Here is a 57,208-nt window from a genome sequence, read left to right as displayed (position 1 = left end):
CGAAGACGCTGCGCGGCTGCACGCACATCGTGGGCGCGATGGGGCACGAGCCGATCGTCGCCGCGCTCGAGGCCGGTGCCCAGGTCGTGCTCGCCGGTCGCGCCACCGACACCGCCATCGCCGCCGCCTACCCGCTGATGAAGGGGATGCCGGCCGGGCCGACCTGGCACGCTGCCAAGATCATCGAATGCGGCGGGCAGTGCACCAGCGATCCGCGCGCGGGTGGCGTGCTGGCCACCATCGACGCCGACGGCTTCACCATCGAGCCGCTCGATCCGACGGTCGCCTGCACACCGATCCTGGCCGCCGCCCACATGCTCTACGAGACGGTGAACCCGTTCGAGATGCGCGAGCCGGACGGCACCCTGGACGTCCGTGAGTCCGTCTACACCGCCCTGGACGACCGCATCGTGCGGGTCGAGGGTTCGCGGTTCCACGTCGCCGACCAGTACACCATCAAGCTCGAAGGCGCCCGGATCACCGGCTACGAGACGATGTCGTTCAGCGCGATCCGGGATCCGCACATCCTCGCCAACATCGACGGCTGGGCCGATCTCATGCGCACGATGATCAGGCAGCGGGTGGAGCAGACGATCGGGCTGAGCGAGGACAAGTACGCCTTCGACCTGCGCCTCTACGGACACAACGCCATCCTCGGGGACCTCGACCCGGCAGCGGGTCCGCCTCGCGAGGTAGGCGTCATGCTCCTCGTCAACGCACCGGACCAGAGCACCGCCACCGCCGTCGCGAAGATCGCCAACCCCTTGATGCTCCACCTGCCCACGCCCGACATGGACTACCTGCCGAGCCTGGCGTTCCCCACCTCACCGGCCGAGGTCGAACGCGGTCCCGCCTACGAGTTCGTGCTCAACCACGTCGTCGACACCACCCCCACCGACATGTTCCGCACCGAGATCGAGGAGACCTCCCTCCATGGCTGAGACCGCCCCCACCACCCTGGGCGACCTGGCGTACGAGGTCCGGTCCAAGAACGCCGGGCCCTTCTGGGTCACCATGGAACTGTTCATGCGTGACGCGGACGGCTACCGCATCGCCGCCGACGAGACGTTCCTCAACGAGGCCACGGTTGCCCGGCTCTACGGGGTCGACGAGGGCGACGTGCAGATGTTCCGCATCCCGTCCCTGAACGTCGTGAAGATCTCTTTCCCGCGCCCCGTCAGCCAGGCGTCGCTGCGCGACCGTGATGTCCACTCTGGTCAGCACCATGTGCCGCTGGCGGTCCTGCCGGTGCCCACCGCCTGATCATCCGAAGGAGCAGTCCCTTGAACACACCTGCCGTGCCCGGATCCGGTACCCGTCCTCGGACCCGCGGACGCCGTTCGGCAACGCTGACGGCACTGCTCGCGGCCGCGGTCCTGGGCACGGTCGGCACCGCACCCGCGGACCCGGCCGACCCCACGCACCCCACCGCCGCCACCTGCCCGGGCCACCTGGAGCAGAAGGCCGACTGCTACACCGGCCGGGACGCCAACGGCGCGTACTACACGGCGGCCGTCCCGAAACAGTGGAACGGCTCCCTCGTCATCCACGCCCACGGCGGCCCCGACTTCTCCTACGACGAGTCCACCCCCACCGAGGACCTGGAGCGCTGGTCCGTCATGGTCGACGAGGGCTACGCCTGGGTGGGCTCGTCGTACCGGCGCGGCGGCTACGGGGTCCGGATGGCCGCCGCCGACACGGAGAACGTACGCCGCCTGTTCGTCCGCCACTTCGGCCGCCCCGACCGCACCTACCTCCACGGCCAGTCCTGGGGCGGCAACGTCGCAGCCAAGGCCACCGAGACCTACGGCCGGAAGCGTGGCGCTTACGACGGAGTCCTGCTGACCAACGGCTTCCTGGCCGGCGGCTCGCGCGGCTACGACACGCGCGTGGACCTGCGGATGGTCTACCAGTACTACTGCCGCAACCTGCCCCGTCCCGCCGAGGCGCAGTACCCGCTGTGGCAAGGACTGCCCGCCGACTCCACGATGACACCCGACGAGGTCCACGGTCGGCTCCAGGAGTGCACCGGCATCGACTCCGAACCGGCCGACCGGACCGCGCAGCAGCAACGCAAGCTCGACGACATCCTGGCCGTCACCCGCATCCCGGAACACTCACTGGCCACCAACATGCAGTACGCGGCCTTCCTCCTCCAGGACATCGTGCACAAGCGGCTCGACGGCCGTAACCCGTTCAGCAACCGCGGCGTCCGCTACGACGGTTCGCACGACGACAAGGCACTCAACGCGGGCGTGGCACGCTTCTCCGCCGACCCCACCGCGCGCCGTGACCTCTCCTACGACAGCGACCTCACCGGCCGGATCGCACTCCCGGTCCTCACACTGCACGCGATCGACGACCCTCAGGTCTTCGCCGAGCACGAGGCGGCCTATCGCGCCACGGTCCAGGCCGCCGATCGAGGCGAGAACCTCGTCCAGACCTTCACGAGGGAGAGCGAGCACAGCACGCTCAGCAAGGCCGAGTACGCCAACTCCCTCGCGGCTTTGGATACTTGGGCGCGCACCGGCCGGAAGCCCACTCCCGCCTCGATCGCGCGTTCCTGCGGCGCGTTCGACACCGCCCACGGCGGTGGCTGCTTCCACGACCCGGCGTTCCGCCCCGCGCCGTTCGCCACCAAGGTCCGTCCCCGGCCCGGCGGCCTCCGCTGGCCCGCCATGTCCGCCGCCCAGGAGCAGGCGTGGAGCCGGATCGACGGCGTGGGCATCTCACCCTGAAGCCGTTCCGCGACCTCATGTCCCCTCTGCCACAGCCCCATACAGGCCCTAGGGCCTGTATGGGGCTGTGATCTGGGCTCGCGGGGCGTGGCACGCACGCTCGCCGCGTTGCCGACATGCCCCTAGTAGCTCCGCTACGAGGGCATGTCGGCGCCTTGCGATCGCACGCACCACGCCCCGCTCCCTGATCCAGATCACAACCCCATACGGGCCCTAGGCCGTCGAAGTACCCGATACTGGCGACCCCGGGCCGTTTCCCTCCCCGTCCTGTATCCCGGAGTTGCCCAGGTCCTTCCCCGATGACGAGGCCCCCGCCACACCTTCGACCTCTGCCGTGTTGGGACATGGATGAGCTACTCCTTGTGCATCCCGGGTCGGCGAGATTGAGGCGAGCCTGACGCGGGGAAAGGACGTCGTCCAACGCAAAGCGTGCATGTTGGCCATGTGTTGAACACATGACCCGGTCCGGCGGCAGGGTTCTTTATGTGTTGCCTGCATGGGGGTGCATACGCTGTCGCCATGTCACATCTGCGGAATGCGGATCTGAACCTGCTCCAGGCGCTTGCGGTGCTGCTTGAGGAGAGGCACGTCACACGAGCCGCTGACCGTTTCAATCTGAGTCAGTCGGCGATGAGCCGCGTCTTGCATAAGCTCCGGGAGATGTTCGGTGACGAACTTCTGGTGCGCACACGGAGCGGGTATGAACCGACCCCTCGTGGACAGCAGATTCAGTCGGAGCTTGCCGAACTCCTTCTTCGCCTGGAGGCGCTGCTGCGCGGAGACACCTTCGATCCCGCGACGGCGAACGGTCACTTCCGCATTCACTGCACCGACTTCGCCACCTCGCAATTCGGTCCGATCCTCTTCCCGCGCTTCTTCCGCGAGGCTCCGGGTATCTCGCTGACCGTGGCCCCACTGAGTGACCAGTCCTTCACCGATGTCGAGCAGGGCCGCGCGGACCTGGTCATCACCGGTGTCGTGGCACCGCATGCGCTGCGCTGGGAGACGTTGTTCGAGGAGGAGTTCGCGTGCCTGATGTCCTGCGACCATCCGGTGACCGGGAACCAGCTGACCATGGACGACTTCATTGCGTATCCACACGTCGTCGTCGACCTCCTGGGCATGGGCCAGGCCATGGTCGAGCGCCGACTCGACGAATACGGACTGCGCCGCCCCGTAGGCCTGCGCGTGCCCTACTTCTCCGCGGCGGTGGCCGCACTGCCGGGCACCGAACTCATCGCCACCCTCCCGCGCCACGCCGTTCTCGAGTACGTCGACGACCCGGCCTACCGCGTCGCCGCACCCCCGGATGAACTCCCGCCCTTCCCCTACGGCATCGCCTGGCATCCCCGCGTCGACGGCGACCCCGCTCACCAGTGGCTGCGGCGAGTGATGCGGGAGACTGCCACGCAGGTGACCGGGCGTGCGCCGCGTGAGGACGGCGACGTCACGGCGGCAGCTGATCGTTGAGGTACAGCGTGCTTCATGGTCGCGGCCGTGGTGCGGTGCCCGTCGGTGCGGTTTGAGGTGGACCGAGTCGTCCAGGGCGGGAGAGGGCGTGCAGGGGAAGCGGGCGTCTCCTTCCGGCATTCGTCGTACTCGCCACCTTGTGAGCTTGCCTTCAAGTCGACTCGAACTCTTAACGTGGATGCCATTGATGAGTGGAAGAGGCCACCGACGAGCAGATCCGACGCGTGATCGACACCAACCTCCTCGGGTCGATCCACGTCATCCGCGCAGTCATACCGCATCTGCGCGCCCAAGGCCACGGACACATCGTCCAGGTGTCAACCGCCGGCGGTCAGACCACCTACCCGAACTTCAGCTACTACCACGCTTCGAAGTGGGGAATCGAAGGCTTCTGCGAGACGGTGGCTCGCGAGATCGCCCCGTTCGGCATCGCCCTGACCATCGTCGAACCCGGCGCGACACCGACCGGATTCGCCAGTGCTCTCGACGCCGCGCCGGTGATGCCGGAGTACGAGAGCACTCCCGCAGGTGAGGTGCGGCGCGCCATCGCGTCGGGCGCCTTTCCCTCGCCGAACGACCCGCACAAGATCGCGCAGGCCATGATCAATCTCGTCGACTCCGGAGCCACGCCGCTGCGCCTTCCCCTCGGGTCCGACACCTACGAAGACGTACGGGCATCGCTCGTCGCCCGACTCGCGGAACACGACGCACATCGCGACACCGCCCTCGCGGTGGTGAACCGCGATTCCGGGTGACCGGGGCGTCGCTATTGCGCGGCAAGGCAGCGGAAGCCCCTGAGTCGGCTATGGGGCGTCCCTGCGATCAGCTCCTGGCCGCTGGCAGTGTCACCCGGACCCGCAGGCCGCCGGACGCATTCGCCTCGGCGGTGATGGTGCCGCGGTGGGCGTGTACCACCGAGCGGACGATCGCGAGCCCGAGGCCGTGACCGCGGTCGCTGGAAATGCGGGGCAGGGCCCGGTAGAAGGGTTCGAAGAGGCGGTCCACGGTGTCCGGGTCCATTCCAGGACCGGCGTTGTCCACCTCCAACACCAGTGCGGCGGCGGACGTGTTGGACGTGGGGTCGCTTCGGGCGCGCACAGCCACGTGCACCGATCCCTGCGGGATGTTGTGGACGCACGCGTTGTCCAGCAGGTTCGCGACGACTCGGCGCATCAGGGCCTCGTTGCCCGCCATCTCGCACCCCGCCCCCGGGTGACCCGGCAGGTCCTCGGTGATCTCGATACCGGGCGCCCGTGCCCGCAGTTCCTCGATCGTCTCCGCCGTCAGGGCGGCGAGGTCGATGGGGTCGGCGTCGTACTGTACCTGGCCTGCGGCGGCCAGTTGGAGGAGTTCGTTGACGATGGTGATGTTGCGCTCGTTGGTCTCCATCAGCATCGGAACCAGCTCGGCGAATTCCCCGCCGCTGGGGTCGGCCGCCGCGACGTGGAGGATGGCTCGGTTGGTGGCGAGCGGGGTGAGCAGTTCGTGGGAGGCGTTGGCGGCGAAACGCTGGTGGGCCTCGAAGGACTCCTGGAGACGGTTCAGGGTGGTGTCGAAGGTGTCGGCGAGCTGCTTCAACTCGTCCTGGGGGCCCGCGGCGTTGATGCGGTACGCCAGGTCGCCTTCACCCGCCTTGGCCGCCGCTTCGTTGATCGCGGCGAGGGGGGCGAGCAGCCTGCGTGACAGCTGCCAGCCCACGCCGAGGCCGAGGACCATCACGAGGACGACGCCGCCGATGGAGACGGCGAGCACCGTGTGCCACACGTCCTCCTTGTCGCGGACCAGACCTGAGACGTCGACTGCCCGGGGCTCCTGCGTCCTTCCGTCCGTGACCGGCTGGGTCGGCTGACCCCTGGCGGGTTGGCTCGGCTGGGTGGTGGCGGGTGACGGACCGGGGACGGCGTAGGGGGTGGAGAAGTCATACGTCGGCAGGTAGCGGATGCCGACGTAGATGATCGTGACCATCAGGGCCGAGCACAGGGCCAGCGCCCCGCCGAAGCCGAGGAAGAGACGCGCGCGGATGCTCAGGGCCCGGGGCCTGTTGGCCGCTCGCCGACGGCGGATCAACTGGTACCCAGGTAGTAGCCCGCGCTGATCGCGGTGTGCACGAGCTGAGGGCGGCCGAGCTTCTTGCGCAGGGTGTGCATGACCAGACGCACCGCGTTGGTGAGCGGGTCGGCGTGGGCGTCCCATGCCTTGTCCAGGAGGTACTCAGCGCTGAGAACGCCGCCGTCCGCGCGCATCAGCAGTTCCAGGACCGCCAGCTCCTTGGGGGTGAGGCGGATCTGGGTGCCGGCGCGGGTGACGGTGCGGCGGTGGGTGTCGAAGCGAAGGTCGGCGAAGGTGAGCACGGGCGGGTGGGCTATCGGGCTGCGGCGGTACAACGCCCGCAGGCGGGCGGTCAATTCGGGGAAGTCGAAGGGTTTCGCCAGGTAGTCGTCAGCGCCGAGGCCGAGTCCTTCGACTTTGTCGCCCAGGCGGCCCGCGGCGGTGAGCATCAGGATGCGGCAGTCCAGCCCCATCGCCACGATCCGGCGGCACACCTCGTCACCGTGCACCCCGGGCAGATCACGGTCGAGGATCACCGCGTCGTAGTCGTAGACGGTGACCTTCTCCAGGGCGGAGTCGCCGTCGTGCACGACATCGACCGCGATCGCCTCCCTGCGCAGCCCGATGTCGAGGATGCGTGCCATGAACTGCTCGTCCTCAACCACCAGAACACGCACCGCCGTCGCACCCCTCGCCGATTCCGGTCTCCATCCGGACAGGATCCGGATTCCGATTCTGAGAAGTCGATGAGGAAGTCGGCGATCCCGGCGCCGACTTTCCCCATCATTGTCTCCCTGTTACCGGTCACATTTATCACGTTCGGTATTTGAACCGTGTATGAGGAGGCGGGCAAGGGCGACTGTCGCGAAACACGGTTCAAAACACTCGCTGCCTAGCGTCGGGGTCATGAACCTCTTCAAACGGGCGTGGTGGCGGCTGACCGGCCACCTCGGGAAGACGCTGATGCTGATCGGCATCTTCTTCGTCATCTGCACCCTGGTGCTGTCCGGCTTCCTGATCGAGTCCGCCGCGGCACGCGCAGCCGATGACGCCAAACAGCGCGTGGGCGCGGTGGCGACCATGCAGCTCGACCTGAACGCGCTGATCAACTCGGGCAAGGCGCAGCAGTCGAACGGCCCCGCCGCCGGCAGGCTCGGCGCGGAGGGCGATCTGCACCGCTCCCTCGTGGACGATATCTGCACGTCGCCTGTGGTGGCCCAGTGCAACTACACGACCGACTCGAGCGCGTTCCCCACCCGGTCCACCAAGCTGTACCAGCCTGTCCGCCCGCCCGCCGGGAACACCGCGGGTGCCGATCTGTTCAAGGCTGACGGCGTTCGCGATCTGAACGCGGTGAGCGAGTTCAAAGGCGGTGACTCCAAGCTGATTTCGGGCCGCGGCATCACCCCGGACAGCAAGAGCGACGAGATCGTTGTCGAGCAGCGTCTGGCCAAGGAGAACGGCCTGAAAGTCGGCGACTCGGTCGCGCTGAAGGTCGGCCAGATCCCGCCGCCCGGACAGAAGGCGAACGAGAAGGAGTACGTCTTCAAGGTCGTCGGCATCTACAAGAGCGACATCGCCGACACCGGCCGCTACGTTCCAGCCCTGACGGACCCCGCCAACCAGCTTTACCTCACGCCGGACGGCGCGAGCATCCTCCTCGGCAGGAACGGCGGGCCCGGCGAGGGCGTCGTCAATCAGGCCACGTTCACGCTGAATGACCCCGCCGACCTGGGGCGGCTCAGGCAGAACGCGAGGGCGGCCGGCGCGGACCTGGAGATCTTCCCCCTGTCGGTCAACGACAAGCAGTACAAGGCCCTGGTCGGCCCGATCACCAAGACCGCTGACTTCGCCACCGTCACCGTGTGGCTGGTCGCCGGCGCGGGCACCGTCATCCTCGCCCTGATCGTCGCTTCCTCGTTGCGCGAACGCCGCAAGGAGCTGGGCATCCTGCTCTCGCTCGGAGAGAAGAAGCCGAAGCTGCTCGGCCAGCACCTGGCCGAGGTCATGGCCTGTGCCGTCATCGCGGTCGGACTCGCGGGCGTCGGCAGCCAGCTGCTGTCCCAGGCCGTCGGTGACCGGCTGCTGGCCGGCGAGGTCTCCTCAGCCATGGACGAGGCGGCCGACCAGGGCCCCGAGCGGGACCCCTCCGATCCCCTCGGCGGAATGAAGGACGAGGAGGAAGTCGACCCCATCGACACCCTCGCCATCCGGCTCGGTCCCTCCGACATCGGCAAGGTCGGCGCCACCGGTCTCGGCATCGCGGCCCTGGCCACCGTGGTCCCCGGCACCCGCGTCCTGCGCCTCAACCCCGCGACCTCCTTACAAAGGGCGACTGACATGTCCGCAAACTCCGCCGAGCCCCTCCTCGAACTCACCGACCTGACTCGCACCTACCAGAGCGGCACCCGCCGCCGCGTAGTCCTCAAGGACGTCTCCCACCGCTTCGAAGCGGGCCGTATGTACGCCATCGTGGGCCCGTCCGGCTCCGGCAAGACGACCCTGCTCTCACTGGCCAGCGGCCTGGACGCACCCACCGGCGGCACCGTGCGTTTCCGTGGCCGCGACATCGCGGAGCTGGGCCGTGGCAAGTACCGCAACCGTCATGCGGCGACCGTCTTCCAGTCCCTGAACCTGCTCACCTACATGACCGCCGTCCAGAACGTCACCTCGGCCATGGAGATCACCGGCGTGAAGGGCGTCAACCGCAGGCAACGCGCGGCCGAACTCCTCGATCTCCTGGGCGTGGAGGCCGCTGACCAGAACCGGCGCACCCTCAAGCTCTCCGGCGGCCAGCAGCAGCGCGTCGCCATCGCCCGCGCCCTGGCCCGCGAGGTCGACGTCCTCTTCGCGGACGAGCCCACCGGCGCTCTCGACCACGCGACGGCGGCCGGGATCATCGAGGTGTTTCAGAGGCTTGCCCACGACGACGGCAAGTGTGTGATCGTGGTGACCCACTCCAAGGAGGTAGCCGACGCCAGCGACGAGGTACTGCGCCTGCGGCGCGGCAAGCTGGTCACCCACGCTTGACCGCGGCCCTGGGGTACGGTCCGATCCGCGACTCATGGAAGGGAGGGACGGCCCGGTCCGCACCTTGGGGGGCTTCAGGTCGAGGTCGTCGGCCCAAGTGGTCAGCAGCCACTCCCGGTTGCTGTCGCGTCATGTGGTGTCAGGGAAGTCAAGACGGATGGTGAGTCCGCCGGTGGGGCAGGGCTCGGCGGTCAAGGTCGCGTGGTGTGACGAGGCGATGGACGAGGCGATGGACAGGCCGAGACCGTGGCCGCCGTCGGCGGTGCGGTCGGGGGCGAGGCGGCGGAAGGGCTCGAAGAGGTCAGCCACCCGGTCGGCGGGGATGTGGGGGCCGGTGTTGGTCACGGTCACGGTGCGCCCTTCGACGCATGCCTGGACGTGCCCACCTGGGCGGTTGTACTGCACCGCGTTGCGCATGAGGTTGGTGAGAAGGTGTCGCAGGAGGACGGGGTCACCGCGGACGATCAGGGGGGTGTCGGCCGTGACGCGGATGCCCACCCGTCGCTGTTCGGCCTGTGGGGCGAGTTGAGCGGTGACGAGCCGGGTGGTGAGGGCCAGGTCGAGGTTCTCGGCCGCTGTCAGACCGCGGTCGCTGCGGGCGAACAGCAGCAGCGCGTCGATGAGTTGCTCGGCTTCGCGATTGGTGGACAGCAGGTCGTCGCGGACTTCGGTGAGGTGGTGGGGGAGCGGGTCGGCGAGACCGACCTGGAGGGCGGCGCGCTGGGCGGCGAGGGGGGTCTTGAGTTCGTGGGAGGCGTTGGCGACGAAGCGGCGCTGACTGTCGAATGACTTCTCCAGCCGGTCAAGCATGGCGTCGAAGGTGTCGGCGAGGCGGTGGAGTTCATCGTCGGGGCCTGTGAGGGCCAGGCGCTGGTGCAGGTTCTGTTCGCTGATGCGGCGCGCAGCCTCGGTCATCGAGGCGACGGGGCGCAGTGCCCTCCCGGCCAGCCACCAGCCGGCCAGCCCGGCGAGGAGGGCCAGGACGAGGAGGCCGATGGCGGACCAGAGGACCATCTGGCGCAGGGCGGTGTCCTGCACGGCCTGCACGGTCTGGTCGATCCTCTGGATCTGGGCGGCGCCGGGTCGCGCGATGGGCGGTGTCGGTCCGGGCTCCACGGGGCGGACGGGCTGGTAGGGGGCGATGTCATCTGTGGTTGTGTCGGTGTAGTTGACGGCGAGGCCTTGGACCTGCTGGGCCGTTCCGTGGCGGGCGAGCAGTACGACGAAGGCGAGCAGGGCCACGCCGGTGAGCAGGAACAGGGCGGAGATGGCCGCGGCGAGACGGGCGCGGAAGGGCAGCCGGCCGATGAGCGCGCGGGGGTTCAGTCGCACAGCCGGTATCCCTGTCCCGTGTCGGCGGTGATGAGACCGGGGTCGCCGAGCTTGCCGCGCAGTCGGCTGACGGTGGCACGGACCGCGCTGGTCTGCGGGGTGAGGTGCTCGTCCCACAGGGTGCGGACGATCTCGTCGTGCGGAACGGGCGCTCCCTGAGCCTCGAGCAACAACCGCAGGACCGCGAACTCTTTGGGTGTCAGAGCCAACGGGCGGCCCTCGACGGACGCCTCGCGCCTGGACGGGTCCATGGTGATGCTGCCGTGCCGCAGGACGGACGGCGGCGGGGTCGGGGCCCGGCGACTCAGGGCCCGCACGCGGGCGACCAGTTCGCTGAAGTCGAAGGGCTTGGGCAGGTAGTCGTCGGCGCCGAGAGTGGTCAGGCCGTAGACGCGGTCGGTGATGTGGCCCGCCGCGGTGAGCATGAGGATCCGCGGCGGATCGTCGAGTTCCCGCAGGCGCCTGCACACCTCGTCCCCGCTCATGACCGGCAGGTCGCGGTCGAGGATCAGAACGTCGTAGGCCGTGAGGAGACACATCCGCTCGGCGGCGTCGCCGGTGTGAGTGACGTCGACCGCCATCGCCTCGCGGCGCAGGCCGGTGGCGATGGTGCGGGCGAGCACGCGGTGGTCCTCGGCTACCAGAACTCTCATGGCACCCATGAAACCAAGGCCACGTTTGCAGCCGTATAAGGACGCCATCGACGTCCTCCGGTGCGCTGCGGACCGTCCTTATGCCGCTGTAACACGTTTATCCTCCTGCAAAGGGCCACCTGCTCCACTGGCCGCATGAACTTCGTCAAGCGGGCCGGGACGAGCCTGCGTGCCCGGAAATCCCGCACCGCCGCCCTGCTCGGCATCTTCGTGGTGATCTGTGCCCTGCTGCTCGGCGGGTTCCTGCTGGAGGCCGCCGCCGCGCGCCAGGAGGCCGATGCGCAGCGCACGATCGGCGTCGATGTGACGGTCAAGGGCGAGCGGCTGACCCCGGCCCTGGCCGACCGGCTCGGCTCCAGGGCGCCGGTGACCCGGTACAACCCGCTGCTCCCACTGACCGCCGACGCGCACGGTTTCGACCCGCTGGTCTCCCCGGAGCCGAAGCCGCACGGAGACCGGGGCAGTGAGAAGGAAGGGGGGCCGCTGGCGGTGCGCGGCGTGCGGGACCTGGGCATGCTGCTGCCCTTCTCGTACGGATCGACGGAGATCACCTCCGGGCGCGGGATCACCCCGCAGGACACCGGCCGCCGTGTCGCGGTGATCGAGGAACGGCTGGCCGCGCAGAACGGTCTCAAGGTCGGCGACACGATCCAGGTGCGGTCCGCCGACGGCAAGCGCGCCGTCCCGGTCGAGGTTCTCGGCGTGTTCCAGGACCCGATGCGGGACCCGTCACAGTGGACACCCCCCGACGAACTGCCCGGCAACACCCTCTACGTGCCGACGCCCATCGCGGAGCGGCTCGACGGCGATGCGGCGGAACTGGACGAAGCGGTCTTCAAGATCGGTTCGCCGGAGCAGGCCGAGCGTCTGCACGCCGAGGCGAAGCGGCTGCTCGGCGCCGCGGACTTCGCGTTCCTCGTGAACGACAAGGCGTACCAGAACCAGGTCCGTCCCATCCAGCGGGTCGGCGCCTTCGCCGGACTGATCGTCTGGGTCATCGCCCTGGCCGGTGCGCTGATCCTCGGCCTGATCGTGATGTCTCAGATCCGGGAGCGGCGCAACGAGCTGGGGGTGCTGCTGTCGATGGGCGAGAAGAAGTGGAAGCTTGTCCTTCAGCACGCCGTGGAGGCCGCGGTGGTGTGCCTGCCCGCAGTCGCCGTCGCGGCACTGGCGGGGCATCTCGCCGGCCCGTCCTTGGGCGGTGCCCTGCTCGACCGCCCGCGGCAGCACACCGTGGCGGCGGGAGTGCCGGACGCGGAGGTAGCCGCGCCCACGGTGCGCGTCGAGCCCGCAGACGTGGGAAAAGTCGCCGGCATCGGCCTCGGTATCTGCCTCGCCTCCACCGTCATCCCGGGTATCGGAATCCTCCGCCTGCACCCCTGCTCGATCCTTGTCGACAGCGAATAGCCCTCCGCCGGTACGAACCCAGAAAGCCGACATTCATGAATTTCGTCAAACGTGCAGGTCTCAGCCTGTGGGCCCGCAAAGGGCGGACGCTGATCACCTTCGCCACGTTCCTGGTCATCTCCGCCATGGTGCTGGCCGGGGTACTGATCAACGCCGCGACCACCCGAGCCGAACTGGAGGCCGAACGGTCGGTGGGCGCAGAGGTCAACCTCGGCGTGGACGCGCAGGCCCAGGGGGAGATCGGCCAGGCGCCGACGATCGCCTCCTCGGTGGTGGAAGAGATGGGCCGACTGCCCCAGGTGCAGAAATACACCTACTCCATGTGGGACCGGGTGCTCCTCAAGGAAGGCGCCGGACTCGTCACCGACGGCGTGGACGGCTCCATGGGGGCCGGCGGAACCTCGGGCATCGGCGTCCTCGACTCCTCACTGCTTCCCGACTTCCGCAGTGGCAAGTTCGAGCTTCTCTCCGGAAAGCACCTGACCGCGGCCGACAGGGACAACAAGCGGATCCTGATCGAGGAGCGCCTGGCCGAGAAGAACGGTCTCAAGACGGGCGACAAGGTCACCCTGACCGGCAACGACGAGAAGACGACCGGTGAGTTCACCGTGGCCGGCGTCTTCCGCGACCCGCGCCCCGGCACCGAGCCGGAGCCGGAGTACTACGTCAACCCGGCCAACATGATCTACGGCACCGTCGGCGGCCTCGCCGCCCTCGGCACCCCGGACGGCGGGGCCCAGCAGATCACCAAGGCGACCTTCCTCCTGACGGACTCCGATGACCAGGAGGCGTTCAAGGACCAGGCCGAGGACATCGCGGGCTCCGCGCTGAACGGCTTCAATCTCGACGTCAACGACAAGGCCGTGCAGCAGATGACCGGCCCGCTGAAGAGCATCAGCTCCACGGCCACCCTCGCCATGTGGCTGATCAGCGTCGCGGGCGCCGCCGTCCTCGCCCTCCTCGTCAACCTCGCCGTCAAGCAGCGCCGCAAGGAGTACGGCGTGCTGCTGTCCATGGGCGAGAAGAAGTGGAAGCTCATCACCCAGCAGGCCTTGGAGATCACCGTCGTGGCCGCGCTGGCCGTCGCACTCGGCGCGCTGTTCGCTCCGCGGCTGACCCAGAGCGCAGGTCAGTCACTGCTCGGCCGAGAAGCCGCATCCGCCCAGCAGAAGATCGACTCCTGGCAGCCGCCCGGCCCCGGCAGCACCGGCCTCAGCGAGGGCATCGACCTCAACGACCAGCCGGTCGAGAACGCCGACCCCATCGACGAGATCACCGTGACACTTAAGCCCGCGGACCTCGTCACCGTCGGTGGCACCGGGATCGGTATCGGCCTGCTCGCCACCGCGATCCCGGCAGCCGCCGTGCTGCGCCTCAGCCCCCGCTCCATCCTCACGAACGGCAAGTGACCCGCCATGACCAACGCCACCGCAGCCCCGTCCCTCCTCCGCCTCAACCGGGTCAGCCACACCTACTCGGGCCAGCGTCGCAGGACCACGGTCCTCCGGGACATCGACTACTCCTTCGAACGCGGCACGTTCTACACGATCCTGGGCCCCTCCGGCAGCGGCAAGACCACCCTGCTCAGCCTCGCCAGCGGCCTCGACACCCCGTCGAACGGCACCATCGCTTTCGACGGCCAGGACCTCAACGAACTGGGCCTGGGCCGCTACCGCAACAAGCACGCCGCCACGATCTTCCAGCAGTACAACCTCCTCACCTACATGACCGCCCTCCAGAACGTCGTCTGCGCCATGGAGATCACCGGCGCCAGGCCCGCCCAGGGCAGTCGCAAGGCCCGCGCACTGCACCTGCTGCACAGCCTCGGCCTCGACAGGTCGATGGCCACCCGCAGCATCATGCAGCTGTCGGGCGGCCAGCAGCAGCGCGTCGCCATCGCCCGCGCGCTGGCCTGCGACGTCGATATCCTCTTCGCCGACGAACCCACCGGAAACCTCGACGAGGACACCGCCCAGGGCATCATCGACACCTTCCGCGACCTCGCTCACGAACAGAACAAGTGCGTGGTCGTCGTCACTCACTCCCAGCAACTGGCCACCCAGTCCGACCGCATACTCACCCTCCGCAAGGGCAGGCTGACCGAGCAGGTGAACAGGAGTTGAGGACCCGCGTCCAAGTATCAGTGAGAGGGGCGTTTTGGGTGCCGACCTGTTGCGTGGGGGGAGGTAACCGCGCCCTGTCACCGCACGGATGATTCAGCTGCATCAGCCGTCGTGTCAGTGACACGCCTCACATGACCGGCGCTGTGGTCGGTTGTGGGTGAGGCGCCGATGTCTTGACCAGGGATGTCATGGCCGTCGATGCCGATCATTACTACCTTGTCGGATTAGCTTCGGGTGCCGGGGCTGAGGGTCAGGCCGGCTTCGGTGAGGCAGCCGTGGATGAGTTCCGGGCGGCGGTAACAGGGACCAGACCCTTCCACCAAGTTCAAGTCCGGGCTGTAGGAGGGGAGATGAACGGTCGTGAGCCAGTCGTGGCCTGCGGCGTAGTCACGCAGGCCAGCGGTGCGATGGGTGCTGAGGTTGTCCCAGACGACGAACGGGGCCGGTAGATCGTCCGAGACCACTCGCCGGGCCGGTAGCAGCACATCGCGGCGATCGAGATCCGCCGCCGGGGCCGGCCCCGCACTCTCACCACGGGAGTCTGTCCGCGCCGGCCCCAAGTGCGGGCGCGTGGCGGCGTCATCGCGAACCGGCCTCCTCCTCGAAGACGATCCAGGCATCGAGCGCCGCCGCGGTGCTTCCATCTGCGGCCACACGTCCTTCCTCCAGACCTCCAGACCTCCAGAGCTCGACCGCGTGCTCGTCACGTCCCAGTGCACGGCGGGCCGGGCTCTGCCAGGACCAGCCGTGGCGGTGCAGGAGCCGCCACACTCCCGCGATCGAGCAACTGACCTCGAACTGGCGGCCGGTCAGCGTTCTGACACGTTCCAGAGTCCACCGCTGGTCTTGCCAGCCATACGCGGCCGGACCTTTGGCCAGCTCCTTTTCCAGCACGGCGAAACGATCGTCCGACAGCCTCGGCAGTTTCGAGGGTCCCTTCGACTTCAGACCTCCCATGCCGCCTTCATGCCCAGTTGCGGCGCCATTGCTCCACCGAACGCTCGCTCACCCGCAGGTCCTTGGCGATGACCGAATTCCCGTCACCTCGAGCGAACCTCCGCCCGGCCTCCAGCCGGATCACCTCACGCGCAGCCCGCCGCTCAGCAGTCAGGCCCCCACCATCCGCGTACCGCATAACACCGGATACCGCAGGGATCACCCAAACGTCACCACCCGAACGCAACCCGAAAAGGTCAGTAGACAAGCATCGGGTTTTGCCCAAACGAAGCAGGAGGCACCTCGCGACTTCAGGCGCTGACCAACCTGTCCGGCGGAGGAGCTCGGGTGCGAGTGGCTGAGAGCTTGCGCCCGTAAGGCCAGCGTCATCGCCAACTTCGCCGTTGTTGTCGCAAGCGCGGCCCGAATCCGCTGGGAAACGGCGAGTCGACATCACGACGCGTTACTCAAACTTGCCATTGCCGCACAGGCCCGCCATTGCGAACCTGCCGCACACTTGAACACGCATGCCAGGCGCAGTCCAATGCGCGATGAGCAAACCGCACATGCAGAAAACGGATGGGCGGCGTCGGTTGAAATGACATCCCTGGTCAAGGAGCCGACGGCTCCCGTGTAGATGACGGCAGCGTTGGTCCAGTGAGATGTGTCACTGGCACCGTGGGTGACGCGGTTGGATCATTGCGTCCGACCTCCTCATTACCTGAGGGTTTCCTGACGGCAGACCCAATATGCTTCCTTCTGGTCGGCGAACTCTCATAGCCTGGCCCTGCATCGGAATTCCTGAAGCTTCCCTTACCATCGACTGCCGTGCGAGAAAGACAGGTTCAGATGTCTATAGAAAACTCTTTCACCAAGTCTGTGTATGCCGGGCTCGCAACCTTGATGGTGGCCGGGCTGTCGTCCGTCGGCGTGACACCAGCAACAGCAGCCTCCGCACGCGTGCTGCCGAAGAGTGAGCTGACCTCGCTGGTCGATCTCGCTGCCGAGCGGATCCTGCTCGCTGACAAGGTTGCCGCCGCCAAGTTCGGCACGACCGTGCCGATTGAAGACCCAGTACGGGAACAGCAGGTACTGGATCAGGCCGCAGCACTCGCCGCCGACGCGGGGATAGACCCGGAAGGGACTGCGGATTTCTTTCGGGCGCAGATAGAGATGAGCAAGTTCGTGCAGCAGGGACTCCACGACCTCTGGACCGAACATCCGGAATTGGCACCGGTCGAGCGCCCTGATTTGGCCACTGAAGTGCGTCCTGCGCTGGACCGGATCACCGTCGAGTTCATCGATCAACTGGTCCGTACGGAGGATCTGCGCGGCTCAACTCTGCGATGCAAGGCCTCGCTGATCCTGGCCAAGGAGCAGGTCAACCGCCGGTACGACCTCGACCGGTTGCACGGCCGTGCCCTGCGGGGCGCGATTGAGCCGGTCTGCACGTGACAGCAAGGAGTAGGCGACTGGCCGAGCGCCGTCGGCACGCCCCACGGGCACGCGACGGTACGGTCTCACCGGTACGCCGGGCGCTGGCAAGACATCGATCCTGCGGTGCCTGGCTTGCTTGGTCACCGAGGTCGTCGACGCGGCGGCGACCGGCGAGCCTTCTGCTGGATGTGCGGCGCCGAGTCCACACCTGGCCCACAGCTGATCTCGATGTGCTTCGCCCGGGGCGGTCATGCGCCGCCTTCCGTTTTCCGGACCGCTCGCCCGGCAGAGCCCCGTCTTGGAGCTGGACACTCGGCTGGGTGGCCGGTGTAGGTGTGCGCGGCAGTCGCTCGCGTGGTGCACGTAAGCCAACTCCTGACCGTCAAGGGGGGATTGCGTGCGAGGGCGTCGCGCAGTCTCGGGATCAGGCGTCGAGCCACTCGAGGCCAGGGGAATCCTCGTGGCGGCGTTGGTCCTGGCCGCTGCGGTGATCACGTGGCTCGCGGTGTGGATCGGCGGCGATGCCCAGAAGCTGGTGGCGGGTCAGTCGGCCACGATGCGCAGGGTGACGCGGTGTGCGGCAGGCGGTGGGCAGGCACTGCCCACCGTCCAGCTGTGGCGGTCCCGGGTGTTCGCGGATGGCCGCACCGGCGTCGGTGACATCACCACAGGCAGGAGCGGCGTGTCCGTGGGTGACACGGTCTTCACCACGCATCCGTGGAGTCGGCCATACGCCCGTTCCCGCCCCCGCCGGAGGTGACGACGGCCATGACAGCGATCAGGGCGATCAGGGCAGTGACAGCTGTCGCGAGGAGTGCGGCGTCGCTCCGGGGCGGGGTGCCGGGCAGGGCGGGTCCCAGGAGCAGCCGTTGTGTATCGATGCGGTTCCTTCTCACCACCGGCGCGTTCCGTGGTGGCTCAGTCGGTGCCCGGCAGCCGCAGCGTGGCGACGGCTCCCCCGTCTGAGGCGTTGGCGAAGGACAGCTCTGCCCCGATGACCTGGGCCTGGCCGAGAGTGATGGTCAGTCCCAGACCGTGGCCTGTGCCGCGCTCACTCGCCCCGGTGCGGAACCGCTGGGGCCCCTCCGCCAGCAGCTCGCGCGGGAAGCCCGGCCCGTGGTCCCGCACGGTCACACCGGCCCCGGTCACCGTGACCTCGACGGGCGGACAGCCGTGCCGGTGGGCGTTGACGACCAGGTTGGACACGATTCGGTCCAGTCGCCGTGGGTCGGTCACCACCGGCTGGACGGCGGATGTGGTCAGCCGCACGTCCAGGCCGGTACGGGCCACCGCTTCGGTGACCACCTCGGCCAACGGCACCGGTCGCGGCTCGGCCCGCTCGGCGCCCGCGTCGAGCCGGGAGATCTCCAGCAGGTCCTCTACCAGGGCCCGCAACACCGCCACCCGGTCCTGAACCAGCTCGGTGGCCTCCCCCGGTGGCAGGAGTCCGCTCGCGGTGACCAGGCCCATCAGCGGGGTACGCAGTTCATGGGCCACGTCGGCGGTGAAACGCTGTTCGGCCAGCAGCCGCTCACGCAGGCTGTCGGCCATGAAGTCGACGGTGGCCGAGATCGCGGCGATCTCGTCCCCGCCCCGCCGGGTCGCGGTCCTGACGGTCAGCTCACCGGCCGCCACCCGTCGCGCGGTGCGGGCCACCCGCCGCAGTCGGCGGTTGGGCAGCTCAGCGGCCAGCGCCGACAACGGCACCACCACGGCCAGCGCGACCAAGGAGTACTTCCACATGTGCCGGTCCAGGGCGCGGCGGGTGAGCAGGTCGGAGGTCATGTCGGCTTCCATCGCCACCGGGTGGCCGTGGTAGGTCTCAGCTGCCCACATCGCGGGATGGTCGCCAGGGCTGTCCCCGTCGTACCAGGTCGCGGTTCCGTGGTCGTGGTCCCGCTGGTTCTCGAGGCGGTCCAGGAGTTGTTCGGGGATGGCCTCAGGCCATGTGACCAGCCCTTCCGGCGGGACGCCGTCCCTCTCGTAGTCTTTCAGGGCCTGGGCGAGCTGGGTCATCGCTCTGGCCTCGCCGTCGTTCATCGACCGCTCCAGGGTGCTGCGGTGGACCAGTACGCCCACCGTCAGCGCGATGGTGCAGCAGGCCACCGCGACGAGCAGGGCGATCTTCCAGCGCAGGGAGCGCCAGTTGAGCAGGTAGCGCACTGTTTCCATGTCAGGGCCGCAGCTTGTAGCCGAACCCGCGGACGGTCTCGATCCGCTCGGGTCCGATCTTCTTGCGCAGCCGCTGTACGCACAGGTCGACCACCCGGCTGTCACCGTCCCAGCCGTAGTCCCACACGTTGCGCAGCAGTGTCTGGCGGTCCAGCACGATGCCGGGGTGGGCGGCGAACTCCAGCAGCAGCCGCAGTTCGGTCGGGGCCAGCGCCACCGGTACCTCCGCCCGGAAGACCTCAAGTCCCGCCGGGTCGATGGTCAGGTCCCCGAAGCGCAGCCGCGCACGCTCCTGGCGCACGGCGGGCCGGGACTCCGCCGCGGACTCGGTGGTCGTGGACGTGGCCGGGGTCCCGGGCACCGCGGTCGGGGCGAACGTGGCCCGCCGCAGCAGCGAACGGATCCGGGCCACCAGCACGGAGGTGTCCACCGGCTTGACGACGTAGTCGTCGGCGCCCGCCTCCAGGCCGGACACCACGTCCAGGGCGTCGCCGCGCGCCGACATCATCAGGATCGGGGCCATGCTGGTCTCCCGGATCCGCCGACACAGCCCGATGCCGTCCAGTTCGGGCAGCATCACGTCCATCAGCAGCAGGTCATGTCCACCGCTCCGGAACAGCTCCAGACCTGTCAGCCCGTCCCCGGCCGTCGTGACCCGGTAGCCGTAGCGCTCCAGCGCCATCGCGACCGCCCTGCGGATCACCTCGTCGTCCTCGACCAGGAGGACCGCGACGGGCGCTGGAAGCCTCTCACCAGCGGCTGAATGCGTCATCATCACCCATCCATGCGAAGGGCCGGACGTCTTGTCATGCCCTCAGGAACTGCCACCGCAATATAGCTCCCGACGTCGGCGGTCCTGTCGTGGTAGCGGTCACGGGTGCGGCGGGCCGCTCTGCGGTATCCCTTGCCCGCGCACCGACGAGAACGGCCCGACACGAGGTGGGACATCTGACGCAGTCCTCCTGTGCCTGCTACCGGGCGCGGGCCTCGCACGGCGCGTGCGTCAGGACTGATACACGGCCGAGCGGTTGTCGAGACGTGTCGGATACGCGGACGAGGCCGCCCGGAGGACTGCTGGGTCCAAGATCGAGGCCGGAGGGTGCGGCCGGGTGCTGTCGCGCCGTGCGAGCCGCCGGAGCGAGAACCGGTGGCGGACGAAAGGGGATTCACGCGTGCGCAGGTTCAAGGGTCTCAGGACGGCTGCCGTCCTGACGACGGGGATCGCGGTGACCGCGACCCTGATGGCTGCCCCGTCGGCGCAGGCCGTCGTGGGGGGCAGCGAGTCAACCCGGGCCTACTCGTTCATGGGCTCTTTCCAGCCTGCCTATCCGGCGCCGCCGCGCTCGGACGGGCATGGGTGCGGGGTGATGGTCCTCGCACCGCGATGGGTTCTGACCGCCAGTCACTGTGCCGGTAAGAACCCGACCAACGCGAAGGCGGGTGTCCCCCGTGGCTGGAAGGTCCGGGTCGGGTCCCTGGACACCACGTCTGGAGGCGAGGTCGCCGAAGTCGACCATTACTACCGGCTGGCGACCAGCCTCGACGAGGGGGGGTTTTGGGGCCGGGACGTGGCGTTGATGCACTTACGGACACCGGTTCGGGCCAAGCCGGTGCCGATTGCCTCGGCCACGCCGCCGGACAACTCGCCCGTTCGCATCATGGGGTGGGGTATGACCTGCGACGACAGCGACAACGCGGCGTGTTTTCCCACCCGGTTGCGGGAGGCTGACACCGTGGTACAGCCGGTCTCGGCGTGTCCGTCAGCCATGCCCAGCGGTGAGTTGTGCGTGGGTGACGCTGACGGCCGCGTCGCCGCGTCGAACATGGACTCCGGTGGGCCGGCGCTGGTCCGCGAAGGGGGCCGGTGGGCGGTGGCCGGTTTGGTCAGCGGCCCCGACGAAAGCGGCAAGACGCTGTACACCGATGTCACCCGGTACACCGACTGGATCAACGGCATCATCACCGGCACCGACGTGCCCCCCGATGACCACATTCCGAATGTGGAAGGCGCCACGGATCTGGGCAACTGCGTGGGGTCAGTGATCAGCACTCCGGCCTCCCGGCCGCGGGACCGGGCGTTGTTGCTGACCAACGGTCACTGCGTACAGGGGCGGCTGCCCGCACCCGGCGCCGCACTGGTGGACCAGCCCGCCGACCGTGAGGTGCCGATCGCCGACCCTCAGGGTTACCCCCGGACCACCGGCCGCGCCGATCGATTGGTGTACGCGACGATGACAGGCACCGACATCGCGCTCTACCGTCTGGACAAGACCTACGCGCAGTTGAAGGCCGAGCGTGCGAAGGTCTTCCGGCTCGCTTCCACCGCAGTGCGTGCAGGCGATCCGCTGACCTTGGCCTACAGCGGCGGTCGGCTTGACTGCACCGCCGAGGCCGTGGTCACGCACCTGCGGGAGGGCGGCTACCAGCAGGACGACTCGATCCGCTACGCCGCCGACGAGGGCTGCACCCCCTGGCACGGCACGTCCGGTTCGGCGCTGCTGGCGCCCGATGGAACCACGATCGTGGGCATCCACAACACCCATAACGACGCCGGTGAGCAATGCACCGACAACAATCCCTGTGAGGTGGACCAGGGTGGAGCCGTGGCCTCCGTGCAGGGCCGCAGCTACGGCCAGCAGGTTCACCTGCTCGGGGCCTGCCTGACCGCGGGATCACAACTGGATCTGTCCCGGCAGGGTTGCACCCTCAGCGGTGCGCCGTCCCGTCCTGATCACCACGGCAGCCCTTCCGAGGGGCGCGGGCGGTAGCGACTTCGGTGTCCGGGATCACCGCGTCACCTCACCGCGGCGTCCGGCCTGGCGGCGTACGCCGCGGTGAACCGTTCGACGGCGTCCCAGAGTTCGCCTTCACGCTGCGGGTCGTACGGTCGGCCGGGTTCCCAGCCCGCGCGAGCATGGCCGGGAGACACAGTGAGCCTGTCCACGGCGCCGATCCGGCGCCCCGATGTGACGATGTCTCGCGCTGCTGCGGTGATGGGGCGCGGTCGCCGAGGACTTCCTGACGGGCATCTGCTGGGATCCCGTCGGCAGGACCCTCGTCCTCCCTCAGCAGCATCCCTGAACTCGGCTGCCGACTCAGCCGAGTTCAGGGATGCGGCGAAACCACCACGGCCAGCACCAGGCTGTGCTCACCCTGCGGCCAGCGCTGGAAACGCGATGGTCGCCCCTTGGAGGAGTACGCGGCCGTCGCCACGAAGGATCTGCGAGCCGATCGGCTCCAGGTCGGCACCGCCCTTTGCCGCGCTCCCGGATGCCAGCGCATCTGGCGCAGTTTAGTCACGGAACTGTGCACCACGGACCAAGGGCAGCAGCATCGCGCTCGTCCGCCGCAGCCGACGCCCCATTCACCTCGGCATGCCCCAAGTCCGCCAGCCCCGACGACCCGACTTCCAGTCAGGACCTAGTAGTACTTCGTTACATTGAGCGATTTTTCCTGGTGGTGGGCATCTTTGTGGTGTGAGGCTGGGGGAGGTGGAACGGTTCCGGGGCGAGTTACTGATCGTTTCAGCATGAAGTTCGTTGTGGGGCTTGGCAGTCGAATGTTGTGTCAGCAGGATCTGTCGGGTGTCTGCTGATCTTGTGCCTGACGACCTGTGGGGCACTCCACGAGCACATGGGGCAGGTCGAGTGCGGCAGGACAGAAGACCAAAAACGCCCCGAGCAGCGCGAGTGAGACGTCAGGCATCTCGATCAAACAGCCCGGGGGCCACGCTCTTTGCGGCTCGTGGGCCGTCACATGATCGGTGCCCACCTTCGAAGAAGCTCACGGATCAGAGTGGCGGCGGGCAGCAGGCAGCTGGATGATTGAGTTCCGGTGGTCTCCGCGAGCCGAATGACCTCAGGGTCGTGAGTGCCGAAATCGCACAGGACGCGACCGCCGCCGTGCAGGTAGACGACGACATTGCCGGCACCTGGCTGATACAGCCCCACCGGCACTCCGGCCATCGTCGTATCGGCGTAGGCAGGGCCGGTCCCTGTGTGTGCCGCGGCACGCACGGCGTGCTGCTTGACGCACCGTCGCCACGTCGGATCCGCCGGTGGCAGGGCTGAGCTGCGGCGTGCGTAGCAGCGGGGCTGCTGCTCATCAGCGATCGCGTTCTCCGGCATCGGCTCATGTCAGAAGCGTGCCCGTACCCGACATGCGTCAGGAGGACATGGAGGCGAGGAGCACCTCGGCCGTGGCCCGGGCTGCCTCGGCGGCAAGCCGGTCGCCGTCGGCGGCGGCGGCGAGGTTAGCGCCGTCGAAGAGCTGGACGAGTTGGGTGACCAGCCGCCGGGGGTTGGGACAACCGGATTCTACGACCGGGCCGGTGAACAGCTCGTGCAGCCAGACGCGGAACTTCTTGACGGCGAGGTCCTCGGTGCTGCCGGGCTGGGAGGAGGCGGCGGCGTGGTGGAAGGTGCAGCCGGCGAATCCCGGCTCGGCGAAGATCGGGCCGAGTGCGTCGAACACCGCGATGATCCGCGCGTACGGATCGGTTTCGCGGGCGACCGCCGCGTCGATGGCGGACACCCAGCGGGCGTGCTGGCGGAGCAGGTATTCCCGGACCAGGTCGTCCTTGCCGCCGAAGTTGTAGTAGAGCGAGCCCTTGGCGACGCCGGACTCCTCGAGGATCCGGTCGATGCCGACCGTGTGGATGCCCTCGGCGTAGAAGAGCCGGTCGGCGGTCTCGAGCAGGCGCTCACGTGCGGAACGCCTGCCCGAACCTGCCGTCGATGTCATGCCTCCATCGTACGGTCAGACCGCGGTGCGGCCTCCGTCCACCGCTATGGTGGCCCCGTTCACGTACGAGGCAGTCGGTCCGGCGAGGAAGGCGATCACCTCGCCGATCTCCTCGGGCTGGGCGACGCGGCCCAACGGGATGACGGGGATGAAGCTGTCGGCCGCCTCCTTGGGGACGCCGGGAGTGTAGACCGGGCCGGGTGCGACCGTGTTGACGCGCACGCCGGCCGGGCCGTACTCGGCAGCCCAGGAGCGGGTCAGCGAATTCACCGCCGCCTTGGTCGCCCCGTAGGCCGCGTTGTTGACGTCTCCGATCGTGCCTGCCGCGCTGCTCACGTTGATCACGCTGCCGCTGCCCCGTCCGGCCATTCGCGGGGCCAGGGCTGCGGTCAACAGGTACGTTCCGCGTACGTTGCTGTCGAACATCGCGTCGTATTGCTTGTCGTCGATGCTGGCGCTGGGGCCGAACGTGCCGGTTGCGGCGTTGTTCACCAGGACGTCCACCTCGCCTGCCTCGCGGACCAGCCGGGCCACGTCCTGCGGGTCGCTGATGTCCGCGGCGACGAAGCGGGCTGCCCCGCCGTCCGCCTCGATCTCCTGGACCACTTCCGCTCCGCGCCGGGTATCGCGGCCGGTCACGATCACGGTCGCCCCCCGCGCGGCCAGTGTTCGCGCCGTCGCCTTGCCGATACCGGAGGTTGCTCCGGTGACGAGGGCCGTCTTGTCGGACAAATCGCTCATGACGTTCTCTCCTTTAGACAATCTTGTCTAAGAATTCTATTGGACAGATCTGTCCAATAGGCAGGGTGTTCCGGGTCACACCGCGGCTGCTCCGCCCGCACGGCGCCACCGCGGCGATGAAGCCTTCGGTGGCGAGCGGGCGTCGTGGAGTGCCAACCCGCGGCTCGCGTAGCGGAGTTTGCCCAGGTCCTTGATATTCGGGGCGCCCTTGCGGGAGATGACCGGCAGGATCAGCCGCTTGCGCAGTTCCTGCCGGTTGGGATTGGAGTCGTAGCCCTTGTCGCCGAGGAATGAGTAGGGGGGCGACGCGGGCGGCCGGGCCGTCCGGCCACGGGCGGGAAGCCATCGACAAGGGCTAGGGATCGGGTGCCGTCGTTGACGTTGGCAGCAGTCGTGATGATGTGCAGCGTGGTGCCCTTGCCGTCGCAGATCGGCTGGTGCCAGCTGCCCGTCTTCCGCCGGTCGACCGGCGGCGAACCGGTCGCGGCTCCCCCCTTTCGCGTGCGTGGGAGTCGCGCACATGGCAGCCGTCCACACACGCGCGGGTCATTGGCGGTGCGCGCCCCGAAGGCGCGATGTCCTTCGGGGCGCGCGACAGGGGTCCCGGTTCAAGCGTTGTAGCCACCGTGGGCGTCCAGCACCGCGCCCGTGACGTACGACGCGGCGGGCTCGCCAGGAAGGCGATCGCCGCGGCGATTTCCTCGGGGTGACCCATGCGTTGCAGAGACAGCGAGCTGACCAGGGCCTTGAGGATCTCGGGGGCCGGCCCTTCCATGCTGCCCTCCATCAGCCCGGCCTCCACGACGTTGGCCGTGATGTCCCGGGACCCGAGGTCCCGTGCGACCCCCATGGTGTACCTCTCGATCCCTGACTTGGTCGCCGAGTAGTCGGCAGCTCCCGGGACACCGACCCGGGAGCCCAGTCCGGAACTCACCGTGATGATGCGGCCGCCCGCGCGCAGCACTCGGGAGGCGGCCCGGATGACGGCGATCACGCCGAGGTGGTTGGTGGCGTGCATCCGGTCCAGTGCGGCGGTGTCGGCGTCCGGGTCGTCCAGAGCCCGTTCGCCGTACGGGCCTGGCGCCGTCTCGCCCACGAGCATGTGGACCATCCTCTGGTCGAGGACGCCGCCGCCGTCCAGGACAAACGAGCGTTCACCCTTCTCACCGACGCACTTCGCGACTCCGTACGGGAGCGGCCGCAGGTCGACGTACATCGGCAAGCGGACGGAGGCCCCGCTCACACGGTTTTCCTGGACGCATCGGCCGACGCCGACCTGATCGTCGTGGGTGCGTTGAGGCGGCACAGCCACTTCGGTCTGTAGCTCGGCAGGGTCGCCCACGCCCTGCAGGGAAAGGGGGAGGACGACGAGTGTCGGAGTGGACCTGGGAGTTGCGGATCGGTGTGCCCGACTCGGAGGGGTCACTGACCCGCGTCGTGCTGCCCGACCCGGGCCGTCACCGTCCCACCAGGAGAGACCTGCACGCTGCTACTGCCGGAGGACTGATTCACAGGGCTCGAGGTATCCACGGTTCGTCGACCGCCGACGCACTACGGAGGCTGTTCGGATCCGCAGGAGCCGCGCGTAGGCCGACAGGCCCGAACGGCGTACCCCGACCAGCCCCTGGGGAGGGCCCACGGCCGCTGGATGCTCAGAGTATCGAGAGGTTTCGAGGAGGCACGTGATGACGGACGGCGAGCGCAGTCGCCCCATGGTTCACGCCCTGCTCGCGGACGGCACGACTGTGTCCATCCGGGCCGTGACGCCGCGAGATCACGAACAGCTGCAAAGGTTGTACGAGGAGATGTCCACGGAGAATCTCCGGCCGCGGTTCTTCGCCGCGGTCCGGCGCTCCGCCACGATGGTGGCCGACCGGGCCTGCGCGCCGCCGCGCCCCGGATACCGAGTGCTGCTGGCAGAGACGCAAGGCCAGGTGATCGGCCTGGCCGAGTACGAGACCGGTGACGACAAGGCATCGGCCGAGATCTCCATCGCCGTGGCCGAGGGACTGCACCACCGGGGCGTCGGTACCCTCCTCGTCGAGCATCTGGTCTCGGCTGCCCGAGCGGAGGGCATCAGCACGTTCACCGCTGACGCGCTCAGCGAGAATCGCGAAGTGCTCCGGCTCTTCGCCGATTTGGGACTGCGCACAGCCCGTCACTTCGAGGGCCCAGAGGTGCGCTGCACCATCGAGCTTGCTGAGGACGAGGCGTACCTGTCGACGGTGGAGACACGTGGCCGGGCTGCGGATGTGGCCAGCCTGGTGCCACTGCTGCGGCCGGAGACAGTAGCGGTGGTCGGTGCCGGGCGACGGCCAGGGTCGGTGGGACGGGCTCTCCTGCACCATCTGTACGCGGGTGGTTTCACAAGGCTGCTCTTCGCCGTGAACCCGAACGTCACGTCGGTGCTGGGTGTGCCGTGCCATCCCTCGGTGAGCGCGCTGCCCAAGGTCCCCGATCTCGCGGTCCTCGCGGTGCCCGCGGCGGCGCTCCCCGCGACCGCGGGGAGCGTGGCAAGGCCGGAGTGCGGGCACTCGTCGTCTCCTCCGCCGGGCTCGACGGAGACCAGGCTCAGGCGTTGCTGGCGGCGTGCCGGACGTACGGCATGCGGTTGGTAGGCCCCAACTGCCTGGGCATCTCCAACACCGATCCGGAACTCTGCCTCGACGCCACCTTCGCGGCCGCTCATCCGAGCCCCGGCACGGCAGGCGTCGCTGTGCAGTCCGGTGGGGTGGGCATCGCCCTGCTCGAGGGGCTGTCCCGGCTCGGCATCGGTGTCTCGTCTTTCGTCTCGCTCGGCGACAAGTACGACGTCAGCGGTAACGACATGCTCCAGTGGTGGGAGAGCGACGGCCGCACCGATCTCGCCCTGCTGCACCTGGAGTCGTTCGGCAGCCCGCGCGCGTTCTCCCGCACCGCCCGGCGCGTGACCCGCCGGATGCCGGTGCTGACCGTCGACGCCGGTCGCACCGACGCGGGCCGGCGTGCCGCCGCCCGGTCGGTCGGCGAACTTTTGGAAACCGCCGCCCTGATGCACTCCCAGCCACTCCCAGTGGGCACCCGTATGGTGATCGTCACCAACGCGGGCGGTGCGGGTGTCCTGGCCGCCGACGCCTGCGCGGAGGCGGGGCTTTCCCTGCCGCAGCTCAGCCCCGACACGGTGGACGCCTTGCTCGCCGTGTTGCCCGACGGAGCCGCCGTCGGCAACCCCGTGGATGCCACCGCCGCCGTTACGGAGGAGCAGCTCAGGGACTGCGTGGACAGGATCATGCGGTGTCCGGAGGCCGACGCCGTACTTGCTGGTCCTTGTTCCCACCGCGGTCGCCGAGGCGACCGGCGACGACCTGATCCGGTCCTCACTGACGGTCCCGGACCCCGGGCACGGCCGGTCGCCGCCGTACGGCTCGAACAGGACCTGCCCGTCAGGCTGCTGCCGGCCACGGACGGCGGCACCATCCCCTCGTACGCCGAACCCGGGGCGGCGGCAAGGGCGTTGGCGCATGCGGCCCGCCGTTCGGCGTAGCCAAGTCGCCCGGCCGGGACGATCCCGACGTCGGCCCAGGTCGACACGGCTCGCGCGCACGCGGTCGCCGAGGCGTACCTGACCGCGCACGCGGGCGGCGGCTGGCTCGATCCGCGCACCTGCGCCGAACTGCTCGCCTGCTACGGCATCCCATAACTGCCCTGGGTTTGGGCCGAGACCGAGGACGACGCCGTCGTGGCCGCCGATCGGCTGCGCGGTGCTGATGGCCGGGTGGTCCTGAAGGCACACTGGCCGGGCCTGCTCCACAAGAGTGAACAGCGCGCCATTCGTCCCGATCTCCAGGGCGATGCCCAAGTGCGTGCCGCCTTCCGGGACTTCGGGTCACGGTCGCCGGGCTCATGACCGGAGTGGTGGTCCAGCCGCTCGCCGCGCGCGGCACCGAACTGTTCGCGGGCGTGGTGCAGGACCAAGTTGTCGGCCCGCTCGTGCTCTTCGGGCTCGGCGGCACCGCGACCGAGGTCCTCGCCGACCATGCCGCACGGCTCGCGCCGCTGACCGACCACGACGTGCATGACCTGATCACCGCACCGCGCTGTGCTCCGCTGCTGTTCGGTGCGTACGGCGGCGGACCGGTCGACCTCGAAGGGCTGCTCCTGCGCCTGTCCCGGATGGCGAGCGACCTGCCGCAGCTCGCCGAAGCCGACTTCAACCCCGTCCTGGCGACCGCGGGCGAGGCGGAACGGTGGGTACGTGTCCGTCATCAGCACGGCGTAGGCGGTGACGCGCAGGACCCACCGGTTGAGGCCGATGATCAGGTCGAACAGGTCCTTCGGATACTTCTCGGTGAAGGCCAGGATCACGGCCGCGATGATCGTCAGTACGCCGATCAGCCCGCCGGACCACCAGCTGAGGTGGGCGCCGCCGAGGAAGAAGCCGATGACCATGTAGTGCGGGATGGCAAGGAGCCACCACTTCACCAGCACCAGGCCGCGGGAGAGCCGCACCGGGTAGGCGATGTCCAGTCGGGCCGGGTAATCCGCAAGCCCTAATACTCCAGCTGTAGATCGTGATCTTGATCGCGGTGCGGCCGCCGCGCGTTGAGCGGTCTCATGCTGGAATGGGCGTCTCGCGGGTCACTTGCTCGAGCCGGCGATGACGATGTCGATGGCGCTGGCGTCTGGCCCCGGTGCGTTCACGGCGACGCGTACGTTGAACTGACCGCGGTCGCCCACTCGGTGCACGAAGCGGGTCTGCTGCTCGACATCGCCGACTGCGATGCGCCCGTCGGACAGCAGGAGGGTGCCGTCGAAGACGGTGGCGAACGCCGGGTCCGGGCGTTGGACCTGCGGGTCATCAGACGGTGTGAAGAGACGCACCTTGATCAGCCCTCTCTGGGGTCGAACCCGGACGGCCACGTGGGTGTCGCAACTGGCTGCAGGCGCGGCGTCCAGAGCGAGGGAAAGTGGCACCCAGTCGGTTGCCCCGAGGTGCAGAACGGGGTGATTGACGTAGATGTCGACGCCGGCGATCTGCATGGTGTTCCTCCTGCCCGGTATGGCTGCGGCCACCGTTGATCATCAGTGTGTGAAGACAAACGATCATGCGGTGGCCGCAGGTCACAGCGTAGACCCTGCCCGCTGGCAGGCAGGGTTCGAGGGCCTGATGGGACGCATAGCCGGACGGTTCGCGCGGGTGGAGGCCCGGCGCCGGGCGGGACGGCTGGTGCTCGGGCTGCTGTCGGACCTGCCGCGCAAGAACTGCTGGACGATCGCCGAGTGGGCCGGGGAAGCGACACCGCATGGCATGCAGCATCTGCTGTGCCGGGCGTCCTGGGACGCCGACGCGGTTCGGGACGACGTACGAGACTATGTCGTGGAGCAGCTGCACGATGAGCGGGCAGTCCTCGTCGTCGACGAGACCGGCGACCTGAAGAAGGGCACCCACACGGTCGGGGTGCAGCGTCAATACACGGGCACTGCGGGCCGGATCGAGAACTCTCAGGTCGCTGTCTACCTCGTCTACGCGGGAGCGCGCGGGCACGCGGCGGTGGACCGTGAGCTCTATATCCCGCGTTCGTGGACATGCGAGCCGGACCGCTGCCGGGCCGCTGGCCTCCCAGAGGACACAGCCTTTGCGACCAAGCCGGAGCTGGCCAGCCGTATGATCGGCCGGTTCCTCGACGCCGGACACCGCGTGGACTGGGTCACGGGCGACGAGGTCTACGGCGGCAACCCGCGTCTGCGGACCGCACTGGAAGAACGTGGGGTCGGCTTCGTGTTGGCCGTCGCCTCCTCGGCGGGCGTCATCACGGGAGCGGGCAAGTTCCGGGCCGACGCGCTGGCCGCGAAGGTGCCCAAGCGGGCCTGGCAGAAGCTGTCGGCTGGGGCCGGGGCCAAAGGGCACCGCTTCTACGACTGGGCAGTCATCGACTTGGCCGACTCCGGACCGAATCATCACCAACTGCTGATCCGACGCAACCGTACAACCGGCGAACGGGCCTACTACCGTTGCTCCTCGCCCGCTCCGGCACCCCTTGCCACGCTGGTCCACGTCGCCGGGTCGAGATGGAGAGTTGAGGAGACGTTCCAATCGGGGAAGGGTCTTGCGGGACTGGACGAGCACCAGGTGCGCCGCTTCACCTCCTGGTCGCGCTGGGTCACCCTGGCCATGCTCGCGCACGCTTTCCTGGCGGTCACCCGTGCGGCAGAACATGCCCGCCATCCCGCTCCGGACGGGTTGGTCCCGCTCACCTGCAACGAGATCCAGCGACTGTTCACGGCACTCGTTGAACCCGCGCCCGATGCGGTCCGCCGGCTGCGCTGGTCCCTCTGGCGGCGCCGCCACCAGGCCCGATCCAGAACCAGCCACTACCACCGACAAGCCGCCGATCAGACATGAAGATCACGATCTACAGCTGGAGTACTAAGGGCTCGCAGAAGAACAACTTGCGGGCGAGTGACGCGCTGACCTGCGGAGTCAAGTCGCAAAACCCGCAAGTTAATTCTCTGCAGGCCCTAACTACCCGGCCTTGGGAGAGGCTCCTGGACCGACGACGGTGAGGTGCATGAGGTGCACTCGCTCAAGCGTCGCGCGGCAAGCGTGACGCGGCCTGTTCCCGCCGCAATTCGTACGCATGCTGGGTGCCCGTGTGAAACGGTTCGACGTGGCACCTGACGGCCGACTCTTTCGGAAGCAGGCCGGCAACTACGTGGACGCTGCCGTTTACGGCATCACGTGGGCGCGGGCCCGGGAGCACGCCCCGACTCGTACTGAGCGGACTTCTCGCCTGGCCGAGTGACCTTACGATCTCCGGCACGCCGGGATCTCGTTCCGGCTCTGCTCCGGAGTGGACCCGGCCGAATGCGCCCGCCGCGCCGGCCAGAGCATCGAGGTTCTCCTCCGCCACTACGCCAAGTTCCTCGACGGCGTTCGGGAGCAGGCGAACCGCCTCATCGAGCAGTCCATGAACGAGTGGCAGCGCGTCAGCCAAGGTGACGCACCCGAGGGCTGAACCGGGGGGCCGTGACTGGTCCGGAAGCACTGGTCGGGAGGGGTGCAGCTGTGGGAGGAAGCGGGAGTTGGCGCGCGAGCCGGGCTCGGTCGAGAGCGGGCTGAGCGAAAGGCGCCTGATGGGTGAAAGTCCAGGTCAGGCGCCTTTTTGTGCGTCTGGAAGAAGCCCGGCTTCTTCGGCGAGTACGACACCAGCAGATTCTTCGTCTGCTAGTGGTACACACTCACCGGCGCTTCTGACCTGCGGCAAAGCGTGGAATCGTCTGCTGCTGAGCCGAGTCGGTCCGCACCTGGTCCGGATCTTGGTCCGTGATCTGTGGTGTTCGCGTGCGATTCCTGCGGTACGACATGGCACCCCAGGCCAACGGCGGGTGACTCAGTCGTGCCGTTCTCCCGCGCGTACCAGACCGGTCTCGTAGGCGATGACGACCAGCTGAGCCCGGTCGCGGGCGCCGAGCTTGACCATGGCGCGGTTGGCATGGATCTTGACGGTGACCGGGGTGACGAAGAGGCGTTCGGCGATCTCGTCATTGGCCAGGCCCGAGCCCACCAGAGTCAGCACTTCTCGTTCCCGGGGAGTCAGCGTGGTCAGGCGCTCGGTGTCGACGAGGTCGCTGGGGAGGGCTGGGCGAGGACGCGGGCGGTGAGGCCCTTGGTCGCTGCCGGGGAGAGCAGCGCCTCACCGGCGGCCACGAGGCGGACGGCGTGGAGCAGGTGCTCCGGTCCGACCCCCTTGCCGAGGAAGCCGCTCGCCCCGGACCGGAGGGACTCGACGACTAGTGAGCCGGTCTTGAGGTCGCGTCTCGCCACATGAGTCGTGTCCTGTTTCAGATCACGGGTGTGCTGCTGACAGCTCCGGTGGCGTGCGGTCTGCTGGTGTGACAGCAGGCTGGAGCCGCTGGTGTTATCCGATGCTGAGCGGCTGACGTTGCAGGGGTGGGCCAAGCGCCGGGCAACCGCGCAGGGTTTGGCGAAACGGGCACGGATCGTGCTCGCGTGCGCCGACGGGCTGAGCAATACCGCGGTGGCCGCACGGTTGGAGACCGACCGTAAGACAGTGGCCCGGTGGCGAGGCCGGTTCCTGCGCGACCGGCTCGGCGGTCTGAGTGACGAGCCGCGCCCGGGAGTGCCGCGCACCATCACCGATGCCCAGGTGGAGGAGGTGGTGGTGCGGACCCTGGAGGAGGTCCCGGCCGGGGCGACGCACTGGTCGAAGCGGGAGCTGGCCAGACGGGTGGGGATCTCGCCCACGAGCGTGCTGCGGATCTGGCGGGCGTTCGGGCTGCAGCCATGGCGGACGGAGACCTTCAAGATCTCCCCGGACCCGCTCCTGATCGACAAGATCCGCGACGTGGTGGGACTGTATCTGGCCCCGCCGGCGAACGCGGCGGTGTTCGCGGTGGACGAGAAACCGCAGATCCAGGCCCTTGAGCGGACGGCGCCGGTGCTGCCGATGATGCCAGGGGTGCCGGAGCGGCGAAGCTTCGACTACGTGCGGCACGGCACCGTGGACCTGTTCGCCGCCCTGAACACCGCCACCGGCAAGGTGATCGGGAAGCTGTCCGCGCAGCACCGGGCCGTGGACTTCCGGGACTTCCTCGACGAGATCGACCGCCAGAGCGAACCCGGCCTGGCGGTCCACGTGATCTGCGACAACCTCTGCGCACACAAGGCACCGGTGGTGCGCAAGTGGCTGCTCGCGCACCCCCGCTTCGAGCTGCATTTCACGCCCACGTACTCGTCATGGATCAACCAGGCCGAGCGGTGGTTCGCCGAACTGGAACGGCGCTGCCTCGAACGCGGCGTGTTCTGCTCCCTCGACGAACTCAAGACTGCGCTCGAAGACTGGATCAAGACCTGGAACGAGGACGCCCGGCCGTTCAAGTGGACCAAGACCGCCGACCAGATCATCGACCGGATCTGCCGCTACTGCGACAGGATCTCCGGACCAGGACACTAGCTCGTCCTCCTCGAACGTGGTCAGGACGAGAACCCTGACCCCTCCACCTTCCCGAACGACGACGACGCGGTGCTGTACCTGTACAAGCTCATCATCGACAAGTACGGCTGGGACTGGTTGCGCCGCTTCGCAGCCCAGGACGTGGTATGGGTACGCGGCACGCAGGAACCCGCCGACCGGGTCGAGGCAGGCACCGCCGCCGTCGCTCTCGGCACGGACGGGATGCTCACCCCGGCCGACGACGTGAAGACCCGCTTCGTCCTGCCCGAGCGCGACCCGTTCATGGCCTGGGCCCAGCGGGCCGCCATCTTCAAGAACGCCGGCAACCCCGCCGCGGCCAAGCTGTACCTGAACTGGTGGCTGTCGAAGCAGACCCAGTCCGACTTCTACATGTGGTCCGTCCGCACCGACGTGGCCCCACACACGGGCTACGGGCACATCTGGGACTACCCCAACGCCCACCTCGACGGCTTCGAGCACTTCATGGCCGACCGTGCCCTCGTCGAGCGCTTCAGGCAGCAACTCACCCTCTACGTGGGAGAGGTGAGCGGCGCGCCGTCCCCGGGCCGACTCGGCCTGCACCCCGGCCGCTGATGCAAACGCGTCCGCCCCAGGAGGTTTCCGGCTGATGGGGTAGTCGATCACTTGTGTACTGATCTTCATCCAAGCAGCATCAGCGCTGGAAGGGGATCGTCGAGCAGTTGGACGTGGTCGGCTTGCCCTTCAGGCGGTCGGTGAGCCAGGAGATCGCCGCTTGCTGGTCGGTGATGAGGGGGGCGAGGTGGTTGGTGAGGATCTTGTCACCGAGGTTGGGCAGATCGACCGCCTTGTAGGTGACCTCGCCGCCCTTGCGGCACCAGTCCACGGCCAGTTGACGGGCCTGGGCGTGCGGAACGATGTCGTCCTTGATGCCGGTGGCCACCCGCACCGGGCCGCTCGGCTTGAGCGTCCCGATGCGCTGTTTGTCGAGGATGGCCTGCGAGCGCGGATCGGCGGCGATGATCTCGGCGACGGACTTGCCGCTGTTCGTCCAGGCGCTGCTCCGTGAAAAGCCGTAGCCGAGCAGCGCGTCGCCGACGCACATGGTCGACGTGTCGGCGAGGGCCTTGCGCCCGGCGTCGTTGAGGTTCGCCTCGGCGGCGTCCCGCATGTCGGGGTAGGCCTGGACGAAGCCGTTGATCGCCCAGCCCAGGGCCGCGGCCAGAACGCTGCCGTCGATTCCCTTCATGACGGCGGTCAGGTCGGCGGGCGGCGCGCCCGCGTAGGTGCCGGCCAGGTGGACGTCGGGAGCGTAGGTGGGCTGGAGTTCGGCCGCGGAGGCGGTGGCTCCGCCGCCCTCGCTGTACCCGTACAGGCCGACGCGGGAGCCGGACGTGAGGGACGTGCCCGGGAGAGCGCGCGCCGCACGGACGGCGTCCAGCACCGCGTGCCCCTCGTCCAGGCGGTTGACGTAGGTGTGCAGACGGTCGGTGGTGCCCAGGCCGACGTAGTCGCTGACGACGACGGCCGCTCCGCCGGCGAGGAGACGGTAGATCGCCAGGTTGTCGTAGCCGACGGACAGGGTCTGTCCGCTGACGGTGAGGGGGTGCTGCAGTGCCAACGAGGGCGCGCACTGGTCGCCCTGGCCCATGGTCCCCGAGGCCACCGCCACCAGCGGGCGGGGCCCGTCGCCCTGCCACTTCGCCGACGGCTCGATGTAGGCGCCGGTCACCGCGACGGCCTGGCCGTCGGAGTCGGTGGACTTGTACATGAGCCGGGTCGCGGTGCCCGGCAGGGGACGGCCGTCGAGGCCGGGCAGTGAGAGCCCCAGGGGGAGGGGCTCGTGCCGGATCAAGGCACCGTTGGCGGAGGGCAGTTGGCGGGGCGGGGTGTAGAAGGCCGGGATGCTGACGCCCCGGGACACGACGGGTTCGGCATCGGTCGCGGTGGCGTCGGCTGTGGTCGCGCAGACACAGACGCAGGCCACTGTGGCGAGCGAGGCGGCGGCCAGACGGTTGGAGGTGGAACGCGGACGGCTTCGGAAACGGCTCACAGCTCACTCCTCGTGCTGCTGCGGTGCGTGGTTGCGCGAAAAACTAGCATTGTTAGTTACCGCCGGTAACGTCACTGTGGTTGCGTTCCGGTAACCGTTTGCCGAAGCAAGCACACGGCGTGGCGAGTGGGTCGCGCGCTTCCTCGCCGGCACCGCGGGAAGACGGGCTCCGAACCGTCGGGAGTCCCGCCCTCCTGTACAGCCGTGACACGGCACAGTGGCCGCGGATCCTGGCCATCAATCCCGTTGCCTTGCAGGCATGCTGACCACGGCGGCGACCAGCTCCGACGCCACCTGCGGCATCGCTTCTGCTGCGTTCTCGCGGAGACCGTCTGGCTACTGCTGCGGGAGACAGCTGGAGCATCCCACTGTGCGAGCCATGGCCCGTCCGCGGCCGCCTTTGGATTGGTCTGGGCCCGAGCTCGACGACTCGGTTCCTGCGTGCGGCGGCCACGGTGGTCCGACCGCACGCAGGAGTGGACGGAAGCTCACGGAAGGGGGATGGCCAGATGGCCATGCGACACCCGGCGCCTTGGTGGTGCCGAAGACCTGTCCGGCGGTCAGCGACCGCGAGAGCTTGACCTTGTCCACGCTTGGGAGTGGACTACAGGCAACTCGCCCGACCAGCTCAACCCGTCTGCCGTGCCCAAGGTGCCGCGAACGGTGATCCGTCGGGCCTCGGCGGCGCCTGCGGTGCGGGTCGACGGCGCCACGTGGCGCCTGGAGTGTGTCCGTCCACCGCCGCACCGGCCCAAGGGCCGCGGTCGGCGTCGGGGTCACGGCCACCACTGCCCGGCGGACGGGGAGGCACCGCGGATCCGGGACACCCTCAGCCGCCGTTCCGTGCGCGGCGACTGAGAGCGGGCCCACTCCGCCTGCGGCCAGGGTGTGGGACTGCTATTCCTCGGGCGGGGATCGGTCACGCACGGCCAAAACCCAGCTACGGCGGTGGCAGATGGCCTCCGTGCAGGTCGGAGGCCTGATGACAACTCGCCCTACCGTGCAGCGACTGACGACCCCCACCAGGGGACTCGGTCGCCGACGTCGTTGGCGGCGAAGAAGTCTGCGATGGCGGCCCTCTCCTCGGCGTCGGGCTGAGTGTTGACGCAGTCGGATCCGCCCCAGGCGCCTGACATCACCTTGGAGCAGGGGCTGCCCGGGCCGAGGTCGGGAAGCGACAGGATGTGGCCCAGCTCGTGGACGACGATGCGAGAAGGCTTGTACAGCTGGGCGTCCCCGACTTCGAGGTACACCCAGCCCCGTCCGGCGCCCTTGATGTTGACGTGGGACTGGACTCCCACCCGGTCCGGTTCGGAGGCGCTGGACTCGATGCGCAGCCTGGTGCGGGTCCTGCGCGAGGACGACCACCACAGCATCCGGCCGGGGCAGGTGTGGAGCGAACTCTCCCGTCTGGTCTCGGCGTTCGCCGCGGACCATGCGGACGTCCAGCTGCACGTCGCCGCGGCGGCCCGCGAGGTGCGGCTCGCCCCCGAGGTGGAGACGTCCGTACACCGAGTCGTGCAGGAGGCCCTGACCAACGTGCGCCGGCACGCGCCCGGTGCCGCCGTGGCCGTACGGGTCGACGTCGACGGGTCCAGGCTGCGGGTCGAGGTGCACAACACGGCACCGGCCGCACGTCATGCCGTCCCGGTCGGCGGACAGGGCGGCTTCGGGCTGGTCGGTCTGCGCGAGCGCGTTGAAGCGGTGGAAGGCGCCCTGACCGCCGTCCCCACCGACGACGGTGGCTGGCGAGTTACCGCTGCCTTCCCGGTGCTGGTCGCTGTGGCAGGAACACCGGCGTGAACGACACGGCGATCCGCGTACTGATCGCGGACGACCAGGAGATGGTCCGCATGGGCTTCCGGCTGATCCTCGATGCCCAGCCCGGCATCAAAGTGGTCGGCGAGGCCGCCGACGGCGCCGCCTGCGTGGAACTCGCCCGCCGCCTGCGGCCGGACGTGTGCCTGGTCGACATCCGGATGCCGAAACTGGACGGTCTGGACGTCACCCGGGCGTTGGCAGGACCCGGGGTCCACAGTCCGATGCGGGTGGTCGTGATCACCACGTTCGACCAGGACGACTACGTGCACACCGCGTTGCGCAACGGGGCGTGCGGCTTCCTGCTGAAGGACGCCCCGCCCACGCTGCTGACCGAGGCGGTGCGGGCCGCCGCCCGCGGGGATGCGCTGGTCTCGCCGGCCGTCACCGTCCGGCTGTTGAAGGAACTGTCCGCCACGCGTCCCGAGCCGGATGTCGCCTGCCCTTTGACCGAGCGGGAACTGGATGTGGCCCGGCTGGTCGCCGTGGGCCGCACCAATCAGGAGATCTGCGAGCAACTGGTGATCTCCCTGTCCACCGTCAAGACGCACCTGGCCAACATCCAGCAGAAGATCGACGCCCGTAACCGGGTCGAGATCGCCGCCTGGGCGTGGGAGACCGGGATGGTCCGGGAGCGATAGGGCGGCTGCACAGCCGTTACCTGTGCGGGCACCTGCATCGGAGCATCACAAGCCACGAGCCAGGCGATGCAGAAGACGGCCGTCCAAGGGGTTTGCGTGCCATCCGTCCCACCGCCGTGCCTCGCGGTCATGTCATCTGCGCTCTGCCGCCCCGGCCGGCGTCCGGGCGATCACCGAAAGCCCGGCACCGGCCAGGGCCCGGACGGCCAGGACCGGCCCCCTGACGGGCACCTCGACCGCCAGCGTCACCACAGCGCTGTCCCGGCGCCCGGCTTCGGCGGCCCGTACCTCACCGTTGCCGAGGCACCGCACAGGCCCGTGTCGCGATCCACTCGTCCGACCACCCCGGGAGTGATATGGCCCTGTAGGTGTTCGACGAGGACGGCACCCTGCTCTCGTCCCCCACCGGCGGCAGCGAGGAGTACGTCGACCTCACCGAGCCGGGCACGTACGAGGTGTACGTCGACCAGTTCGGCCTGCCGGATGGCGCCACCGGCCAGACGTACACGCCGTACACCTGGCTGATCGGCCAGGACTCCCGCCCGGCCGCCCACCGTCACCCCGGTCGAACAGCGGGTGGCCCTGGGCGGCACCGCCGACGTCACCGTCCCTTGGCGTGACCTCCCGACCGGACACACGTGTCCCGGCCCGGTCGGGTACAGCGATGGCGCCGAAACGGCCGGCAGCGCCCTGCTGACCGTCACTCCGTAGTCTCCCCTGCTCTTCCCTTCCGTCACCCGACTCAGGACATGGTGGCCGTACGCGGACCGTACGGTCACCGTGCCGGCATGACGACCTCGGGCGGCGGCCGGGCCGCTCTGCCTGCTACTGCCAGACGTACCAACGGCAGTGGTACGTACCCGCGTCGTCCCAAAAGCGTCTGCTCGTTGTCCACCGCCGAATACCGCAGAGTGGATGCCGTACCGCACCGCTGGTCCGGTGAGGCGGTTGCCGATCGTGTTCACCTCCTGACCGCCGGACTCCTCCGGGCCGATGGTCGGCCTCGTCCGCCGCGGCGCGAACCGTGTCCCGAGACGCCGGCCCGACCGGCGCCGCCCGGGACGTGGCAGCCACGACGCCGTCCGGCGGGACCGGTCACACCAGCGGTCGCCCACGCCCCCCACCCAGGAGATCCCCTTGTCCCGCCGTTTCCTCTTCGTCCTCGGCAGCCATCGCCGCAACGGGGACAGCGAGTTGTTCGCGCGCCGGACCGCCGCCCAGCCGCCCGCGGAAACGAGCAGCAGTGGATCTCGCTCGCCGAGCATCCGCGTCCCGACGACGATCTGCGGCATGGCACGGCACGGCACGGCGCGGGGCACACCACGCGGCCCGAGGAGGGCAGCAGCCACGCGCCGCTCTTCGAGGCCACCCTCGCCACGACCGGCATCGTGATCGCCCGCGGCTACGCGGCCAAGTTGTCGAGGATGCAGAACAGTTCGGCGCTCCTGGGCTGCTCACCCGCGGAGGCTGTGACAGCCCACAGGGTGCGCCCGGCCATGACCATGATGACCTTCGGTGGCGTCCTGTACGACAACGGCAACGGGCGACGTGTTGCAGGACACCGACGCGCTGGCGCGGACCAAGACGTTCTTCGCCCGGGACGCGCCACCCGCACGCCGTCCGGGCAGCTGCACACGGCCCGACTCCGACACGGCTTCCGCCGCGCAGTCGGTCGTGGCACCACTGCTTACCACCACCCGTCCTACGCCGACCGAGAGAGTGGACATGTCCGAGTCAACAGTCGCTCCACCCGAGGGACCTCCCGAGGCGACTTCGTCCGACCCGTCCAGGCGCACGTTCATCGCGACCACCACCGTCGTGGGCGGTGCGGTCGTGGCGGGCGGCCTCATAGCCGAATCGTCTGTGCTCGGCGCCGAGCGCGCGGACGCCGCTGATGCGTCGCCCAGCAGTCGCGTCACCCTGACCGTCAACGGCGAGCGCCGCACCATCACGGTCGACAACCGCACCTCGCTGCTGGATCTGCTGCGTGAGCACCTGGAGCTGACCGGCTCGAAGAAGGGCTGCAATGCCGGTGCCTGCGGTGCCTGCACCGTCCTGGTCGACGGTCGCCGGGTCAACTCCTGCCTGACGCTGGCGGTGCGGCTGGAGGGCGCCGAGGTCACCACCATCGAGGGCTTGGCGAAGGGCGAACGGCTGCACCCGCTCCAGCAGGCGTTCATCGACCAGGACGCCTTCCAGTGCGGCTACTGCACCCCGGGACAGATCATGTCCGGCGTCGGCTGCATCCAGGAGGGGCACACCGGCTCGCCGGAGGAGATCCGGGAGTTCATGAGCGGCAACATCTGCCGCTGCGGCTGCTACGTGAAGATCGTGCGGGCGGTCGAGCAGACCGCGCACGGGAAATGAGGCACGGTCTCCATGCACCCCTTCTCCTACACCAGGGCCGCCACCACCCGGCAGGCCCTCGACGCCGGCCGTGACGGCGGGCGTTACATCGCCGGCGGCACCACACTCGTCGACCTGATGCGTGAGACCGTCGAACGTCCCCGCACCCTGGTCGACATCAGCGCCCTGCCCCTGCGCGAGATCGTGGTCACCCGGCGCGGGGGCCTGCGTATCGGCGCCCTGGTGCGGATGTCCGAGGCCGCCGCCCACCGGGGCGTACGCGCCCTGTACCCGGTCATCTCCGAGGCGCTGGAGCTCAGCGCCTCGGCGCAGCTGCGCAACATGGCGACCATCGGCGGCAACATCATGCAGCGCACCCGCTGCACCTACTTCCGCGATGTGACCGCCGACTGCAACAAGCGGGAGCCGGGCTCCGGTTGTGCGGCGCGCGACGGTTTCAACCGCACCCACGCGATCCTCGGCACCTCCGACGACTGCGTGGCCACCCACCCCTCCGATGTCGCCGTGGTCTTCGCCGCACTGGAGGCGGCCGTGGTCGTACTCGGCCCGGACGGTGAGCGCAGCGTGCCCTTCGCCGACTTCCTGCTCCGGCCGGGCAGCACACCCAACCGCGAACAAGCCCTGCGCCGGGGCGAGTTGATCACGACTGTCGAGATTCCGGCCCTTCCGCGTCCGCTCAGGTCGGGTTACCTGAAGGTGCGTGACCGGCAGTCGTACGAGTTCGCGCTCACCTCGGCGGCCGTCGCCCTGCACATCCGCGCCGGGGTGATCCGCGAGGCGAAGGTGGCCGCCGGAGGCGTGGGCACCGTGCCCTGGAAACTGCACGCCGTCGAGCGAGAACTGATCGGGCGGCGGCCGTCCGACGCCCTGTGGACCACGGTCGCCGAGCGAGCGGCGGCCGGAGCCCGGCCCCTCCAGCACAACCGCTTCAAGGTCGAGTTGCTCAAACGGACCGTTGAGCGCCAACTGCGCGTCGTAGGAGGTGGCAAGTGAGCCCGCAGCCACAGGCAGCCGTCGGAGCGCCGCTGTCCCGGGTGGACGGGCGGCTGAAGGTGACCGGCCAGGCCAAGTACGCCGCCGACCACGTCCCCGACGGGGCGGTGCACGCCGTCGTCGTCGACAGCCGTGTCGCGCGCGGCCGTATCACCGGCATCGACACCCGCGCCGCGAACGCCCAGCCAGGCGTCCTGGGCGTACTCAGCCACCTCGACAAACCCGAGCTGGCCTACCGCGAGAACCAGGGCGTCTGGCTGGACCCGTTCGTCGGCGAACGGCTGCACGTCTTCCAGGACGACAAGGTCCGCTTCTTCGGACAGCCCGTCGCCGTGGTCGTCGCCCGCACACTGGAGGCCGCACAGCACGCCGCGGACCTGGTGAAGGTCTCCTACGACGCCGAGCGGCCCTCGACCGACCTGACGGCACCCGGAGTCCCGGATAACGAGCCCCAGCCCCAGCAGAACTACGCGCGCGGCAACCCCGAAGAGGCGCTGGCCTCGGCGGAGGTGAGGCTGGAGGGCACCTACCGGCTCGCCCGCAACCACCACAACGCGATGGAGCTGCACGCCACCGTCGCCCGCTGGGACGGCGAGAGGCTCACCGTCTGGGACAAGACCCAGTGGACGCTGGGAGCGCGGGACGAACTCGCCGCCGTATTCGGCATTCCGGCGCAGAACGTGCGCGTGATCTCGCCGTTCGTCGGCGGCGCGTTCGGCAACGCGCTGCGCACCTGGCCGCACTCCGCCCTCGCGGCCCTCGCCGCCCGGGAGTTCCGCCGCCCGGTCAAGCTCGTCCTGACCCGCGAGCAGCTGTACTACGGGGTGGGGTTCCGGCCCGCCTACGAGTACCGGCTGCAGTTGGGCAGCACCCGCGGCGGACGCCTGACCGCGGCCGTTCACCGTGTGCGGGCCGAGACGTCGACGTACGAGAACTACGGCGAGGGCGTGCTGGTGCCGGGGCAGATGCACTACGCCACGCCCCACGTACGCCAGGCGTACCGGACCGTGCCGCTGGACGTGAACACACCGACGTTCATGCGGGGTCCCGGCTACTCCACAGGCGTCTTCGCCATGGAGTCGGCCCTGGACGAACTCGCGTACGAGCTCGGCGTCGATCCGGTCGAACTGCGGCTGCGCAACGAACCGGAGGAAGACCCCGCAAGCGGTCTGCCGTTCTCCACCCGGCGGCTGCGTGAGTGTCTGCGGGTCGGCGCCCGCGAGTTCGACTGGCATCGGCGCAATCCCAGACCGCGCTCCCGGCGGGACGGCGACTGGCTGATCGGCATGGGCATGGCCAGCGGTGTCTACGACACCCTGCGCATGCGGTCCGAGGCACGCGTGCGGCTGGACGCCGACGGCACCGCCCTGGTGCAGGCGTCGACCAGCGATATGGGCCCCGGCACGTACACCTCCGTGACGCAGCTCGCCGCGGACGCCCTGGGCCTGACCATGCGCACCGTCCGCTTCCAACTCGGCGACTCCTCCTTCCCGGCGTCCCCGCCGCACGGCGGCTCGCAGACCATGGCTGGGGTCGGCTCCGCGGTCCAGGACGGCTGCGACAAGCTGCGGCAGGAGGCGATCAAGCTCGCCGTCGAGGACGAGCGGTCGCCGCTGCACGGCGTCGACGCCGCCGACGTCGTCGTCCGCGGCGGACGGCTGCATGTGGCCGCCGACCCGGCGCGCGGGGAGACCTACCGGCAGTTGCTGGCCCGCAACGGCCGTACGCACCTGGAGGTGACCGGGACCTTCGCCCCGACCGGGGACGACCGGTTCTCCATGTACGCCTACAGCGCGGTGTTCGCCGAGGTGGCCGTCGACCGGCGGCTGGGCCTGGTGCGGATGCGGCGGATGCTCGGCGTCTACGACGTCGGACGGGTCATCAGCCCCAAGCTCGCCGACAGCCAGGCCCTCGGCGGCATGGCGGGTGGTATCGGCGGGGCGCTGCTGGAGCACACGGTCACCGACCACCGCGACGGCCGGATCGTCAACGCCAACCTCGCCGACTACCTCGTGCCCGTCAACGCCGACGTCCCCGACCTGCAGGCGGTCTATCTGGACGGGGAGGACCGTCATGCCGACCCCATCGGTGTGAAGGGCCTCGGTGAGATCGTGGCCATCGGCGTGGGGCCGGCCATCGCCAACGCCGTCTTCAACGCCACCGGACGGCGCGCCCGCGAGCTGCCCATCACCGCCGAAGCCCTGTTGTGAGCCCGGGGCGGCAAAGGAGTCTCCGCCATCCGGCCGGGGCCCTGAGATCCGTCCCTCCGATCGGCCCGCCGCCGCGCCTCGCCATCCCCCCAAGCCGGTGCGGCGGCGGGCTCCCACCTCCTCCAGGAGACCCACTCATGCTGAACATCGCGGACACGTTGTACCGCTGGTGCCGCGAGGCCCGCCCTTTCGCCCTCGCCACCGTCATCCAGGTCAGTGGCAGTGCACCTCTGCCACCCGGCACCTCACTGGCCGTTGACACCGACGGCGAAGCGGTCGGCGGCATCTCCGGAGGATGTGTCGAAGGCGCCGTCTATGAGCTGTGCCTACAGGTCCTGGAGTCGGGCGAACCCCCCATCCGGGCCTCGTTCGGCTACTCCGACGACGATGCCTTCGCCGTGGGCCTGACCTGCGGAGGCGAACTGGAGGTCCTGGTACAGCGGATCGACCCCGCCGACCAGCGCCACCTCACCACCGCCCTGGAACAGGTACTGGCCGGTGTGCCCGTCTCCATGGCCCAGGTGATCGACGGGCCGCAGCGCGCTCTCGGCCGCACCCTGTCCGTCTTCGGGGGCGGCAGTACGTACGACGGCACACTGGGCAGTCAGCCGACGGACCGTACGGTCGCCACCCAGGCCCGCGCGCTGCTGCGGGCGGGCCGGACCGGCCGCGTCCAGGTCGGCGGGGACGCCGACACCTGCCCGGAGAAGCTGACGCTCCTGGTCCACACCCACGCGCCGCCGCCCCGCATGCTGATCTTCGGCGCTGTCGACTTCGCCGCCGCCCTCAGCCAGGCCGGACGCTTCCTCGGCTACCGGGTCACCGTCTGCGACGCCCGCCCCGTCTTCGCCACCCCGGAGCGCTTCCCGTACGCGGACGAGGTCGTCGCCGACTGGCCGCACCGCTACCTGGAGCGTGCGTCCGTGGACTCCCGTACGGCTGTCTGCGTCCTCACCCACGACGCCAAGTTCGACATTCCTCTGCTCCGCTTGGCCCTCCGCCTCCCGGTCGGCTACATCGGCGCGATGGGCTCCCGACGCACCCACGAACACCGCCTGGAAAGCCTGCGCGAGGTCGGTGTGCCCGAAGAGCACCTCGCGCTCCTGCGTTCACCGATCGGACTCGACCTCGGCGCCCACACCCCCGAAGAGACAGCGATCTCCATCACCGCCGAGATCATCGCCCACACCCACAACGGCACCGGTCTGCCCCTGTCCCGCGTCCCCGGTCCCATCCACGGTTCCGTCCCCGTGGCCCAGGTGTCGGCACCGGCCGAGCTCCTGGCCGTATGAGGCCCCACGTGCTCATCGACACCTACGGCCGGGTGGCCACCGACCTGAGGGTCTCACTGACCGACCGGTGCAACCTGCGCTGCACGTACTGCATGCCCGAGGAGGGCCTGCAGTGGCTGGCCAAGCCCGACCTGCTGACGGACGACGAGATCGTCCGCCTGATCGACATAGCGGTCACCTCCCTCGGCATCGAGGAAGTGCGCTTCACCGGCGGCGAGCCCCTGCTGCGTCCCGGCCTGGTCGGTATCGTGGAGCGCGTCGCGGCGCTGGACCCCCGCCCCCAGATGTCGTTGACGACCAACGGCATCGGCCTCAAGCGCACGGCGGCGGCCCTGAAGGCGGCAGGCCTGGACCGGGTCAACGTCTCCCTCGACACGCTCCGCCCGGACGTCTTCAAGACCCTCACCCGCCGCGACCGCCACAAGGACGTCATCGAAGGCCTGTACGCGGCCCGTGACGCGGGCCTGACCCCGGTCAAGGTCAACTCGGTCCTGATGCCCGGCCTCAACGCCCACGAGGCCCCGGACCTCCTGGCCTGGGCCGTGGAGCACGACTACGAACTGCGCTTCATCGAGCAGATGCCCCTGGACGCCCAGCACGGCTGGAAACGCGACGGCATGATCACCGCCGGGGACATCCTGACCTCCCTGCGCACGCGCTTCGAACTGACCGCCGAGGGCGAGGACAAGCGCGGCTCGGCCCCCGCGGAGCGCTGGCTGGTCGACGGCGGACCGCATGTCGTCGGCGTCATCGCCTCGGTCACCCGACCGTTCTGCGCGGCCTGCGACCGCACCCGCCTCACCGCCGACGGCCAGGTCCGCACCTGCCTGTTCGCCCAGGAGGAGACGGACCTGCGCGCCGCCCTGCGCTCGGGCGCCCCGGACGAGGAGATCGCCCGCATCTGGCGCCTGGCGATGTGGGGCAAGAAGGCGGGAGCGGGCCTGGACGACCCGACGTTCGTGCAGCCCGAGAGGCCGATGTCGGCCATCGGCGGCTGACGCTCGGACGGGACCGATGAATGGGCCGGCGCGTGATGCCGGCACAGGCTCTGGCGGGGCCCACGTCTCAGCGCAGCGGCTCCATCTCCCAACTGGTCAGCATCCGCAGGGCTTCCTCCGAGCGGGAGCCGGGCTCGGCGTGGTAGGTGACCAGCCGCATGGGGGCGCCCCCGGGCAGCGCCATGGGTTCGTGGACGAGGTCGAACTCTCCCACCAGCGGGTGCCGCACCCGCACGGTCTCACCGACGGGCCCGCAGCTCACCTCGTGCCGTGCCCACAGCTCCCGGAAAACCGGGCTCTTCTGCCACAACTCCTGGATCAGCGACGAGAAGTGCGGGTCCCCGGGGCTCTTGCCGGCGTTCATACGCAACGCTCTCGTGATTCTCAGAGCAGCGCTGTCCGGATCGGCGAACTTCTCGCGCGCCTCGGCCGAGAGGAAGGCCAGCCGGGCCGCATTGCGCTCCTCGGGTGGCAACAGGCCCCAGTCCCCGAAGACCGCGGTGGCGAGCCTGTTCCACCCGAGGATGTTCAGGCGGCGGTCGACGACGTAGGCGGGCACCCCGAGCGCGTCGAGCAGGTGCTGCACGCTGGGCCGTAGTCGCTGCTCTGGGGGCATGGCCTGCGTCGCGCTCTGCCGCTCGGGCTGTGCCAGCCGGACCAGATGCTCCCGTTCCTCCGCGGTCAGGTGCAGGGCGCGGGCGACGGCGTCCAGCACCTCGGCCGACATCGTCTCGCCGTATCCCTGCTCCAGGCGCGCGTAGTACGCGTACGACACCCCCGCCAGCTGAGCCAGCTCCTCGCGCCGCAATCCGGGAACCCGCCGCCGCCCGTACGAGGGCAGACCCACGTCCTCGGGCTTGAGCCGGGCCCTGCGCGAGCGCAGGAACTCCTTCAACTCGCTACGCCGGTCGAGTCCGGATGTCCCCTGGTCACCAGGCGCCACATCTGAAGACATCTCTGTCCCCCGCTTGCCATATGTGCCTCGCTGCTGCGGATCAGCCTACGACATCGGGTCTACGAGTCACATTGATACGCGGTTTCAATGGGAAATGCAGTTTCTTCGCGGCCCGTGGCAGCGGTACTGGGGCTGTGCCGCGAACCTCGGTGAGCCGGTCGGCGAGCAAGACCTGCTCCCGCAGACGGGGAAGGCGCGGCCGTATCCGTTCCACCGTCAACGCGTGTCCGCCTCCAGGAACGAGTGCGGTGGTCGGTGAGAGGGGCGCGACCCCTCCGGTGTCGACCTGCACGAACTCGCCGAGCAGTTGGTCTTCGCGGAGACCGTCGAGGCGGCACCGCGCCAGCCTGTTCAGGTACTTCGGCACCAAGGAAGACATCGTTCTGGGGCACCTGGAGGAGTCCGGCCGGCGGATCGCGGCGGAGCTCGCCGCCCGCCCCGACGACGAGCAGCCCTGGGAGGCGCTGCGCCGGGCCCTCGACGTCCTCACGCGGATCAACGAGTCCGCGCCGCCCGAGCAGGTGCTCAGCTGTCTGCGCATGCTCCAGGAGACCCCGTCCCTGCGTGCCCGGCATCATGAGAAGCAGCTGAGCTGGAAGAAGCTGCTGGTGCCGGAGCTCGCGCGGCGGCTGGGGGCCGACCCCGACCGGCCCGAGGACACGAGGCCGAGCGCACTGGTCGGCGCCGCGCTCGCCTGCCTGGACGCAGCCTCCACGGCCTGGGTGGCCTGTGAGGGCACTGTCCCGCTGGCCGTGCTGCTTGACCGGGCCATGGGCGCGTTGGCGTAGCAGCCCGGCCCTGCGCTCCGTCGCGCTTCGCTTCCATGCTCACCGTGCCACGGAGGAAACGGCTGTTACCGCAGCGAGCACCCGCGAGGCCGGTTTCCCCGAACACCTGGTGACCACGCTGGTCGTCGCCGACGGCGCGACGTGCCGGAGGCCACCGCCCGGCTCATCGTCTTCGTCGTCCTGGACGACGATGCCGGAGTGGGGCGCCGACCGCGGTGAAGGCGTGCTTCACCAACTCCCACCAGAGCTGGGTGTGCGAAGCGGTGCATCGTCGCCGCCCCGGTGGCGGACGCCTTTACCGCCCCGTTCGTGGCGGCCGTCGGAGCCTCGCGGGTCGGCGACCCGCGCGAACGGGGCACCCGGGTCGGCCCGTTCGCCCACGATGACCTGCGGGCGGCGATCCAGCAGCAGATCGAGGAGTCCGCCGCCGGAGCCGACCAGCTGGCCGGAGGCAGACCGCTCCCCGGAGACAGCTGCTTCTACCAGCCGACCGTCCTGGCGGACGCCGGCCCGGGAGTGCACGCCTCCGCCCCGCGCCTTCAGGGCGTTGTGTCGTCACCGGACCGTCATCTTGGTCTGCTCAGTCCGGGCGGCGCAGCAAGAGGTTCATGGCGCTCATCGTCAGCACCGTCTGCCCGTGCTGATCGAGGACCTCGATGCCGGTGGTGACGAGACCGCGATCCGGCTTGGACCGTGAGACGCGGGCCTTTTGGACCGTTGCCCGCAGGGACAGCCTGTCGCCGGGTCTGACCGGTCGGACCCAACGCAGTTCGTCGATGCCGGGTGAGGCCAGGGAGGCCACCTTGCTGACGTAGTGGTCGACATACATGCGCATCGTGACGGAGCAGGTGTGCCAGCCGCTGGCGACGAGACCGCTGAACGGGCCCTGCTGTGCAGCCTGCGGATCGTTGTGGATGCTCTGCTGGTCGAACTCGTCGGCGAACCGGAGAATGTCCTCCCTTGCCATGGTGATGCTGCCGTAGACGTACACGGCACCCGGCACGTAGTCCTCGAAGTACCTGTCCTCGACCGGGGTGGCGAAGTCGGCGTCGCTCAGGACCGTGGTGGCGCCCGACTTCGTTCGCCTCGGCGAATCGGCCCTCGACAGCCGAGAGCCGGACCGGTCACGCGGGTTACGCGGCATCGGCTGTCTCGCCGCCGCCGTTCACGCGGCCTCGAGGTCTTGCAGGGCGTCGCGCTCCAGGGCCGCGGAGGCGGCGACCACGCCGCCCATGATGGCGCCGCTGACACCGGCCGATGCCACGTCCTGGCCGGTGAGGAGGAGGCCCGGGATATGGGTGTGTGCGCCGAGGCCACGCACGGCGAACCGTTGCGGGGTGTGGGCGAGGGACATGAAGTCACCCCTCTCTTTGCCGAGGAAGTGGTTGAAGCTCAACGGCGTCGCCAGTTCGGTGTGGTCGATACGGCCCTCCAGTTGGGGGCAGAAACGCAAGACCTGGCCCAGCAGTTCCTCGGTCAGCCTGGCCTTGAGGCGCTCGTAGTCGGCGCCCCGGCGCATCCAGGCGCTGCCCGCGTACGGTTCGAACAAAGACCAGGTGGTGAGTCCCGCGATGTCGATGGTGGTGCGTCCGGGGTAGCGGCTCTCCCACGTCGGGTCCTTCACGGACGGGAAGGTGATGAAGTACGTCGGCATGGCGCGGTGTTCGGGGTCGGCCTCGAATGCGGCGATGTCGCCGTCGATGTCGGGTCCGGCGTGGGCCCAGATGTTGGCTGGATCGAGGTCGAGGCGGTCGCCGGATTCCCGGATGCCGATGTTGAGCATGACGTACGTCTGTGAAGGGCCGACGGCACGCAGGGAGTCGGCGAGGCGGGTGGCTTCGGGAGTCTGGTCGGGCAGGAGCCGGGTCAGGGTGTTGAGCGCACCGGCATCACTGATGACCAACGGCGCTCGGAAACTCTTTCCGTCCGCCATGAGGACGCCGCAGGCCGAGCCCTTGTCGTCCCGTACGACTTCCTTGACCTCCGCGGAGATCAGGACGGTTCCTCCGGCACCGGTGATGACGTCGGTCGCTGTCTCCGCGAGTCGGGCGGAGCCTCCGACGGGGTAGTTCGCGCCGTCGATGTAGTGGCGGATGAGCATGGCGTGCATTCCGAACGAGGCGCGGCCGGGAGCGAGGGAGTAGTCGCCGTAGTGGCCGGTGAGTACCGCGCGGAGTTCCGCGTCGTCGGTGAGGTCGGTGAGGACTTCGGTGACCGTCCGGTCCGCGTGCGAGCGGAAGGGAGCGGCCATGTCGTCGTAGAGGGTGTCTCCCACTTCGTGCGGGAGGCTGCGGTGGGCGAGGTAGGGGCGAGCCGCACGGTTCGCGGCATGCACCAGGTCGATGTACTGGTCGATGGCCTGGGACTCGTGGGGGAAGTACACCTTCATCCGGTCCTTGAACCGCTGCACACCGGACCGGTACTCGTACTCCCGGTCCCCGATGAAGACCCGGTTGTACACGTCCGGCATGGGAGCCCACTCCAGCTTGCCGCCGCTGATGTGGTCGAAGATCCGGCGCAGGCCGCTGGTGGGCCGGTGGACGTCGCCCATGTAGTGGAGCCCGGCGTCCCATTCGTATCCGGCGCGCCTGAACGTCTGGGTGGCGCCGCCCGCGGTCGTGTGCTTCTCCAGCACGAGGACCCGTTGTCCGGTCCGGGCCAGGAAGGCGGCTGTGGTCAGGCCGCCGATCCCCGAGCCTATGACGATCGCGTCCCATGCCTGCCCGGCCGTGCTGCGGTGGTAGCTCTCACCGATGTTCACGTGGTGCCCCTTCAGCTGACTTCGAAAAACAGAAGTCAGCTTAGAGGGGTGGATAAACTTGAGCAACACACCGGAGAGGGACACGTGAGCGACGAAGCTGAAGCAGCGACCGAGGGCCGGCCAGAGCGGTGGCAGCGGGACGCGTGGGACATCGAACCCGACTCGATCAACCTCGCCCTGCGGTCCCTCAGCCCCCGGACCACGGGCGTGATCATCAGGGAGGCCTTCTACGGCACCCGCCGCTTCGACGACTTCGAGCGCCACTGCGGCATCAGCCCGAGCGTGCTGTCCGCCCGCCTGAGGGACCTCGTCGCCGACGGCATCCTCGAAAAGACCCGCTATCGGGCTCCCGGCACGCGCGGACGCGACGAGTACCGCCTCACCGACAAGGGCCGCGCTCTGCTGCCCATCCTGATCGCCCTGAACAACTGGGCCGAGCGCTGGATCGTCCCGGACGGCGCCTCCACGCTCTCCTTGCTCCACCGTGACTGCGGAAGCCCGGTCCGGACGGTCGTAACCTGCGAATCCGGACACGACGTCGCTGCGCCCAGTGACGTCCTGGCAGCCCCTGGCCCCGGCGCGAGGCCCGCGCCGAGTGACGGTCGGGCAGGCCCGCGACCAGGAACCTGACGAGCAGGCAGTGTGGTGGCGCAAGATGGTGAACTTGTTGTGAGCGTGCTTGTCGTGCTGGGTGGTCCGGAGAGCAGCAGCGCCTTCGGACCACCCACTCGAAGGTCCTAGAAGAACCCAAGCTTCTGAGGGCTGTAAGAACAAAGAATGTTCTTCGTCTGCTGGTAGTGCTCCAGCATCATCTTGTGATTCTCGCGGCCGATGCCGGACTGCTTGTAGCCGCCGAACGCCGCGTGTGCCGGGTACGCGTGGTAGCAGTTCGTCCATACCCGGCCCGCCTGGATCGAACGGCCCGCGCGGTACGCCGTGTTCATGTCCCGCGTCCATACACCGGCCCCGAGCCCGTACAGCGTGTCGTTCGCGATCTTGATGGCGTCGTCGAAATCGGCGAACGACGTGACCGAGACGACCGGGCCGAAGATCTCCTCCTGGAAGATCCGCATCCGGTTGTCGCCCTGGAAGATCGTCGGCTGGACGTAGTAGCCGCCCGCCAACTCGCCGTCGTGCTCGATACGGTGACCGCCCGTCAGTACCTTGGCGCCCTCCTGCTGGCCGATGTCCAGGTAGGAGAGGATCTTCTCCAGCTGGTCGTTGGAGGCCTGGGCGCCGATCATCGTCTCGGTGTCGAGCGGGTGACCGGTCTTGATCTGCTCGGTGCGCGCGACGGCCGCGTCGAGGAACTCGCTGTAGTGGCCCTGCTGCACGAGCGCCCGCGAAGGACAGGTGCACACCTCGCCCTGGTTGAGCGCGAACATCGTGAAGCCCTCGAGCGCCTTGTCGCGGAAATCGTCGTCCTGCGCCCAAACGTCGTCGAAGAAGATGTTCGGGGACTTGCCGCCGAGTTCCAGCGTCACCGGCTTGATGTTCTCGGAGGCGTACTGCATGATCAGCCGCCCCGTCGTGGTCTCCCCGGTGAAGGCGACCTTCGCCACGCGCGGGCTGGACGCGAGCGGCTTGCCCGCCTCGACCCCGAACCCGTTGACGATGTTCACCACGCCCGGCGGCAGTAGATCCGCGATCAGGCTCATCCAGTAGTGGATGGACGCCGGAGTCTGCTCGGCGGGCTTGATGACGACCGCGTTGCCCGCGGCGAGCGCCGGGGCCAGCTTCCACACCGCCATCAGGATCGGGAAGTTCCACGGGATGATCTGCGCCACGACACCCAGCGGCTCATGGAAGTGGTACGCGACGGTGTCGTCGTCCAACTCGCCGAGCGAGCCCTCCTGGGCGCGGATGGCCCCCGCGAAGTAGCGGAAGTGGTCGATGGCGAGGGGGATGTCGGCGGCCAGGGTCTCGCGCACCGGCTTGCCGTTCTCCCAGGTCTCGGCGACCGCCAGCTTCTCCAGGTTCGCCTCCATACGGTCGGCGATCTTGAGGAGGACATCGGCGCGTGCGGTCACCGAACTGCGGCCCCAGGCCGGGGCGGCCGCGTGAGCCGCGTCAAGCGCGCGCTCCACGTCCTCCGCCGTGCCCCGCGCGATCTCCGTGAACGCCTGACCGTTCACCGGGCTCGGGTTCTCGAAGTACTGCCCGCGGGCCGGCGGCACATACTCGCCGCCGATGAAGTGGTCATAGCGCGCCTGGTAGGAGACGATCGCGCCGTCGGTGCCGGGCGCTGCGTAACGGGTCATGCTCTTCTGCCTCCCGGGGAAGGGCCGCCCGCCGTTGGGCGGCTCTCGGCGCGAGGGTAGGAGCGGAGACGTTGCAGGTACGTTGCGCGGGTAGTGAACCCCTGGGTCGGGTCAGTGTCCCGCCCACCCGGGCGGCGCCGACTGCTCGGCCTCCAGTTCTTTGAGGCGAGCGCGTACGGGCGCCGCCGGGCGTATCGCGGCGAGTGTCCGCCATACGTCGAGGTCGTCCTCGCCCCACGCGGTGTGCGCCCAGTCCGCCAGCAGGTCCGGATCGCGGCGGGCAACGAGTGCCGCGCGCAGCCCGTCGGCAAGCCTCCGGCGCAGCCGCACCACCTCCGGTGCCTGCGAACCGGGCAGCAGCGGACCCGCGTACGCCCTCGCCGCAGCCGTGACCGCCCCAGTGCTGAGCCCCCGCTCCACGACCGCGATGTCGGACTCCACCGGAACCGCCAGCCGGTACGGCCGTGAGCCGAGCAGCCCCGCGCCGAGGAGCCGCCGCAACCGGGCCAGCTCCGCACGCAAGGTCACCGGCGTCACCGACTCGTCCTCGTACAGCGCGCAGAGCAGCTCATCGCCGGTCAGACCCTCCGGGTGCCGGGACAGGAGCACCACGATCTCACTGTGCCTGCGGCTCAGGCGCAGCCTGCGGCCGCCCGCCATGAGCAGCGCCTCATCACGGCCCAGGGCGGTCAACCCGAGCGTGTCGGTGGTGGTCGGGGCCGGTGTCAACAGAGCCAGTTGGGACTCCGCCGCTCGTGCCACGGCCTGCACGAAACCGAGGCTGTGCGGATGCGCGAGCCAGTCCCCGCCGGTGATGTCGACCGCGCCCAACAGCCGCCCCGTGCGCGGATCGTGCACAGGAGCCGCCGCGCACGTCCACGGCTGCACACGCCGGATGAAGTGCTCTGCCGCGAACACCTGCACCGGCCGGTCGAGAGCGACCGCCGTACCCGGAGCGTTCGTACCGACCGCCGACTCCGCCCAGCGTGCACCCGGTACGAAGTTCATGCCGTCCGCCTTCTGGCGGGTCCCCGCGTGGCCCTCGACCCACAGCAGCCTGCCCTGCGCGTCGCACACCGCGAGGAGATGCTCGCCGTCCGACGCGAACGTGCCCATGAGCTCACGGAACAGCGGCATCACCCGGGCCAGTGGGTGCTCCGCACGGTAGGAGCCCAGGTCGCCGTCCGTGAGCTCCACGGATGCCGTGCCGTCCGGTCCCACACCGGCCCGTGCCGAGCGACGCCACGAGTCGGCCACCACGGAACGCACCGGCCGTGGCACCGTGCCCGCCTCCGTGAACATCTCGTGGGCGCGGCGCAGCACCCGCACCCTCTCGAGGGGATCGGACCCCGGTTCCAGGGCCACCCATGGATCGGACAACTCGACCTCCCCGGAACGCGATGCGGTTGGGGACATCGTCACTCCGGTGACGAGCGCGGACAAGCGCCACGACCAGGCTTGGTACGGCGCGGTACGGGCTCGCCCCGGGCCCCGGTTGCCTTCCGGCCTCAAGGGCCCTTCCCTCAGGCGGAGTTGACCAGTCTCATATACCGTGTCCAGTCCCAGTGCGGTCCCGGGTCGGTGTGGTCCGAGCCCGGCACCTCATAGTGCGCGAGGACGTGCGATCGGTCCTTGGGGATGCCGTACTTGGCGCAGATCGCCGCGGTCAGCCTCGCCGACTCCTCATACATGGCGTCGGTGAAGTATCCGGGCTTGTCCACCCAGCCTTCGTGCTCGATACCGATGCTGCGTGTGTTGTAGTCCCAGTCGCCCGCGTGCCAGGCGGTGTCGCGCTCCCGCACCATCTGCGCGACACGGCCGTCGGCCGACCGCACGACGTAGTGCGCGGACACGTTCTTCTCCCGGTTCTGGAAGATCCGCAGAGTGGTCGCGTAGGTCGCCTGTGTCACATGAATGATCACGAAGTCGATGGGATGGCTTCTCGGACGGTCGGACGCCGTGTAGTTGGCGGGAGTCGCCGGGATCCACTCGGCGGGCGGGTAGTCGAACGCGGGGATCCTGGCGCCCGCCCGTGTGCTGGGCAGTAACGCGGTGGAGAGTGTGGTGAGGGCGGCTGTCTGCAGGACGCGTCGCCTGCTGGGAAGTGAAGTGGGCCAGAAGCCGGCACGATTCAAGGAAGAACTGCCTTTCGGTGGTCAGTGGTGGTGAGCCGTATCGCGCAGCCGAGCGTGCCGCCCGCGAGATATCTCGCGTTCAGACAGCCACTCCTCGCGGAGCTTGGCCACGCCCGGGAACTCGCACACCACCGACCCGTTCCGGCACCGCAGCAGCGCTACTCCTGACATGTGAATCCCCCGATCCCCCGGTCCTTGGACACCCGGTCCATGGAAATGTCTCCGCCGCCCGGACAGCGGGCGCCTCGCATGAATTACGGTACGGCGCCTGCCGGTTGAGACGGAAGTTGTTGGGCCAAATCCGTGGATGGCACACGAATTGTGGATAACTCAGTCACCCACAAGGGGGAGTGGGGCAGGAGACACGGCTGGCGGAGGGGGCTGGAACAGGCTCCACACGGGTGATCAGCCCCGGCCTATGCCCGGCTCGCCACCGCCGCCGGATCATCGAGCACAGCCCGCACCACCGAGTGCGCGGCGCCCAGCAGCGGACCCTCGGGCCCCAGCCTGGAGACGGCCACCGCGCACGCGGGACCGGCCGTGCGCCGCGCCAACTCCCGTTCCAGCGAGGGCAGCAGCCATGGCGCCAGTTCGGACAGGGCCCCGCCCAGCACCACGGCTTCGGGATCCAGCAGATTGACCGCGCCGGTCAGTGCGATGCCCAGCGCGGTTCCGGCGTCGTGCAGAGCCCGCCGTACGTCCTGGTCATCCTGCGCTGCGCGCTCGGCCAGCAGCCCGACGCGGTCCTCGCCCGGTTCCAGCCCTGCCGCGCGCAGTACGGCCTCCTCGCCCGCGTACTGCTCGAGACAGCCCCGCCCGCCGCACGCGCAGGCCGGGCCGTCGGGACGTACCGGCACATGCCCCAACTCGCCCGCGAACCCGTGCCTGCCGCGCAGCAGCCGGCCGTCCACGACCACCGCTCCACCAATACCGATCTCCGCCGAGACATGCAGAAAGTCGCGCGGTGCGTCCTCGTTGAGCCAGAGTTCGGCGAGCCCGCCGAAGTTCGCCTCGTTGTCGACCGTCAGCGGGAGTTCGCCGGGCAGCAGCGCGCCGAGATCCGTGTCCTGCCAGTCGAGGTTGGGGGCCCGTACCACCGTCCGGGCATCGCGGGCCACCAGTCCGGGCACCGCGACTGCGAGACCCGCGGGCCACAGGCCTTCGCGATCCGCGTCGGCGACGACCTGGCGTACCAGTGCGGTCAGGTCACTCAGCACCGGTTCGGGAGACCGGCCCCGGTTGGCGCCGTGGCGCACCGCCCGCGCCCGTACCTCGCCGCGCAGATCCACCGCGCACACGGCGAGATGGTCGACGCCCACCTCGGCGCCGATCCCGGCGGGACCGTGCCCGCTGACGGCCAGCGCCGAGCCGGGCCGTCCCACCCGGCCGGGGCGCTCGGGGCCGAGCTCTTCGAGGAGCCCTGAGCGGATCAGATCGTCCACGAGGGTGGAGACGGCCGCGCGGGTCAGCCCGATGCGGGAGGCGACGGCGGCACGGGACAGCGGCCCCTCGGCGCTGAGGGTGTGCATCACGCGCGAGAGGTTGCGGCGGCGCATGCCCTGCTGGGTGTCGGGCAGTCGGCGGCCGGGACTGCTGGGGTGGGCCTCGTGCAGCGGTGCGGTCATGCCTCCGTCAGTCCTCGTCCGGCCGGCCCCTGTTCAGGGCTGTCCTGGTCAGTGCGGGCCGACGCCCGCGGAGGTGGTCTCGTCAGCGCTGATCGGGTCGGCGTTCCAGCAGGGGGGCCGCGTCGGAGAGTACCCCGGCGATGCGCGCCAATGCCGCCTCGTCCTGCTCCACCGCATCGAGCACCGGACCGCGCGCGGTGTCCCAGCGTCGGGCCACCGCCGCCGGGTCCTCGCCGGTCAGTACGCCCGCGGCCTGCGCGGCGGCCCCGAGTGCGACCAGCTCCTTGGCCTCGGGTACTTGAACGGGGCGTCCCGACAGCCGGCGTACGGTCTGCTGCCAGGCCGTTCCTCGCGCGCCTCCGCCGATGAGCAGCAGCGGAGCCGAGCGGTCCGCGTCCGCGTCGAGCACGAGGTCGAGAGCGCCGAGCAGCGAGTGGACCGCGCCGTCGTACGCGGCCTGCAGCAGCTGACCGGGCGTCGTGTCGTGGCGCAGTCCGTGCAGAAGCCCCGAGGCGTGTGGCAGGTCGGGGGTCCGTTCGCCGTCCAG

General features: G+C 69.2%; 51 protein-coding genes and 3 pseudogenes (2 of these 54 only partly in view). 28 read left to right on the top strand and 26 right to left on the bottom strand.

What is annotated here, in order from left to right; translation table 11 throughout:
- From ACFYO0_RS12590 to ACFYO0_RS12570, 5 genes are all read left to right on the top strand, one after another.
- A protein-coding gene (locus ACFYO0_RS12590) for an acyclic terpene utilization AtuA family protein (protein ID WP_388674028.1) crosses the window boundary here: on the top strand, window positions 1-941 show its 3' portion. It extends 442 nt beyond the left edge of the window; 941 of the gene's 1,383 nt are visible here — the last part of the coding sequence; its start codon lies beyond the left edge, outside the window; its stop codon occupies window positions 939-941.
- Entirely contained in the window at window positions 934-1,263 is a 330-nt protein-coding gene (locus ACFYO0_RS12585; RefSeq protein ID WP_388674026.1) for a DUF4387 domain-containing protein, read from the top strand. The genes ACFYO0_RS12590 and ACFYO0_RS12585 overlap by 8 nt, the downstream gene beginning before the upstream one ends.
- A gap of 20 nt (window positions 1,264-1,283) precedes the next feature.
- The gene (locus ACFYO0_RS12580; RefSeq protein WP_388674024.1) at window positions 1,284-2,738 is read left to right on the top strand and encodes a DUF6351 family protein; all 1,455 of its coding nucleotides are present in this window, start codon (window positions 1,284-1,286) and stop codon (window positions 2,736-2,738) included.
- A 483-nt stretch (window positions 2,739-3,221) separates the two neighbouring features.
- Window positions 3,222-4,208: a LysR family transcriptional regulator gene (locus tag ACFYO0_RS12575; RefSeq protein ID WP_388674022.1), complete on the top strand. Its 987-nt coding sequence runs from the start codon at window positions 3,222-3,224 to the stop codon at window positions 4,206-4,208.
- A 191-nt stretch (window positions 4,209-4,399) separates the two neighbouring features.
- Window positions 4,400-4,963 carry an SDR family NAD(P)-dependent oxidoreductase gene (locus ACFYO0_RS12570; RefSeq protein ID WP_388674020.1) on the top strand — a complete coding sequence of 188 codons (564 nt, stop codon included), beginning with the start codon at window positions 4,400-4,402 and terminating at the stop codon, window positions 4,961-4,963.
- Between the two features lie 67 nt (window positions 4,964-5,030).
- Here ACFYO0_RS12570 and ACFYO0_RS12565 read toward each other — a convergent pair whose 3' ends face one another.
- Together ACFYO0_RS12565 and ACFYO0_RS12560 are read right to left on the bottom strand one after the other, a co-directional pair.
- Window positions 5,031-6,275: a sensor histidine kinase gene (locus ACFYO0_RS12565; RefSeq protein WP_388674018.1), complete on the bottom strand. Its 1,245-nt coding sequence runs from the start codon at window positions 6,273-6,275 to the stop codon at window positions 5,031-5,033.
- A complete protein-coding gene (locus ACFYO0_RS12560; RefSeq protein ID WP_388674016.1) occupies window positions 6,272-6,934 on the bottom strand; it encodes a response regulator transcription factor in 663 nt (220 codons plus the stop codon). The genes ACFYO0_RS12565 and ACFYO0_RS12560 overlap by 4 nt, the downstream gene beginning before the upstream one ends.
- Before the next feature lie 229 nt (window positions 6,935-7,163).
- Here ACFYO0_RS12560 and ACFYO0_RS12555 point away from each other — a divergent pair, with 229 nt between their 5' ends.
- Window positions 7,164-9,287, top strand: a complete 2,124-nt coding sequence (locus ACFYO0_RS12555) for an ATP-binding cassette domain-containing protein (protein ID WP_388674014.1) — start codon at window positions 7,164-7,166, stop codon at window positions 9,285-9,287.
- A 129-nt stretch (window positions 9,288-9,416) separates the two neighbouring features.
- Here the strand turns inward: ACFYO0_RS12555 and ACFYO0_RS12550 are convergent, their stop codons facing one another.
- Together ACFYO0_RS12550 and ACFYO0_RS12545 are read right to left on the bottom strand one after the other, a co-directional pair.
- Window positions 9,417-10,619: a sensor histidine kinase gene (locus ACFYO0_RS12550; protein ID WP_388674012.1), complete on the bottom strand. Its 1,203-nt coding sequence runs from the start codon at window positions 10,617-10,619 to the stop codon at window positions 9,417-9,419.
- Window positions 10,610-11,272 carry a response regulator transcription factor gene (locus ACFYO0_RS12545; protein WP_388674010.1) on the bottom strand — a complete coding sequence of 221 codons (663 nt, stop codon included), beginning with the start codon at window positions 11,270-11,272 and terminating at the stop codon, window positions 10,610-10,612. Before ACFYO0_RS12545 ends, ACFYO0_RS12550 begins: the two co-directional genes overlap by 10 nt.
- A 135-nt stretch (window positions 11,273-11,407) precedes the next feature.
- Here ACFYO0_RS12545 and ACFYO0_RS12540 point away from each other — a divergent pair, with 135 nt between their 5' ends.
- The 3 genes from ACFYO0_RS12540 to ACFYO0_RS12530 are packed head-to-tail and all read left to right on the top strand — an operon-like array spanning window position 11,408 to window position 14,802.
- Window positions 11,408-12,679 (top strand): ABC transporter permease, encoded by a 1,272-nt coding sequence (locus ACFYO0_RS12540; RefSeq protein ID WP_388674008.1) that lies wholly within the window; start codon window positions 11,408-11,410, stop codon window positions 12,677-12,679.
- A gap of 35 nt (window positions 12,680-12,714) precedes the next feature.
- The gene (locus ACFYO0_RS12535) at window positions 12,715-14,088 is read left to right on the top strand and encodes an ABC transporter permease (RefSeq protein WP_388674006.1); all 1,374 of its coding nucleotides are present in this window, start codon (window positions 12,715-12,717) and stop codon (window positions 14,086-14,088) included.
- Between the two features lie 6 nt (window positions 14,089-14,094).
- Complete coding sequence (locus ACFYO0_RS12530; protein WP_388674004.1) at window positions 14,095-14,802, top strand: ABC transporter ATP-binding protein; 708 nt, start codon at window positions 14,095-14,097, stop codon at window positions 14,800-14,802.
- 224 nt (window positions 14,803-15,026) lie between these two features.
- Here ACFYO0_RS12530 and ACFYO0_RS12525 read toward each other — a convergent pair whose 3' ends face one another.
- From ACFYO0_RS12525 to ACFYO0_RS12515, 3 genes are read right to left on the bottom strand one after another with little or no spacing between them, the layout of a single operon-like run.
- Window positions 15,027-15,422, bottom strand: a complete 396-nt coding sequence (locus tag ACFYO0_RS12525; RefSeq protein ID WP_388674002.1) for a transposase — start codon at window positions 15,420-15,422, stop codon at window positions 15,027-15,029.
- Complete coding sequence (locus ACFYO0_RS12520; protein ID WP_388674000.1) at window positions 15,382-15,759, bottom strand: winged helix-turn-helix domain-containing protein; 378 nt, start codon at window positions 15,757-15,759, stop codon at window positions 15,382-15,384. Before ACFYO0_RS12520 ends, ACFYO0_RS12525 begins: the two co-directional genes overlap by 41 nt.
- A 7-nt stretch (window positions 15,760-15,766) precedes the next feature.
- Window positions 15,767-15,937, bottom strand: a complete 171-nt coding sequence (locus tag ACFYO0_RS12515; RefSeq protein ID WP_388673998.1) for a helix-turn-helix domain-containing protein — start codon at window positions 15,935-15,937, stop codon at window positions 15,767-15,769.
- 629 nt (window positions 15,938-16,566) lie between these two features.
- Between ACFYO0_RS12515 and aroQ the strand changes: the two genes are divergently transcribed.
- Both aroQ and ACFYO0_RS12505 read left to right on the top strand, forming a co-directional pair.
- On the top strand, window positions 16,567-17,193 hold the full coding sequence (gene aroQ / locus ACFYO0_RS12510; protein ID WP_388673996.1) for a gamma subclass chorismate mutase AroQ: 627 nt from the start codon (window positions 16,567-16,569) through the stop codon (window positions 17,191-17,193).
- 442 nt (window positions 17,194-17,635) lie between these two features.
- A complete protein-coding gene (locus tag ACFYO0_RS12505) occupies window positions 17,636-17,935 on the top strand; it encodes a hypothetical protein (protein ID WP_388673994.1) in 300 nt (99 codons plus the stop codon).
- Between the two features lie 158 nt (window positions 17,936-18,093).
- Here the strand turns inward: ACFYO0_RS12505 and ACFYO0_RS12500 are convergent, their stop codons facing one another.
- Both ACFYO0_RS12500 and cseB read right to left on the bottom strand, forming a co-directional pair.
- A complete protein-coding gene (locus tag ACFYO0_RS12500) occupies window positions 18,094-19,347 on the bottom strand; it encodes an ATP-binding protein (protein WP_388673992.1) in 1,254 nt (417 codons plus the stop codon).
- A gap of 1 nt (window position 19,348) precedes the next feature.
- On the bottom strand, window positions 19,349-20,119 hold the full coding sequence (gene cseB / locus ACFYO0_RS12495) for a two-component system response regulator CseB (RefSeq protein WP_388674262.1): 771 nt from the start codon (window positions 20,117-20,119) through the stop codon (window positions 19,349-19,351).
- A gap of 400 nt (window positions 20,120-20,519) precedes the next feature.
- On the opposite strand from cseB, the gene ACFYO0_RS12490 reads away from it, so the two are divergent.
- Window positions 20,520-22,115: a trypsin-like serine protease gene (locus tag ACFYO0_RS12490; RefSeq protein WP_388673990.1), complete on the top strand. Its 1,596-nt coding sequence runs from the start codon at window positions 20,520-20,522 to the stop codon at window positions 22,113-22,115.
- A gap of 984 nt (window positions 22,116-23,099) precedes the next feature.
- On the opposite strand, the gene ACFYO0_RS12485 is transcribed toward ACFYO0_RS12490, so the two are convergent.
- The 4 genes from ACFYO0_RS12485 to ACFYO0_RS12470 form a co-directional block, all read right to left on the bottom strand.
- A complete protein-coding gene (locus ACFYO0_RS12485; protein WP_388673988.1) occupies window positions 23,100-23,474 on the bottom strand; it encodes a hypothetical protein in 375 nt (124 codons plus the stop codon).
- Window positions 23,475-23,511: 37 nt separating this feature from the next.
- The gene (locus tag ACFYO0_RS12480) at window positions 23,512-24,090 is read right to left on the bottom strand and encodes a TetR/AcrR family transcriptional regulator (RefSeq protein WP_388673987.1); all 579 of its coding nucleotides are present in this window, start codon (window positions 24,088-24,090) and stop codon (window positions 23,512-23,514) included.
- Between the two features lie 15 nt (window positions 24,091-24,105).
- Window positions 24,106-24,831: an SDR family NAD(P)-dependent oxidoreductase gene (locus ACFYO0_RS12475; protein ID WP_388673985.1), complete on the bottom strand. Its 726-nt coding sequence runs from the start codon at window positions 24,829-24,831 to the stop codon at window positions 24,106-24,108.
- A 355-nt stretch (window positions 24,832-25,186) separates the two neighbouring features.
- Entirely contained in the window at window positions 25,187-26,074 is an 888-nt protein-coding gene (locus ACFYO0_RS12470) for an SDR family NAD(P)-dependent oxidoreductase (protein ID WP_388673983.1), read from the bottom strand.
- A gap of 442 nt (window positions 26,075-26,516) precedes the next feature.
- Here ACFYO0_RS12470 and ACFYO0_RS12465 point away from each other — a divergent pair.
- A pseudogene (locus ACFYO0_RS12465) lies at window positions 26,517-29,046 on the top strand (GNAT family N-acetyltransferase); the annotation flags it as partial.
- Here the strand turns inward: ACFYO0_RS12465 and ACFYO0_RS12460 are convergent.
- Window positions 29,038-29,352 (bottom strand): annotated as a pseudogene (locus tag ACFYO0_RS12460) (DUF4389 domain-containing protein); the annotation flags it as partial. The pseudogenes ACFYO0_RS12465 and ACFYO0_RS12460 overlap by 9 nt on opposite strands.
- Window positions 29,353-29,448: 96 nt before the next feature.
- Window positions 29,449-29,850, bottom strand: a complete 402-nt coding sequence (locus ACFYO0_RS12455) for a hypothetical protein (RefSeq protein WP_388673981.1) — start codon at window positions 29,848-29,850, stop codon at window positions 29,449-29,451.
- A 127-nt stretch (window positions 29,851-29,977) separates the two neighbouring features.
- On the opposite strand from ACFYO0_RS12455, the gene ACFYO0_RS12450 reads away from it, so the two are divergent.
- Together ACFYO0_RS12450 and ACFYO0_RS12445 are read left to right on the top strand one after the other, a co-directional pair.
- Entirely contained in the window at window positions 29,978-31,213 is a 1,236-nt protein-coding gene (locus ACFYO0_RS12450; RefSeq protein ID WP_388674260.1) for an IS701 family transposase, read from the top strand.
- Window positions 31,214-31,661: 448 nt separating this feature from the next.
- Window positions 31,662-31,826 (top strand): integrase, encoded by a 165-nt coding sequence (locus tag ACFYO0_RS12445; protein ID WP_388673979.1) that lies wholly within the window; start codon window positions 31,662-31,664, stop codon window positions 31,824-31,826.
- A gap of 375 nt (window positions 31,827-32,201) precedes the next feature.
- Here ACFYO0_RS12445 and ACFYO0_RS12440 read toward each other — a convergent pair.
- Window positions 32,202-32,602: pseudogene (locus ACFYO0_RS12440) on the bottom strand (DNA-binding response regulator); the annotation flags it as partial.
- A 112-nt stretch (window positions 32,603-32,714) separates the two neighbouring features.
- Between ACFYO0_RS12440 and ACFYO0_RS12435 the strand changes: the two are divergent.
- Together ACFYO0_RS12435 and ACFYO0_RS12430 are read left to right on the top strand one after the other, a co-directional pair.
- On the top strand, window positions 32,715-33,785 hold the full coding sequence (locus ACFYO0_RS12435; RefSeq protein WP_388674258.1) for an IS630 family transposase: 1,071 nt from the start codon (window positions 32,715-32,717) through the stop codon (window positions 33,783-33,785).
- Between the two features lie 69 nt (window positions 33,786-33,854).
- Window positions 33,855-34,379 (top strand): extracellular solute-binding protein, encoded by a 525-nt coding sequence (locus tag ACFYO0_RS12430; protein ID WP_388673977.1) that lies wholly within the window; start codon window positions 33,855-33,857, stop codon window positions 34,377-34,379.
- A gap of 79 nt (window positions 34,380-34,458) precedes the next feature.
- Here the strand turns inward: ACFYO0_RS12430 and ACFYO0_RS12425 are convergent, their stop codons facing one another.
- Window positions 34,459-35,817, bottom strand: coding sequence for a lipase family protein (locus tag ACFYO0_RS12425; RefSeq protein WP_388673975.1), 1,359 nt, complete (start codon window positions 35,815-35,817; stop codon window positions 34,459-34,461).
- 995 nt (window positions 35,818-36,812) lie between these two features.
- Window positions 36,813-37,118, bottom strand: coding sequence for a snapalysin family zinc-dependent metalloprotease (locus tag ACFYO0_RS12420; protein WP_388673973.1), 306 nt, complete (start codon window positions 37,116-37,118; stop codon window positions 36,813-36,815).
- A gap of 28 nt (window positions 37,119-37,146) precedes the next feature.
- Between ACFYO0_RS12420 and ACFYO0_RS12415 the strand changes: the two genes are divergently transcribed.
- The 8 genes from ACFYO0_RS12415 to moaA all read left to right on the top strand — a co-directional run bounded on the left by ACFYO0_RS12415 (window position 37,147) and on the right by moaA (window position 46,136).
- Window positions 37,147-37,620, top strand: coding sequence for a sensor histidine kinase (locus ACFYO0_RS12415; RefSeq protein ID WP_388673971.1), 474 nt, complete (start codon window positions 37,147-37,149; stop codon window positions 37,618-37,620).
- Window positions 37,617-38,276 carry a response regulator gene (locus ACFYO0_RS12410; RefSeq protein WP_388673969.1) on the top strand — a complete coding sequence of 220 codons (660 nt, stop codon included), beginning with the start codon at window positions 37,617-37,619 and terminating at the stop codon, window positions 38,274-38,276. Before ACFYO0_RS12415 ends, ACFYO0_RS12410 begins: the two co-directional genes overlap by 4 nt.
- A gap of 368 nt (window positions 38,277-38,644) precedes the next feature.
- Window positions 38,645-38,896 (top strand): hypothetical protein, encoded by a 252-nt coding sequence (locus tag ACFYO0_RS12405; RefSeq protein WP_388673967.1) that lies wholly within the window; start codon window positions 38,645-38,647, stop codon window positions 38,894-38,896.
- Between the two features lie 1,105 nt (window positions 38,897-40,001).
- Window positions 40,002-40,643 carry a (2Fe-2S)-binding protein gene (locus tag ACFYO0_RS12400; RefSeq protein WP_388673965.1) on the top strand — a complete coding sequence of 214 codons (642 nt, stop codon included), beginning with the start codon at window positions 40,002-40,004 and terminating at the stop codon, window positions 40,641-40,643.
- Between the two features lie 12 nt (window positions 40,644-40,655).
- Window positions 40,656-41,636, top strand: a complete 981-nt coding sequence (locus ACFYO0_RS12395; RefSeq protein ID WP_388673963.1) for an FAD binding domain-containing protein — start codon at window positions 40,656-40,658, stop codon at window positions 41,634-41,636.
- Window positions 41,633-43,846: a xanthine dehydrogenase family protein molybdopterin-binding subunit gene (locus ACFYO0_RS12390; RefSeq protein WP_388673961.1), complete on the top strand. Its 2,214-nt coding sequence runs from the start codon at window positions 41,633-41,635 to the stop codon at window positions 43,844-43,846. The genes ACFYO0_RS12395 and ACFYO0_RS12390 overlap by 4 nt, the downstream gene beginning before the upstream one ends.
- 137 nt (window positions 43,847-43,983) lie before the next feature.
- On the top strand, window positions 43,984-45,138 hold the full coding sequence (locus tag ACFYO0_RS12385) for an XdhC family protein (protein WP_388673959.1): 1,155 nt from the start codon (window positions 43,984-43,986) through the stop codon (window positions 45,136-45,138).
- A gap of 8 nt (window positions 45,139-45,146) precedes the next feature.
- Window positions 45,147-46,136, top strand: coding sequence for a GTP 3',8-cyclase MoaA (gene moaA / locus ACFYO0_RS12380; protein ID WP_388673957.1), 990 nt, complete (start codon window positions 45,147-45,149; stop codon window positions 46,134-46,136).
- 67 nt (window positions 46,137-46,203) lie between these two features.
- Here moaA and ACFYO0_RS12375 read toward each other — a convergent pair whose 3' ends face one another.
- Window positions 46,204-47,091 carry a helix-turn-helix domain-containing protein gene (locus ACFYO0_RS12375; protein ID WP_388673955.1) on the bottom strand — a complete coding sequence of 296 codons (888 nt, stop codon included), beginning with the start codon at window positions 47,089-47,091 and terminating at the stop codon, window positions 46,204-46,206.
- Between the two features lie 248 nt (window positions 47,092-47,339).
- Between ACFYO0_RS12375 and ACFYO0_RS12370 the strand changes: the two genes are divergently transcribed.
- Together ACFYO0_RS12370 and ACFYO0_RS12365 are read left to right on the top strand one after the other, a co-directional pair.
- Entirely contained in the window at window positions 47,340-47,879 is a 540-nt protein-coding gene (locus ACFYO0_RS12370) for a TetR/AcrR family transcriptional regulator (protein ID WP_388673953.1), read from the top strand.
- A gap of 282 nt (window positions 47,880-48,161) precedes the next feature.
- A complete protein-coding gene (locus ACFYO0_RS12365; protein ID WP_388673951.1) occupies window positions 48,162-48,548 on the top strand; it encodes an aldehyde dehydrogenase family protein in 387 nt (128 codons plus the stop codon).
- Here ACFYO0_RS12365 and ACFYO0_RS12360 read toward each other — a convergent pair.
- Both ACFYO0_RS12360 and ACFYO0_RS12355 read right to left on the bottom strand, forming a co-directional pair.
- Window positions 48,460-49,023, bottom strand: coding sequence for a MaoC family dehydratase (locus ACFYO0_RS12360; RefSeq protein WP_388673949.1), 564 nt, complete (start codon window positions 49,021-49,023; stop codon window positions 48,460-48,462). The genes ACFYO0_RS12365 and ACFYO0_RS12360 overlap by 89 nt on opposite strands.
- A gap of 21 nt (window positions 49,024-49,044) precedes the next feature.
- Entirely contained in the window at window positions 49,045-50,640 is a 1,596-nt protein-coding gene (locus ACFYO0_RS12355) for a phytoene desaturase family protein (RefSeq protein WP_388673947.1), read from the bottom strand.
- A gap of 84 nt (window positions 50,641-50,724) precedes the next feature.
- Here ACFYO0_RS12355 and ACFYO0_RS12350 point away from each other — a divergent pair, with 84 nt between their 5' ends.
- Window positions 50,725-51,270, top strand: a complete 546-nt coding sequence (locus ACFYO0_RS12350; protein WP_388673945.1) for a winged helix-turn-helix transcriptional regulator — start codon at window positions 50,725-50,727, stop codon at window positions 51,268-51,270.
- A gap of 107 nt (window positions 51,271-51,377) precedes the next feature.
- Here the strand turns inward: ACFYO0_RS12350 and ACFYO0_RS12345 are convergent, their stop codons facing one another.
- The 5 genes from ACFYO0_RS12345 to xylB all read right to left on the bottom strand — a co-directional run.
- Window positions 51,378-52,901: an aldehyde dehydrogenase family protein gene (locus ACFYO0_RS12345; protein WP_388673943.1), complete on the bottom strand. Its 1,524-nt coding sequence runs from the start codon at window positions 52,899-52,901 to the stop codon at window positions 51,378-51,380.
- A gap of 111 nt (window positions 52,902-53,012) precedes the next feature.
- Window positions 53,013-54,317 carry a GAF domain-containing protein gene (locus ACFYO0_RS12340; protein ID WP_388673941.1) on the bottom strand — a complete coding sequence of 435 codons (1,305 nt, stop codon included), beginning with the start codon at window positions 54,315-54,317 and terminating at the stop codon, window positions 53,013-53,015.
- A gap of 107 nt (window positions 54,318-54,424) precedes the next feature.
- Window positions 54,425-55,036, bottom strand: a complete 612-nt coding sequence (locus ACFYO0_RS12335; RefSeq protein WP_388673939.1) for an N-acetylmuramoyl-L-alanine amidase — start codon at window positions 55,034-55,036, stop codon at window positions 54,425-54,427.
- Between the two features lie 416 nt (window positions 55,037-55,452).
- Window positions 55,453-56,661 (bottom strand): ROK family protein, encoded by a 1,209-nt coding sequence (locus ACFYO0_RS12330; RefSeq protein WP_388673937.1) that lies wholly within the window; start codon window positions 56,659-56,661, stop codon window positions 55,453-55,455.
- Between the two features lie 82 nt (window positions 56,662-56,743).
- Window positions 56,744-57,208, bottom strand: the 3' portion of a protein-coding gene (gene xylB / locus ACFYO0_RS12325; protein ID WP_388673935.1) for a xylulokinase. It continues 981 nt past the right edge of the window; 465 of the gene's 1,446 nt are visible here — the last part of the coding sequence; the start codon falls outside the window, past its right edge; its stop codon occupies window positions 56,744-56,746.

Source organism: Streptomyces sp. NPDC006365 (genome assembly GCF_042870755.1).
In the GTDB taxonomy this organism is placed as follows: domain Bacteria; phylum Actinomycetota; class Actinomycetes; order Streptomycetales; family Streptomycetaceae; genus Streptomyces; species Streptomyces xiangluensis.
This window is presented reverse-complemented; position numbering and strand designations above follow the sequence as displayed.

Excerpts from the sequence above, each read along its gene's own strand:
- ACFYO0_RS12585 (WP_388674026.1), top strand. The coding sequence starts at position 934 with ATGGCTGAGACCGCCCCCACCACCCTGGGCGACCTGGCGTACGAGGTC.
- ACFYO0_RS12575 (WP_388674022.1), top strand. The coding sequence starts at position 3,222 with ATGTGTTGCCTGCATGGGGGTGCATACGCTGTCGCCATGTCACATCTG.
- ACFYO0_RS12555 (WP_388674014.1), top strand. The coding sequence starts at position 7,164 with ATGAACCTCTTCAAACGGGCGTGGTGGCGGCTGACCGGCCACCTCGGG.
- ACFYO0_RS12545 (WP_388674010.1), bottom strand. The coding sequence starts at position 11,272 with ATGAGAGTTCTGGTAGCCGAGGACCACCGCGTGCTCGCCCGCACCATC.
- ACFYO0_RS12540 (WP_388674008.1), top strand. The coding sequence starts at position 11,408 with ATGAACTTCGTCAAGCGGGCCGGGACGAGCCTGCGTGCCCGGAAATCC.
- ACFYO0_RS12535 (WP_388674006.1), top strand. The coding sequence starts at position 12,715 with ATGAATTTCGTCAAACGTGCAGGTCTCAGCCTGTGGGCCCGCAAAGGG.
- ACFYO0_RS12530 (WP_388674004.1), top strand. The coding sequence starts at position 14,095 with ATGACCAACGCCACCGCAGCCCCGTCCCTCCTCCGCCTCAACCGGGTC.
- ACFYO0_RS12525 (WP_388674002.1), bottom strand. The coding sequence starts at position 15,422 with ATGCCTGGATCGTCTTCGAGGAGGAGGCCGGTTCGCGATGACGCCGCC.
- ACFYO0_RS12520 (WP_388674000.1), bottom strand. The coding sequence starts at position 15,759 with ATGGGAGGTCTGAAGTCGAAGGGACCCTCGAAACTGCCGAGGCTGTCG.
- ACFYO0_RS12515 (WP_388673998.1), bottom strand. The coding sequence starts at position 15,937 with ATGCGGTACGCGGATGGTGGGGGCCTGACTGCTGAGCGGCGGGCTGCG.
- ACFYO0_RS12500 (WP_388673992.1), bottom strand. The coding sequence starts at position 19,347 with ATGGAAACAGTGCGCTACCTGCTCAACTGGCGCTCCCTGCGCTGGAAG.
- cseB (WP_388674262.1), bottom strand. The coding sequence starts at position 20,119 with ATGACGCATTCAGCCGCTGGTGAGAGGCTTCCAGCGCCCGTCGCGGTC.
- ACFYO0_RS12485 (WP_388673988.1), bottom strand. The coding sequence starts at position 23,474 with ATGCCGGAGAACGCGATCGCTGATGAGCAGCAGCCCCGCTGCTACGCA.
- ACFYO0_RS12480 (WP_388673987.1), bottom strand. The coding sequence starts at position 24,090 with ATGACATCGACGGCAGGTTCGGGCAGGCGTTCCGCACGTGAGCGCCTG.
- ACFYO0_RS12475 (WP_388673985.1), bottom strand. The coding sequence starts at position 24,831 with ATGAGCGATTTGTCCGACAAGACGGCCCTCGTCACCGGAGCAACCTCC.
- ACFYO0_RS12455 (WP_388673981.1), bottom strand. The coding sequence starts at position 29,850 with ATGCAGATCGCCGGCGTCGACATCTACGTCAATCACCCCGTTCTGCAC.
- ACFYO0_RS12450 (WP_388674260.1), top strand. The coding sequence starts at position 29,978 with ATGGGACGCATAGCCGGACGGTTCGCGCGGGTGGAGGCCCGGCGCCGG.
- ACFYO0_RS12415 (WP_388673971.1), top strand. The coding sequence starts at position 37,147 with ATGCGCAGCCTGGTGCGGGTCCTGCGCGAGGACGACCACCACAGCATC.
- ACFYO0_RS12400 (WP_388673965.1), top strand. The coding sequence starts at position 40,002 with ATGTCCGAGTCAACAGTCGCTCCACCCGAGGGACCTCCCGAGGCGACT.
- ACFYO0_RS12395 (WP_388673963.1), top strand. The coding sequence starts at position 40,656 with ATGCACCCCTTCTCCTACACCAGGGCCGCCACCACCCGGCAGGCCCTC.
- ACFYO0_RS12385 (WP_388673959.1), top strand. The coding sequence starts at position 43,984 with ATGCTGAACATCGCGGACACGTTGTACCGCTGGTGCCGCGAGGCCCGC.
- ACFYO0_RS12375 (WP_388673955.1), bottom strand. The coding sequence starts at position 47,091 with ATGTCTTCAGATGTGGCGCCTGGTGACCAGGGGACATCCGGACTCGAC.
- ACFYO0_RS12360 (WP_388673949.1), bottom strand. The coding sequence starts at position 49,023 with ATGCCGCGTAACCCGCGTGACCGGTCCGGCTCTCGGCTGTCGAGGGCC.
- ACFYO0_RS12345 (WP_388673943.1), bottom strand. The coding sequence starts at position 52,901 with ATGACCCGTTACGCAGCGCCCGGCACCGACGGCGCGATCGTCTCCTAC.
- ACFYO0_RS12340 (WP_388673941.1), bottom strand. The coding sequence starts at position 54,317 with ATGTCCCCAACCGCATCGCGTTCCGGGGAGGTCGAGTTGTCCGATCCA.
- ACFYO0_RS12330 (WP_388673937.1), bottom strand. The coding sequence starts at position 56,661 with ATGACCGCACCGCTGCACGAGGCCCACCCCAGCAGTCCCGGCCGCCGA.